Source organism: Leisingera sp. ANG-S5, from assembly GCF_000813925.1.
Taxonomy (GTDB): Bacteria; Pseudomonadota; Alphaproteobacteria; order Rhodobacterales; family Rhodobacteraceae; genus Leisingera.
This window is the reverse complement of sequence record NZ_JWLH01000012.1, coordinates 1-56,845: the sequence shown is the minus strand read 5'-3', so window position 1 is coordinate 56,845 and position 56,845 is coordinate 1. Positions and strand designations below refer to the sequence as shown.

General features: G+C 59.9%; 49 protein-coding genes, 1 tRNA gene and 2 pseudogenes (1 of these 52 cut by a window edge). 28 read left to right on the top strand and 24 right to left on the bottom strand.

The features are described from left to right. From RA25_RS17850 to RA25_RS17835, 4 genes are all read left to right on the top strand, one after another. Positions 1 to 1,240: the 3' portion of a Zn-dependent hydrolase gene (locus RA25_RS17850; RefSeq protein WP_039174199.1), read on the top strand. 11 nt of this gene lie to the left of the window's left edge; the window shows 1,240 of its 1,251 coding nt (coding positions 12-1,251); the start codon falls outside the window, past its left edge; it ends in the stop codon at positions 1,238 to 1,240. Positions 1,241 to 1,245: 5 nt separating this feature from the next. After that, positions 1,246 to 2,706, top strand: coding sequence for a dihydropyrimidinase (gene hydA, locus RA25_RS17845; protein WP_039174196.1), 1,461 nt, complete (start codon positions 1,246 to 1,248; stop codon positions 2,704 to 2,706). 91 nt (positions 2,707 to 2,797) lie between these two features. Continuing rightward, a complete protein-coding gene (locus tag RA25_RS17840) occupies positions 2,798 to 4,288 on the top strand; it encodes an NCS1 family nucleobase:cation symporter-1 (protein ID WP_039174195.1) in 1,491 nt (496 codons plus the stop codon). A gap of 67 nt (positions 4,289 to 4,355) precedes the next feature. Continuing rightward, positions 4,356 to 4,649 carry a DUF1330 domain-containing protein gene (locus tag RA25_RS17835; RefSeq protein ID WP_019296438.1) on the top strand — a complete coding sequence of 98 codons (294 nt, stop codon included), beginning with the start codon at positions 4,356 to 4,358 and terminating at the stop codon, positions 4,647 to 4,649. Between the two features lie 125 nt (positions 4,650 to 4,774). Here the strand turns inward: RA25_RS17835 and RA25_RS22795 are convergent, their stop codons facing one another. Further along, on the bottom strand, positions 4,775 to 4,966 hold the full coding sequence (locus tag RA25_RS22795) for a hypothetical protein (protein ID WP_152610591.1): 192 nt from the start codon (positions 4,964 to 4,966) through the stop codon (positions 4,775 to 4,777). Between the two features lie 131 nt (positions 4,967 to 5,097). Between RA25_RS22795 and RA25_RS17830 the strand changes: the two are divergent. Beyond that, positions 5,098 to 5,298, top strand: a pseudogene (locus tag RA25_RS17830) (integrase); the annotation flags it as partial. Between the two features lie 4 nt (positions 5,299 to 5,302). On the opposite strand, the gene RA25_RS17825 reads toward RA25_RS17830, so the two are convergent. The 4 genes from RA25_RS17825 to RA25_RS17810 are packed head-to-tail and all read right to left on the bottom strand — an operon-like array spanning position 5,303 to position 9,470. Next, positions 5,303 to 6,292 (bottom strand): glycosyltransferase, encoded by a 990-nt coding sequence (locus tag RA25_RS17825; protein ID WP_019296436.1) that lies wholly within the window; start codon positions 6,290 to 6,292, stop codon positions 5,303 to 5,305. Then, on the bottom strand, positions 6,289 to 7,287 hold the full coding sequence (locus RA25_RS17820) for a glycosyltransferase family 2 protein (protein ID WP_039174194.1): 999 nt from the start codon (positions 7,285 to 7,287) through the stop codon (positions 6,289 to 6,291). The genes RA25_RS17825 and RA25_RS17820 overlap by 4 nt, the downstream gene beginning before the upstream one ends. Before the next feature lie 20 nt (positions 7,288 to 7,307). Further along, a complete protein-coding gene (locus tag RA25_RS17815) occupies positions 7,308 to 8,231 on the bottom strand; it encodes a glycosyltransferase family 2 protein (protein ID WP_039174192.1) in 924 nt (307 codons plus the stop codon). 3 nt (positions 8,232 to 8,234) lie between these two features. Next, on the bottom strand, positions 8,235 to 9,470 hold the full coding sequence (locus tag RA25_RS17810; protein WP_039174190.1) for an oligosaccharide flippase family protein: 1,236 nt from the start codon (positions 9,468 to 9,470) through the stop codon (positions 8,235 to 8,237). Positions 9,471 to 9,671: 201 nt separating this feature from the next. Between RA25_RS17810 and RA25_RS17805 the strand changes: the two genes are divergently transcribed. Next, entirely contained in the window at positions 9,672 to 10,868 is a 1,197-nt protein-coding gene (locus tag RA25_RS17805; protein WP_036762037.1) for a polysaccharide biosynthesis/export family protein, read from the top strand. Here the strand turns inward: RA25_RS17805 and RA25_RS17800 are convergent. From RA25_RS17800 to RA25_RS17785, 4 genes are all read right to left on the bottom strand, one after another. Then, the gene (locus RA25_RS17800; RefSeq protein WP_039174189.1) at positions 10,865 to 13,387 is read right to left on the bottom strand and encodes a hybrid sensor histidine kinase/response regulator; all 2,523 of its coding nucleotides are present in this window, start codon (positions 13,385 to 13,387) and stop codon (positions 10,865 to 10,867) included. The genes RA25_RS17805 and RA25_RS17800 overlap by 4 nt on opposite strands. A 55-nt stretch (positions 13,388 to 13,442) precedes the next feature. Continuing rightward, on the bottom strand, positions 13,443 to 13,949 hold the full coding sequence (locus tag RA25_RS17795; RefSeq protein WP_019296430.1) for a molybdopterin-dependent oxidoreductase: 507 nt from the start codon (positions 13,947 to 13,949) through the stop codon (positions 13,443 to 13,445). A 102-nt stretch (positions 13,950 to 14,051) separates the two neighbouring features. Further along, positions 14,052 to 14,939: a UTP--glucose-1-phosphate uridylyltransferase gene (locus tag RA25_RS17790; RefSeq protein ID WP_039174188.1), complete on the bottom strand. Its 888-nt coding sequence runs from the start codon at positions 14,937 to 14,939 to the stop codon at positions 14,052 to 14,054. 23 nt (positions 14,940 to 14,962) lie between these two features. Then, complete coding sequence (locus tag RA25_RS17785) at positions 14,963 to 16,354, bottom strand: WecB/TagA/CpsF family glycosyltransferase (RefSeq protein ID WP_039174187.1); 1,392 nt, start codon at positions 16,352 to 16,354, stop codon at positions 14,963 to 14,965. 247 nt (positions 16,355 to 16,601) lie between these two features. On the opposite strand from RA25_RS17785, the gene RA25_RS17780 reads away from it, so the two are divergent. The 3 genes from RA25_RS17780 to RA25_RS17770 all read left to right on the top strand — a co-directional run bounded on the left by RA25_RS17780 (position 16,602) and on the right by RA25_RS17770 (position 20,047). After that, complete coding sequence (locus tag RA25_RS17780; protein ID WP_039151902.1) at positions 16,602 to 17,216, top strand: response regulator; 615 nt, start codon at positions 16,602 to 16,604, stop codon at positions 17,214 to 17,216. Positions 17,217 to 17,348: 132 nt separating this feature from the next. Further along, positions 17,349 to 18,794: a hypothetical protein gene (locus RA25_RS17775; RefSeq protein ID WP_039174184.1), complete on the top strand. Its 1,446-nt coding sequence runs from the start codon at positions 17,349 to 17,351 to the stop codon at positions 18,792 to 18,794. Continuing rightward, entirely contained in the window at positions 18,791 to 20,047 is a 1,257-nt protein-coding gene (locus RA25_RS17770; RefSeq protein WP_019296425.1) for a membrane protein, read from the top strand. The genes RA25_RS17775 and RA25_RS17770 overlap by 4 nt, the downstream gene beginning before the upstream one ends. A 211-nt stretch (positions 20,048 to 20,258) precedes the next feature. On the opposite strand, the pseudogene RA25_RS22490 reads toward RA25_RS17770, so the two are convergent. Both RA25_RS22490 and RA25_RS17755 read right to left on the bottom strand, forming a co-directional pair. Further along, positions 20,259 to 21,057: pseudogene (locus RA25_RS22490) on the bottom strand (IS5 family transposase). Between the two features lie 512 nt (positions 21,058 to 21,569). Then, the gene (locus RA25_RS17755; protein WP_019295395.1) at positions 21,570 to 22,034 is read right to left on the bottom strand and encodes an Lrp/AsnC family transcriptional regulator; all 465 of its coding nucleotides are present in this window, start codon (positions 22,032 to 22,034) and stop codon (positions 21,570 to 21,572) included. Between the two features lie 102 nt (positions 22,035 to 22,136). Between RA25_RS17755 and RA25_RS17750 the strand changes: the two genes are divergently transcribed. The 4 genes from RA25_RS17750 (at position 22,137) to RA25_RS17735 (ending at position 26,227) form a co-directional block, all read left to right on the top strand. After that, a complete protein-coding gene (locus RA25_RS17750) occupies positions 22,137 to 23,186 on the top strand; it encodes a diaminopropionate ammonia-lyase (protein ID WP_039151910.1) in 1,050 nt (349 codons plus the stop codon). Between the two features lie 24 nt (positions 23,187 to 23,210). Then, positions 23,211 to 24,260: a TRAP transporter substrate-binding protein gene (locus RA25_RS17745; RefSeq protein WP_019295392.1), complete on the top strand. Its 1,050-nt coding sequence runs from the start codon at positions 23,211 to 23,213 to the stop codon at positions 24,258 to 24,260. Between the two features lie 97 nt (positions 24,261 to 24,357). Continuing rightward, positions 24,358 to 24,894: a TRAP transporter small permease gene (locus RA25_RS17740; protein ID WP_039151912.1), complete on the top strand. Its 537-nt coding sequence runs from the start codon at positions 24,358 to 24,360 to the stop codon at positions 24,892 to 24,894. Between the two features lies 1 nt (position 24,895). Continuing rightward, positions 24,896 to 26,227, top strand: a complete 1,332-nt coding sequence (locus RA25_RS17735) for a TRAP transporter large permease (protein WP_019295390.1) — start codon at positions 24,896 to 24,898, stop codon at positions 26,225 to 26,227. A 123-nt stretch (positions 26,228 to 26,350) separates the two neighbouring features. Here RA25_RS17735 and RA25_RS17730 read toward each other — a convergent pair whose 3' ends face one another. The 4 genes from RA25_RS17730 to RA25_RS17715 all read right to left on the bottom strand — a co-directional run bounded on the left by RA25_RS17730 (position 26,351) and on the right by RA25_RS17715 (position 31,394). Then, a complete protein-coding gene (locus RA25_RS17730; RefSeq protein ID WP_241477441.1) occupies positions 26,351 to 27,322 on the bottom strand; it encodes a GlxA family transcriptional regulator in 972 nt (323 codons plus the stop codon). Positions 27,323 to 27,383: 61 nt separating this feature from the next. Continuing rightward, positions 27,384 to 29,348 carry an ABC transporter permease gene (locus RA25_RS17725; RefSeq protein WP_039151916.1) on the bottom strand — a complete coding sequence of 655 codons (1,965 nt, stop codon included), beginning with the start codon at positions 29,346 to 29,348 and terminating at the stop codon, positions 27,384 to 27,386. Next, positions 29,345 to 30,376 carry a quaternary amine ABC transporter ATP-binding protein gene (locus RA25_RS17720; RefSeq protein ID WP_039174181.1) on the bottom strand — a complete coding sequence of 344 codons (1,032 nt, stop codon included), beginning with the start codon at positions 30,374 to 30,376 and terminating at the stop codon, positions 29,345 to 29,347. The genes RA25_RS17725 and RA25_RS17720 overlap by 4 nt, the downstream gene beginning before the upstream one ends. A gap of 70 nt (positions 30,377 to 30,446) precedes the next feature. After that, on the bottom strand, positions 30,447 to 31,394 hold the full coding sequence (locus tag RA25_RS17715) for an ABC transporter substrate-binding protein (RefSeq protein ID WP_039174179.1): 948 nt from the start codon (positions 31,392 to 31,394) through the stop codon (positions 30,447 to 30,449). Positions 31,395 to 31,579: 185 nt separating this feature from the next. Here RA25_RS17715 and RA25_RS17710 point away from each other — a divergent pair, with 185 nt between their 5' ends. Further along, on the top strand, positions 31,580 to 32,272 hold the full coding sequence (locus tag RA25_RS17710) for a response regulator (protein WP_039174176.1): 693 nt from the start codon (positions 31,580 to 31,582) through the stop codon (positions 32,270 to 32,272). On the opposite strand, the gene torS is transcribed toward RA25_RS17710, so the two are convergent. Then, entirely contained in the window at positions 32,245 to 35,175 is a 2,931-nt protein-coding gene (gene torS, locus RA25_RS17705; protein ID WP_039174174.1) for a TMAO reductase system sensor histidine kinase/response regulator TorS, read from the bottom strand. The genes RA25_RS17710 and torS overlap by 28 nt on opposite strands. Here torS and torT point away from each other — a divergent pair. The 5 genes from torT to RA25_RS17680 all read left to right on the top strand — a co-directional run bounded on the left by torT (position 35,129) and on the right by RA25_RS17680 (position 41,355). Continuing rightward, positions 35,129 to 36,322, top strand: coding sequence for a TMAO reductase system periplasmic protein TorT (gene torT, locus RA25_RS17700; protein WP_241477440.1), 1,194 nt, complete (start codon positions 35,129 to 35,131; stop codon positions 36,320 to 36,322). The two genes, torS and torT, sit on opposite strands and share 47 nt — an antisense overlap. A 144-nt stretch (positions 36,323 to 36,466) precedes the next feature. After that, the gene (locus RA25_RS17695) at positions 36,467 to 37,672 is read left to right on the top strand and encodes a YcaO-like family protein (protein ID WP_039174169.1); all 1,206 of its coding nucleotides are present in this window, start codon (positions 36,467 to 36,469) and stop codon (positions 37,670 to 37,672) included. Beyond that, positions 37,669 to 39,033, top strand: coding sequence for a TfuA-like protein (locus tag RA25_RS17690; protein WP_039174167.1), 1,365 nt, complete (start codon positions 37,669 to 37,671; stop codon positions 39,031 to 39,033). Before RA25_RS17695 ends, RA25_RS17690 begins: the two co-directional genes overlap by 4 nt. A gap of 24 nt (positions 39,034 to 39,057) precedes the next feature. After that, positions 39,058 to 40,359 (top strand): hypothetical protein, encoded by a 1,302-nt coding sequence (locus tag RA25_RS17685; protein WP_052254284.1) that lies wholly within the window; start codon positions 39,058 to 39,060, stop codon positions 40,357 to 40,359. A 144-nt stretch (positions 40,360 to 40,503) separates the two neighbouring features. Then, complete coding sequence (locus tag RA25_RS17680; protein ID WP_019295379.1) at positions 40,504 to 41,355, top strand: hypothetical protein; 852 nt, start codon at positions 40,504 to 40,506, stop codon at positions 41,353 to 41,355. A 54-nt stretch (positions 41,356 to 41,409) separates the two neighbouring features. Here RA25_RS17680 and RA25_RS17675 read toward each other — a convergent pair whose 3' ends face one another. Further along, positions 41,410 to 43,179: an adenylate/guanylate cyclase domain-containing protein gene (locus RA25_RS17675; RefSeq protein ID WP_039151925.1), complete on the bottom strand. Its 1,770-nt coding sequence runs from the start codon at positions 43,177 to 43,179 to the stop codon at positions 41,410 to 41,412. 85 nt (positions 43,180 to 43,264) lie between these two features. Further along, the gene (locus RA25_RS17670; RefSeq protein ID WP_019295377.1) at positions 43,265 to 43,915 is read right to left on the bottom strand and encodes a GNAT family N-acetyltransferase; all 651 of its coding nucleotides are present in this window, start codon (positions 43,913 to 43,915) and stop codon (positions 43,265 to 43,267) included. A gap of 282 nt (positions 43,916 to 44,197) precedes the next feature. Between RA25_RS17670 and RA25_RS17665 the strand changes: the two genes are divergently transcribed. Beyond that, a tRNA-Arg gene (locus RA25_RS17665) sits at positions 44,198 to 44,274 on the top strand. Between the two features lie 999 nt (positions 44,275 to 45,273). Further along, positions 45,274 to 45,906 (top strand): tyrosine-type recombinase/integrase, encoded by a 633-nt coding sequence (locus tag RA25_RS17660; RefSeq protein ID WP_039174164.1) that lies wholly within the window; start codon positions 45,274 to 45,276, stop codon positions 45,904 to 45,906. A 202-nt stretch (positions 45,907 to 46,108) separates the two neighbouring features. Here RA25_RS17660 and RA25_RS17655 read toward each other — a convergent pair whose 3' ends face one another. Further along, positions 46,109 to 47,029, bottom strand: coding sequence for a LysR substrate-binding domain-containing protein (locus RA25_RS17655; RefSeq protein WP_039174162.1), 921 nt, complete (start codon positions 47,027 to 47,029; stop codon positions 46,109 to 46,111). A 198-nt stretch (positions 47,030 to 47,227) separates the two neighbouring features. Between RA25_RS17655 and RA25_RS17650 the strand changes: the two genes are divergently transcribed. The 6 genes from RA25_RS17650 (at position 47,228) to proC (ending at position 52,255) form a co-directional block, all read left to right on the top strand. Further along, positions 47,228 to 48,289: a threonine aldolase family protein gene (locus RA25_RS17650; protein WP_039174161.1), complete on the top strand. Its 1,062-nt coding sequence runs from the start codon at positions 47,228 to 47,230 to the stop codon at positions 48,287 to 48,289. Further along, positions 48,279 to 49,049, top strand: a complete 771-nt coding sequence (locus tag RA25_RS17645; RefSeq protein WP_241477439.1) for an amino acid ABC transporter ATP-binding protein — start codon at positions 48,279 to 48,281, stop codon at positions 49,047 to 49,049. The genes RA25_RS17650 and RA25_RS17645 overlap by 11 nt, the downstream gene beginning before the upstream one ends. Positions 49,050 to 49,078: 29 nt before the next feature. Continuing rightward, the gene (locus tag RA25_RS17640) at positions 49,079 to 49,879 is read left to right on the top strand and encodes an ABC transporter substrate-binding protein (protein WP_039174160.1); all 801 of its coding nucleotides are present in this window, start codon (positions 49,079 to 49,081) and stop codon (positions 49,877 to 49,879) included. A 69-nt stretch (positions 49,880 to 49,948) separates the two neighbouring features. After that, entirely contained in the window at positions 49,949 to 50,638 is a 690-nt protein-coding gene (locus RA25_RS17635) for an amino acid ABC transporter permease (protein WP_206539703.1), read from the top strand. A gap of 10 nt (positions 50,639 to 50,648) precedes the next feature. Further along, positions 50,649 to 51,338: an amino acid ABC transporter permease gene (locus tag RA25_RS17630; RefSeq protein ID WP_039174158.1), complete on the top strand. Its 690-nt coding sequence runs from the start codon at positions 50,649 to 50,651 to the stop codon at positions 51,336 to 51,338. Positions 51,339 to 51,445: 107 nt separating this feature from the next. Further along, positions 51,446 to 52,255 (top strand): pyrroline-5-carboxylate reductase, encoded by an 810-nt coding sequence (gene proC, locus RA25_RS17625; protein ID WP_039174156.1) that lies wholly within the window; start codon positions 51,446 to 51,448, stop codon positions 52,253 to 52,255. Between the two features lie 301 nt (positions 52,256 to 52,556). Here proC and RA25_RS17620 read toward each other — a convergent pair whose 3' ends face one another. The 3 genes from RA25_RS17620 to RA25_RS17610 form a co-directional block, all read right to left on the bottom strand. Beyond that, positions 52,557 to 53,228 (bottom strand): DsbA family oxidoreductase, encoded by a 672-nt coding sequence (locus RA25_RS17620; protein WP_039174152.1) that lies wholly within the window; start codon positions 53,226 to 53,228, stop codon positions 52,557 to 52,559. Between the two features lie 64 nt (positions 53,229 to 53,292). Then, the gene (locus RA25_RS17615; RefSeq protein WP_039148104.1) at positions 53,293 to 54,105 is read right to left on the bottom strand and encodes a hypothetical protein; all 813 of its coding nucleotides are present in this window, start codon (positions 54,103 to 54,105) and stop codon (positions 53,293 to 53,295) included. Between the two features lie 62 nt (positions 54,106 to 54,167). Next, positions 54,168 to 55,133 (bottom strand): glutathione S-transferase family protein, encoded by a 966-nt coding sequence (locus RA25_RS17610; protein WP_082023100.1) that lies wholly within the window; start codon positions 55,131 to 55,133, stop codon positions 54,168 to 54,170. A 110-nt stretch (positions 55,134 to 55,243) separates the two neighbouring features. Here RA25_RS17610 and RA25_RS17605 point away from each other — a divergent pair, with 110 nt between their 5' ends. Beyond that, positions 55,244 to 56,161 carry a LysR family transcriptional regulator gene (locus RA25_RS17605; RefSeq protein ID WP_039148101.1) on the top strand — a complete coding sequence of 306 codons (918 nt, stop codon included), beginning with the start codon at positions 55,244 to 55,246 and terminating at the stop codon, positions 56,159 to 56,161. Between the two features lie 134 nt (positions 56,162 to 56,295). On the opposite strand, the gene RA25_RS17600 is transcribed toward RA25_RS17605, so the two are convergent. Together RA25_RS17600 and RA25_RS22790 are read right to left on the bottom strand one after the other, a co-directional pair. Then, positions 56,296 to 56,604: an IS3 family transposase gene (locus RA25_RS17600; RefSeq protein WP_052254282.1), complete on the bottom strand. Its 309-nt coding sequence runs from the start codon at positions 56,602 to 56,604 to the stop codon at positions 56,296 to 56,298. 132 nt (positions 56,605 to 56,736) lie between these two features. Then, positions 56,737 to 56,845 (bottom strand): integrase core domain-containing protein (locus RA25_RS22790; protein WP_152612230.1); only part of this gene is annotated, 109 nt, incomplete at its 5' end.

Genomic DNA, 56,845 nt, shown 5'->3' with positions numbered 1-56,845 from the left:
GCAAAGCAACGCCCGCATCAATGGCAGCCGCCTGTGGGATTCGCTTATGGAAATGGCGCAGAAGGGCCCGGGGGTGCGCGGTGGCAACAACCGCCAGACGTTGACCGATGCCGACAAGGAAGGCCGCGACCTGTTCAAGCGCTGGTGTGAAGAGGCCGGCATGACGGTGGGCGTCGACAGCATGGGCAACATGTTTGCCCGCCTTGAGGGCGCCGAGCCGGATCTGGACCCGGTGATGATGGGCAGCCATCTGGACACCCAGCCGACGGGCGGCAAATACGATGGCGTGCTGGGCGTGCTGGCGGGGCTTGAGGTGGTGCGCTCGATCCGCGATCAGGACATCACCCCGCGCCGTCCCATCGTGGTGGTGAACTGGACCAATGAGGAAGGCACGCGGTTTGCTCCCGCGATGCTGTCCTCGGGTGTTTTTGCGGGCGTTCATACGCAGGACTGGGCCTATGCGCGCGAAGATGCGGAGGGCAAGAAGTTCGGCGAGGAGCTGGCTCGCATTGGCTACGTGGGCGACGAGCCGGTAGGCAGCCGCAAGATGCACGCGATGTTCGAGCTGCACATCGAGCAAGGCCCCATTCTGGAAGCCGAGGGCAAGGACATTGGTGTCGTCACTCACGGCCAGGGCCTGAACTGGCTTCAGGTGACGCTGACAGGGCAAGAGGCGCACACCGGTTCCACCCCGATGCCGATGCGCCGCAATGCGGGCCTTGGCGCGGCGCGGATCACCGATCTGGTGCATGAAATCGCGATGAGCCACCAGCCCGACGCTGTCGGTGCCGTTGGCCACTGCGACTATTACCCCAACAGCCGTAACATTGTTCCGGGCAAGGTGGTGTTCACCATCGACTTCCGTTCGCCCAGCTTTGACACCCAGACCGATATGGAGCAGCGCCTGCGCGAGGGTGCGGCGAAGATTGCCGAGGAGCTGGAACTGGGGCTGGAGATCGAACGGGCAGGGCATTTCGACCCGGTCACCTTTGACGAGGGCTGTGTGGATGCTGTGCGCCGTGCGGCGGAGAAGCTGGGCTATTCGCACCGCAATATCATCTCCGGCGCGGGGCATGATGCCTGCTGGATCAACAAGGTGGCGCCGACTGCGATGGTGATGTGCCCCTGTGTCGATGGCCTTAGCCACAATGAGGATGAGGAAATCAGCCGCGAATGGGCGGCGGCGGGGACCGACGTGCTGCTGCACGCCGTGCTGGAAACCGCAGAGATCGTGGAGTGAGCGGCATGAGTCAGAGAACCGTGATCAAGGGCGGCACCATCGTTGCCGCCGACCGCAGCTATGAGGCAGATGTCGCCATCGAGGGCGGCAAGATCGTGCAGATCGGCACGGGTCTTACGGGCGGCAAGGTGCTGGACGCAGAGGGCTGCTATGTCATACCTGGCGGCATTGATCCGCATGTGCATCTGGAAATGCCCTTTATGGGCACCCATTCGGCGGATGATTTTGAAAGCGGCACCCGCGCGAGCCTCGCGGGCGGCACCACAATGGTGGTGGACTTCTGCCTGCCCAGCCCAGGCCAGTCGATGCTGGCGGCGCTGGAGGACTGGCATGCCAAATCCAAACGATCCTGTGCCGATTACTCCTTCCACATGGCGGTGACCTGGTGGAGCGAGCAGGTGTTCAACGAGATGCAGCAGGTTGTGGATCTCGGCATCAACTCCTTCAAGCACTTCATGGCCTACAAGGGCGCGCTGATGGTGGACGATGACGAGCTGTTCGACTCGTTCCGCCGCTGCGCCGCGCTGGGGGCGCTGCCGATGGTGCATGCGGAAAACGGCGATGTGGTGGCCACGATGCAGCAGAAGCTGCTGGCCGACGGTATCACCGGGCCGGAGGGGCATGGGCTGTCGCGCCCGCCGGAGGTTGAGGGCGAGGCCACCAACCGCGCTATCATGATCGCCGACATGGCGGGTGTGCCGCTGTATGTCGTGCATACCTCTTGCGAACAGGCGCATGAGGCGATCCGCCGGGCACGCCAGAAGGGCATGCGGGTCTTTGGCGAGCCGCTGATCCAGCATCTGGTGCTGGACGAAAGCGAATACCGCCATCCCAACTGGGACCACGCCGCGCAGCGGGTGATGTCGCCGCCATTCCGGGACAAGGCGCATCAGGACAGCCTGTGGGCCGGTCTGCAGGCGGGCTCCCTGCAGGTTGTGGCGACCGACCACTGTGCATTTACCGTAAATCAGAAACGCTTTGGCATCGATGACTTCACAAAAATTCCGAACGGCACCGGCGGCCTTGAGGACCGGATGCCGGTCCTGTGGAACGAGGGAGTGAATACAGGCCGATTGACTCCGAACGAGTTTGTCGCCGTCACCTCCACCAATATCGCCAAGATCCTCAACATCTACCCGCGCAAGGGCGCGATCCTGGAAGGCTCTGATGCCGACCTAGTGGTGTGGGATCCGAAGAAATCCAAGGTGATCTCACCCGAAACCCAGCAGTCGGTTGTGGAATACAACGTCTTCTCGGGGCGCGAGGTGACCGGCCTGCCGCGCTACACGCTCAGCCGCGGCGAAGTGGCGGTGGACGACGGCACCGTCTGCGCCACCCCGGGACACGGGCGGTTTGTGGACCGGCCGGCGTTCCCGGAAGTGAACAAGGCGCTCTCCAAGTGGAAACAGGTGACTGCGCAGCGCCAGGTCGTGCGTTCGGCTGAAAACATGCCGGCCTGCGTCTGATCATACCCCCGGCACAGGCCGGGGGCTTTCGCATCTGCGGCCCTGTGGAGGACGGGGCGGCAGTAAGCCAATAACAGGGAGGAAACTGAAAATGGCTGATATCACCAGCGGGTTTTCCGCATCCGGTGCCGAGGCGCCGCCGCGGACCGGTCTGACCGGGATCGACCCGGAACTGTATAACGAGGACCAGCTGCCCACAACGGCGGCGGAACGCACCTGGGACTGGCTGGCGATTGCCGCGCTTTGGGTCGGCATGGTGGTCTGTATCCCGACCTATCTGCTGGCCTCCTACCTGATCGGATCGGGCATGAGCTGGGATCAGGCGGTGCTGACCATTCTGGCGGCCAATGCCATCGTGCTGATCCCAATGGTGCTGGTTGGCCATGCGGGCACCAAATACGGCATTCCCTTTCCGGTGCTTCTGCGCTCGTCCTTCGGACCCAGCGGCGCCAAGATTCCGGCGGTGGCCCGCGGTATCGTTGCCTGCGGCTGGTTCGGCATTCAAACTTGGGTTGGCGGTTCGGCGATCTTTGTGATCCTGAACACCCTCACGGGCGGCGCGCTGGCGGGCGAGGCGCTGCCGGTGCTGGGCATCAGCGCGGGCGAGTTCATTTGTTTCCTCGCCTTCTGGGCGCTGCATCTCTACTTCATTGCAAACGGCACCGAGTCGATCCGCTGGCTGGAGACCTATGCGGCACCGTTCTTGCTGGCGATGGGGCTGGCACTGCTGGCCTGGGCCTATGTCAACGCGGGCGGTTTCGGAGAGATGCTGTCGACCCCCAGCGCCTTTGATCCCGGCCAGCCGCAGGAAGGCCAGTTCTGGGTGGTGTTCTGGCCGAGCCTCACCGGCATGATCGGCTTCTGGGCGACCCTGGCGCTGAACATTCCCGACTTTACCCGCCACGCGCGCAGCCAGAAGGACCAGCTGCTGGGCCAATTGGTCGGCCTGCCGGTTCCGATGGCGCTGTTTGCCTTCATCGCCTCTGCCGTGACCTCGGCCACTGTAGTGATCTACGGCGAGGCGATCTGGGATCCGATCCAGCTGTCCGAGAAGATGGGCGGATTTTCGGTGATCATCGCGCTGTTTGCGCTGATCGTGGCGACGCTGACCACCAACCTGGCAGCCAATGTGGTGGCACCTGCGCACGGGTTCTCGAACCTGGCGCCCAGCAAGATCAACCTCAAGCGCGGCGGCTACATCACCGCGGGCATCGGCATTGCCATGTTCCCCTGGATCCTGGTGAACCACATCATCGGCTGGCTGATCGCCTATTCGGCGCTCTTGGGTCCGATTGCGGGCGTGATGCTGGCGGACTACTACCTGCTGCGCAAGACCAAGCTGGAAGTGGCCGATCTGTTCAAGATGAACGGCATCTACTCCGGCAGCAACGGCACCAACTGGGCCGGTGTCTGGGCGCTGGTGATCGGCATCCTGCCGAACCTGCCGGGCTTCCTGGCAGGTGTTGGCCTCACCGCCGGTACCACGGACTTCTTCGCCACGATCTATACCTATGCCTGGTTCGTGGGCCTGTTCGTGGCCGGTGCCGCCTATCTGGTGCTGTCGAAGATCCTGAACAGGTAAGACAAGGCTCCGGAGCGGAAAATCCGCTCCGGCGCGTGCTGCAGACATTAATCTGAAAGAATGCCCAATGCCCAAAGCCTACTGGATTGCACATGTCACGGTGACGGATCCCGAGCCCTATGCCCTTTATGCCGCCGGGGCGACGGAGGCTTTCCGAAAGTTCAACGCACGGGTGCTGGCGCGCGGTGGAACCTGCGAGCAGCTCGAAGGCGACGGCCATCTGCGTAATGTTGTAATCGAGTTCGACACGCTGGAGGCCGCGCTCGCCTGCTATAATTCGTCTGAATACCAAGCTGCAAAAAATCACCGCATTGATGCGGGCATCGCCAACATCGTGATTGTTGAAGGCGCTGAAGCCTGACTGAAAAGGCTCACCAAAGGCATCCTGATATCCAGGTGGAAGGCAATTGCTGTTTTCCACCCTCTCTAAAAAGGGCGACCCGGGGTACCGAGCTGTCTGTACCCCCAGCTAGCTTACTTACACCGTCAGCTGCCTTGGCCGAGGTTGCTGACGGGCGGAGTATGGTCTTTGAGTCTTGTGGCATGAATTTTTAGTTTCGGGTTTTCTTCCCCCGACATGAACGGCATGTTTCGCAGCCGCAATGCGGCGGTAAGTTTGTCGCTGTTGCCGCAACTTCCGCGCTGCAAGCGCACGCGGCGGGAAAATCCAAGGTACATGCTGGGCTCACTGCCGCCGAATGCATCGGCAGAAATGGTGTTCTCGGATGACTTCCGAGAACAGGCATCCACTCCGCTTGTACGATGACATCGTCAGCGCGGTAATGATGTCTGGGGTTGGCGGGAGCACTATGCCAAGAGTCCAACTTCCCGCTGTCATCCCGAAACGAAGAGCCTGGAACAAGGGCCGGATCATCGGCCAGAAACGGCCACTGTTGCCGAAACAGGTCTGGGCGATCCGCGCGTGGCTCGAACTGGCGGGCAACCTGCGCGATCTAGCACTGTTCAACGTGGCAATTGATAGCAAGCTTCGCGGATGCGATCTGGTGAAAACCCTCACTGTGAAGCAATGACAGGAGACAAAAACAGCGATTTCCAACAGTCGGAAAAATGACTTTCGTAGTTGTGAGCGTGCCTTGGCCCGCGGGGGCGCGGTGGTGCTGCAAAAAGCTCTTCTAATGCGCTCTGCCAGGGTTTAATTCCTGCGCCGTCAACCAGTGCGGCTCCATGGGGCAAGTGATCCGTAAGTCCATCGACGTTGCTGACAAGCAGCCTGCGTCCCGCTGCCAGGGTTTCAATCGCAACCAGCCCGTAGGCCTCCCATCGCGACGACATTACCACGGCGTCCAGGTCAGCCATCGCCGCAACCGGGTCGGAGGCAAATCCTTTGAAATGTATGCGGTGATCGCCGGCGGCAAGGTCGCGGAGCAACGTCTCCTCCGCCCCCTGACCATAGATATGAAGGGCAATGCCGGGATCGCTGAGTTCGCGGAAAGCCTTGATCAGGATATCAAATCCCTTCTGCGGTTCCAGCCGCCCAATGGCACCGATTGTCTTTACCGCGCCCTCTGGCGGTGCCAGTTCCCGGAAAGCAGACAGACCAACGCAGGAGGGAATGACATGCAGGGCGGCCGGCCGCACGAAACCCTCATCCCTCAGCCACTTCCCCTGCGCGGCACTGACGGCAACGACATCGTGGAACAGGGCATATGAAAGCTTGAGGAGAGCGCCGAACCGCCGTTTCCGCCTGACATTTAGAGCTGTGAAGCACTTGGTGTAGCTGTGCTCGACATGAACAAGCCGTGCTGTGGGGTTCATGACACGCAAGGCGGCCAGCAAGGGGAGAAGGCGCCAGCTGATCGCAAGATGCGAAACGATCACATCCGCTTCCACCCGCCCTATGCAAAGCCTGTTCCGTTTCACCTCCAGCAAGCTGTGATCAGCCTCGCGCGTAAGATCAGGCGTTGTCATCATGTGACTGATGACGCGCATCACTCCGCCTGCAGTGGTGTCATCAACCAAGTGGGTTACACGGATAACGGTCATGACATGGCCTCGTTCCGGTGTGCCCGTGCGGCCAGTTTCATTGTTTTTTGCAAAGCCTTCGGCCCGGTCACGGCAAGCAGCGCAGTCGCCGCCAGTGTTGCCCCAGACTTCAACGGCTCCTCCCAAAGCGGCCGCAGGGAGCAGGCAAGCCACGCCCTGGCAAGACGTACTGCGCGGCGGCTGTCCAGATCGCTGATGGCGCGCCGGTTGAGGTAGCGGAGCTGATATGCCCGCGCCACTCCTGTTTCTTGCGCAAAAAACTTGGGGTTGGTCTGTGACAGCTTACGAACCATCCGCTCCCAGGCGGCAAGCTGGCGGTCTGTCGCAGCAGAAAGGCCGCCTGAATTGATCCGGTAGCGTGTGAGCAGGCCCGGGATCCCTTCGAACGCCCAGTTGGTCGTCAAGGCAATCCGCAGCCAGCATTCGATGTCCTCGGATTGGCGGAAAGTCTCGTCGAAATACCAGTCGCGCTCGGTCTCGGACCGGGGCCGGAAGGCGATTTCGTCAAACACTGCTCGCCGGATCACGGCCGCAGATCCGTTTCCGACCGGGTTGCGCTTGAAAATGTGTTTGGCGTCGATGTTTTGCAGCCGCGGCCGCTGCGCCTGGCCCGTAAGGGCGCCATCTTCCGAAATAAAAGCAGATCCGGCATAGCTTATGCCTACATGGGGCTTGGCCTCCAGGTGGCTGATATGGCGGGCCAGCTTTCCCGGCTCCCACATGTCGTCTGCGTCGCAAAACGCCACTACATCGCCCTGTGCGCCAGCAATACCCGAGTTGCGCGCTCCAGCAAGGCCGCGGTTTTTCTGGTGAACCACGCGAAAGCGCGGGTCGCTGCAGAAGCCCGCGGCAATCGCGGCGGTTGTGTCTGTGGAGCCGTCATTGACCACAATGACCTCAAACTCCGTACTGGTTTGCCTCTGCAAGGAAAGAAGAGTGTCAGCGAGCGTTTGCTCGGCATTGAAGGCGGGGACGACAATCGATGTGAAGGCCATGGTTGTGAACCTCGAGAAAGTTAACGGGAAAACAGGTTCCGGCGCAGCGGCTGGGGCAGGAACGGCGCCAGCAATGAGCCGACCAATGTCAGGCCGCCCCTGCGGAACGGGGAGAAAAATCCGCGCGGGCTTTTGAAAATGCCGGACATAGCTTGTTTCAGCGCATAAGCCGGAGCCCCATTCAGACGAAGCGCCCGGCGGGCAAGGTAGCGGTGGTGAATGGCATGAGAGGCGGCGCTTGGAACCACGCCAAAACCGGCGGCGGTTGCAATTGCCTGTTCACGGCCTGCCCGCATTGCCTCAAGATCCGTCGACAATCCGCCAACGGAAGTGCGGTAGTAGGTATGCAGGCTGTCTATTCCGGTCACCCGCGCGCCGCCGCCGACCAGGCGGATCAGCCACTCCAGATCTTCGTTGTGGACCATTGCCTCGTCGAAGCCGCCGGTCGCAGCAAAGACGCTGCGCCGCACGGCAAAATTCGACATAGTGCAAACCGGGTTTTCTCCCAGCAGCATGGCGATGGTCAGATCCTGAACGGGAACTGTTGAAAACACGCGGGCATCTGCCGGGTTGGCGCGGAAGAAACCGATCCGTCCATAGGCACCATCGACGGCCCCCTGCAGGAAGCCCGCACGGAGCTGCGACAGCTTTTCCCGGTGCCAGATGTCATCTGCATCGCAGAACGCGATCACATCACCGCCGGCGTGCTCCATAGCGCCGTAGTTGCGGGCGGCACTGGGGCCTTTCCCGGTGTTTTGCACCAGCTGGATCCGGGCATCGGCAGCGGCAGCGGCCTGCACCAGGGCTCGGGTCTCATCCGTGGACCCGTCATCAACTACGATCGCCTCCCAATCGGCGCAGGTTTGCGCCTGGAGCCCGGCCAGGGTTTCCCGAATCGTGGCGGCAGCGTTGAAGCTGGGAATGACTGCGGAAAAATACGGCATGTCTCAAACCTCTGCGGTGCGGTGGCGGAAGGCCCTGGAAAGGGTTGGCAGCGATGCGCCCGTCATCATCAGCGCGGCGACAACGGCATAGCCTGTGGCGACCGCTGTCAGACCATGGGGCGCAAGCAGGCAGGTGTTCAGTATCAGCGCCCCGGTGGTGGCAAGCGTGACCCGGAATTCCTGGCCCGGCTTGCCGTTTGCCCGCAGCCAGCCCGCGGTTGCGGACCACAGCGTGGTCGGGATCGCAACCAAGCACAGGATCGACACAACACCTTCGATGCCTTTCCAGCCCGCCCCGAACAGAACCGGGACATAGAGCGGTGCCAGCAGCGACTGCGTGATGACAGCCGGTGCGATGATCCCGATCGCCAGCAGCACGCTTTGGCGCAATGCCTGCAGCTTGTCGGCGCTGGCGCAGAGATGCGGGAACAGAACAGTGGAGAAAGCCACGGTGAATGAGTTGGATAGGCTGAGACCGGCATTGAAGGCCATGAAATAGAGGCCAAGCGTCTCTGCCCCCATCAGCGCGCCCACGATCACCTTGTCGGCCTGCAGGCGCAGCGCCTTGACCAGTTCGACGCCCAGCACCGCCCATCCATAGGTTAGGAACGGGCTCAGCGGTGCATATCCTTGGGACGGATCGGGGCTCCAGGGATGCAGGCGGCGCATTGCGACCAGCCAGAACGGCGCTGTCAGCAGGCGCGGCAGCACCAGCACCAAGGCGGACGGCCAAAGCAGCGCCAGCACCACCGACATCAGGTTTGACGCCACGATCTGTGTGCCCGAAATGGCAGCAGTCTGGCGCAGCTTTCCTGCCCGCATGGCGAGGCCCGCCTGCACCAGCCCGGCGGGCATGAACAGGTATTCACCCGCCAGAAGAAGCACCAGTGCCAGCAGCATGACGCTGCCGCCGCTGGCATAAAGCACAAGTCCCGCCAGCGACTGAAGCAAAAACAATCCGGCGCACCAGACCCAGAAAATGCGGTGCGCGGTGGCACAGGTTTGCCGCAGCTGAGCCTGCGGGGCCGCGATGATCTTTTGAATGACGCCATTTTCCGTCAGCGACTTGACAATATCGGCCGCCGCCAGGGCTGCCGCGGCAATGCCGATCTGGTCCAGGTCGAGCGTGCGCGCCACCGCGACAACCACCAGAAGCCGCGAAACCTTGGCCGCCGCCTCAGACGCGCCGTAAGCAAAGAGGTTCTTTGCGAAGGAGGGAATTTGCAAGGTGCTGGGCATCGGGACCTGTCCATAGAGCTGTTGGATCAAGTCATAGCGGGCTGGAGAACCTGCTGTCCCTTGCCCCCAGGGACAGGGCAATGGTGCAACAGAACTGTTCCATATCCGAAAGGATAGCGCTGCGATATCAACGGGCTCTCGACCGCTGTGGCCGAATTCCGTATCACCAGTACAACCCGCAGTGATCCCGCGAGCAGTTCAATGAAGAAACCCCTCAGAAATGGAACGGCAATTCTGGCGATCTTGTCTTTGAGCGGCTGCGCGCAGATCGACCCGCCAGACAACCTGGAGCCGGTTGCCTCTGGTGACGGGTATCAGGCGCAATACCGTGAACCGGAGGTGTCCCGCAGCGAATCCGGTTTTCTGCAGTCTCAGACAATGAACGAGTCCAGGTGCCGCCCCGCCGTCGGCGGAACCGGCGGCAAGGGCGCTGGAACAGCGCAGGCTGCGTTGGCAGGCGAGCGGTTCACCCGCAATGACCTGGTGAACGTGCGTGTCGGCGATGATGAGACCTTCAATGGCGACTACGTTATCTCGCGGGATGGCACGCTGAAGCTTCCCTTCCTTTCACCGATCCGTGCGCAGGGCCGAACGGCCATCCAGATCGAGGAGGACATTGCCGCGAAACTGATCGCCGAAGACTTCTACTCTGACCGGCCGCGGCTGTCGGTCCGGGCAGCTGATTTTGCCTCAGTCACGGTGGGTGTTTCAGGAGCCGTCTTTGAGCCTAAAGCCGTGGAAATTGGCGGTGTGCCAGGTGACGAAGTGGATTCCCGCAGGCAGGGCGCACTGGGGGCCTCGACCGAAGCGCGCAACCTGTCTGCTGCATTGCGTGCGGCAGGCGGGGTGCGCCCGGATGCGGATATCTCAGCGGTCGAGGTGCGGCGCGGCAGCAGCCTTTACCGGCTGGACATGCGCGGAGTGTTCGAAGGCCAGAATGCCGTCGACATCATGCTGCTGACAGGCGATCAGGTGCATGTGCCCAGCCGCGGATGCTTCCAGGAAGACCTGATGCGGCCCAGCCCCATCAGCCCGCCGGGGGTGACGCTTTTCTTGTCGAACCTCACCCAGCCGGCCGCCGGCAACGCGCTCTCCGCCATTGGCCGCGAGGTGCGCGAGTTTCCCTATGGCACACGGTACCTGCAGGCGGTGGTGGACACCAACTGCGTGGGCGGCGCCCGCGCCACCAGCGCGCACCGGTCCTCTGTTCTGTTCTCCCGCAATCCGGTCACACAGGTGTCTGTCGTCATCGAGCGGAGGATCGAAGACCTGCTGCGCCGCGCTGACCGGGACGATTATGACCCCTTCCTTTTGCCCGGGGATGCCATTGCCTGCTATGACAGCACAATCACCAACCTGGGAGAGGTCGGCCGCCTCATCGGCGCCTTCAACTACTAAGTCAGGTTGAGCACCGGTTTGGTGGCAGCCCAGGCCTTCCTCAACGGGCTCAGCGCGCCTTCGGCCGCTTGGCGGTCCTGGCTGAGCGCCGCTTTCTCAAGACGGATCAGCGCACTGCGAAGCTCCGGAAGCCCGAAGGTTGCGGCGCTGCCAGCAATCCGGTGGGCTTCGACTGCGGTTTCGTTCGCAGCCAAATCCTGCCCGTTCTCAAAATCTTTGAGGAACGCTTCCATTTCAGCTGCAAAGCGGTTCAGGAGGGGTTTCAACGCCTCGGCACCAACCGTTTCTTCCAGTTCGATCAACTGCTGCGACCGCAGCGCAGCAACTTTCGGTGCTGGCGGAGCTGGGGAAGGGTGGTCTGCAATCAATTGCAACAGGCCTTCACGCGTCAAAGGTTTGGTCAGCACATCATTCATGCCGTCTTTCAAAAAGGCTTCCTGCTCCTCGGCCATCGCGTTTGCGGTCACGGCAATAATCGGCGCGCGCGCTGACGCGCCGCTGCCAGTCCGGATCGCCCGCGCGGCGCTGCGCCCGTCCATGACCGGCATGCTGATATCCATTAAGATCAGGTCAAAGCCCGTTTCTTCTGCCATCTCGACCGCTTCCCGGCCGTTGTGCGCCTCGGTCACAAAATGCCCCTGTGCCGTCAGCATCTCCCGGGCGACATGGCGATTGATCTCGTTGTCTTCCACCAGCAGGACATTTGCCCGCTTCCTGGCGGGCGCATCAAACCGGGCCTCTCCCTTCGGCTCGGGTTCCGCAATGGCCTGAACGGGGAAGCTGACATCAAAGACACTGCCTTCTCCCGGAGTGCTTTCGACAGTGATGCGGCCACCCAGCGCTTTCACAAACCGCTGGGCAATCCCCAGACCCAGCCCGGTTCCCCCGACTTCCCGGTCATAGGAGCTGTCTCCGGTCGCGAAATCATCGAAGATATGCGGCAGCAGGCCCGGGTCGATACCTATACCTGAATCCCGTACCGAAATGCACAGGATGGTCTTTCCCTCCTCAGCGGCACTGGCCTGAGCGGTGATGGAGATCCGCCCGTTTTTCGTGAACTTGACTGCATTGCCGACGATGTTCATCAGAATGTGCTGAATGCGGTCCCGATCCGCGTGAACCCAGTTGAGCGGTGCCCCTGTCCAGCCCCACTCCAAAGTGCTGCCGTTGCCCGCCGCTGCACCGCTTAGACTGTCCACGATGTCCTTCAGCAGAGTGCTGATATTCATGTCCACCATGTGCAGCCGCAGTTTGCCCGCGTCGAATTTGGTAATGTCCAAAACATCCGAAATATGGCTCATCAGCAGTTTGCCGGACGTCTGCATGTTTCTTATGTAGCGGGACTGCTTGGCACTGAGCCGGGTTTCCTCGAGAAGGGTCAGATTACCCAGCAGCCCATTCAACGGAGTTCGGATCTCATGGCTCATGGTGGCCAGGAAATCGGTTTTGGCTTTCTCGCCGGCCATGGCACGGTCGCGGGCCAGAACAAGCTCGGCCTCTGCTTGCACCTGACTGGAAATATCACGCAGGAACGCGATGAAGATTTCCCCGTCCTTGGTGTCCGCCGCCTGTATGGCAAGCTCCACGGGGAAAACTTCGCCGTTCGCCCGCTTCGCTTCAAGCTTGAAGCGCCCACTTCCAACAACACGCTTTTCGCCTGTTTCACGCAGGCGGGCCATACCGGCCTGATGCGCAGCCCTGTGATGTTCGGGCACAATCAGCTCGCCCAGATCGCATCCTACTGCATCTTTCGCGGAATAGCCGAAAATCTGTTCGGCAGCGGCGTTGAAATCCGTGATGCGCCCTGACGTATCCGCCACGACCACCGCGTCAAGAGACGTGCTTGTCACGATGTTCATGCGCTCACTGGCTTCGATGACTTGTGTCCTGCGCCGCACGTTCTGAGCGTTCAGCACAGCCAGGTAACAGGCAAGCACGGCGAGCGCTGCCACCAGCGCGGCAATGGCAATCGCCAAATGCATCAGGGTGCCCGAAAAGGCCTCGCGCCGGAAATCGGACTCCTCAGCGAAATAGTTGAGGCCGGATACGGACAGCCGCCGCACATCCGGGCGGACAGCCCCGGTTTTCTGTTCCAGCGCAGGCAATAGGGCGGGCAAGGCACCTTCATCGCTGTCAATCACAGGGACGGCGCGGTCGAGGAAGGCTGCAACTGTCGCCAGATTGGCCGCGAACGTTGGAACTGCGCGCAATTCGCTGTAGATGGATGCCTGCTGCAGCGTGCGTATTCGGCTGAAAAAGACGTCGAACTTGCGCCGGAGGCTGCGAATGTCCGGGCTGTCGCCCTGCAGCGCCCGCGCCAGTTCAAGTTCGAACTGGAGAAACTCCACCTCGGTCTGAGACAGGTTCCATTGAATGTTGTCGGAACTGGCAGAGTTCAGCCGCGTGATGTCGCGGGACACATTCAACGCCAGAAATGCAATGGCTGCGAGGCCCAAAAGGGCGGGCAGCAAAAAAGCAGCCAACCGTAGCCACATCTTTCTGCGTTTTGTGCCGGCCATTGCCATCATCCTCAAATGCAGGCAGCCAAGCCAAAAGCGCCGGGTTCAGCGCTCGCTACTCAATCACTTCGATGCGGTCGAGCTGCCAAATGCTGCGGGAATAAACCACCTCTGATTGATATTCGGTTTTGCTGTCATAAGGGTAAACAATCCAGAGCGGCCCCTTGTCACGCACGGACATTTCCTCGCCGTTGTGCTTGTAGGCAATGATCGGGCCCCCTTCGACAGCATCCGCCAGCGGGATGTCCACCGAATAGTCGTTGATGGCGGTGGCCCGCAGCGTGGTTCCGGTGATGCCCAGATGGTCAACCAGCTGATTCAGCGGCACGCCTTCAAAATGCTGCACGCCCTGCGTCCAGATTGTCGACGTTTCAAACTCCACGGCACCCAGTCCTTCCAGCATGGCCAGATCGAATTGCGCTGCTTCCCCTGCGTTTTCCGCTTTCGGCGTGCCAGATACCTTCAGCACCACCTCTCCGGCTGGCTGGTCCAGATTTCCCGCTGCCAGCGGCTGCGCGGCGAACACGGAAATTGCAACTATCTTGAGCGCTTTAAAAAGCATTGCGCGGCCTCCTTTGATGATTGACCCAGATATGGCACGACGTGGCGCGGGCGCCAAAAGGTTAGACGGATACCCGCCTATCCTTTCGAATAGGTCCGGCAATCATGCCGCCTGCAGAACCGGGGCGACACGCCCGGCAAGAAAGCCGGACAATTCATGAGCCAGTTCCGGCCGGTCCAGAGCAAAGGCCGCCGTCGCCTGCACAAATCCTTGCACACTGCCGCAGTCGAACCGTTCGCCGTCAAACCGGAACCCGGTTACACCTGCTGAGGGAAGGTCCGCGTTGATGGCGTCCGTCAGCTGCAGTTCTCCGCCTGCGCCTGGTTCAATCGCAGCCAATGCTTCGAATATCGAAGGCTCGAGAATGTAACGGCCGACGACGGCATGTGTTGATGGCGCCTGCGCAGGATCCGGTTTTTCCACCATTCCGCGGGCGTGAGTGAGTTTTCCGGCCTCGCGCGCAACATCCAGAATGCCATAGGAGGAGGTCTGCTCGCGCCCAACTTTCATGGTTGCTACCATGTGGCCGCGGCTTACGGCATGCGCCTCCACCATCTGGCGCAGCGCCCCGCGCGGCGCGCGGATGACATCATCGGGCAACAGCACGGCAAAGGGTTCGTCTCCTACCAGGCGTGCGGCCAATCCCACAGCGTGGCCAAGGCCCAACGGCTTGCTTTGGCGAACAAAGGACAAAGCCCCCTCCGGCATCCGCGTCAGAGCAATGGCATCCAGAGCAGCAGTCTTACCGCGCGCTTCCAATGTGTTTTCCAGCGCGGCGGCTGTGTCGAAGTAATCCTCCAACGCGCCCTTGCCTGCGGCAGTGACAAAGACGAACTCCACAATCCCTGCCTCCCGCGCTTCGTCCACCGCGTATTGGATCAGTGGTCGGTCCACCAGCGGCAGCATCTCCTTGGGGATGGATTTGGTGGCAGGCAGAAAACGGGTTCCCATGCCGGCAACGGGGAAAACGGCTTTGCGGATATGTGTCATGGCTTGTCTCCTAAATTAATGGGTCAGTAGGCGCCGCGGCCAGAAACAACCGCGCCAAAGGTTCTGAGGATGAGCTGGAGGTTCAGTTTGAGCGAGCGGGCCTTAATGTAGCTGAGGTCCATCTCGATCATTTCCTTGAAGCCGACAGAGGCCCTGCCTGACACCTGCCAGACACCGGTGATGCCCGGTTTGACCTGCAGACGGCCAAGCGCACGGGGCGGGTAATCTGCAACCTCGCACGGCAGTGCCGGGCGGGGGCCGACGATAGACATATCCCCGCGCAGCACGTTGAACAGTTGCGGCAGCTCATCGATGGAGCTCCTGCGCAGCCAGCGGCCGACACGGGTGACCCGCGGATCCTGGCGCGACTTGAAGCAGAGGCCGTCCCGGTCCGAGCCGTGCAGGATCTCCGCGCGCCGGGTTTCCGCATTTGCCGTCATCGAGCGGAACTTGAACATGGTGAAGGTCTTGCCGTTCAGCCCGACCCGGGTCTGTTTGAAGAGTGCGGGTCCTCCGCTGTCCGCCCTGACCGCCAGAGCCGCCGCAAGCAGCAGCGGCGACAGCATCAGCAGGGCCAGAACCGCAACTGTGATGTCCAGACCGCGCTGCTGGACGTCGGCGAGGCGCTTCTGCCGCAGTGCAGCCAGTCCGGCATGAGCCAGGAAGCTGACGTTACCGGTCAGGTAGCGGCGTGCCATCCGGCGTGGCTCCATCGCCAGCCGCCAGCCCCACTCCATCCTTGCAGCCCTGACCGGTTCCGGCGCCCGTGCAACCGAGCCCGACAGAAAGTCGAACAGCGCGCCGACCCCTAAAGTGAGATTGGCTGTCAGGTCATTCGCATTGCGGTGCAGCCACAGCTCCTGCATCGGCACGCCAAGCGCAACCAGAACGATGTCGGCGCCGCTTTCGTTGATGTCCGCAACAACCGCCCTAGTGTCCTGCGCTCCGGAAAACCCATCGCGGGTGCCAGCAATACGCAGGCCGGGAATGTCGTAGACCAGCCGCGCCGCGGCTGCATCCGCAACGCCCGGCCGCCCGCCGAACAGGTAGACCGATTTGCCCATGCTGGCCGCACGCTGCAACAGCTGCGGCACAAAGTCGGTGCCGTTCAAATTGGTCGTCAGAGAATGACCGGTGAACTTTGCCGCCAGTTCAACTCCGATGCCATCAGGCAGAAGGATATCCGCCCCGGCGACAGCCTCGGCATAGTGCGGGTCGCGGCGGCGGATATTGCAGCAATGCGCGTTCATGAAGAAAGCGCGCCGGCGGCCAGGCGACAGCAGCTTGGCAGCAGCCTGATCAGCGCTGCTGTCAACCAGATGGAGGTCCAGAGCAGGCAGGTAAGCCGTGTTCAGAAGGTCGGTTTTGACTGTTGGGGCAGCACCGAAACTGGAAGAGGAATATGCAAGTGTCATCTGCTAAGTCCTTGAGCTGTCATTGGTTGCTCTCAGACTGTTGCAGGCGGCCGCTCCTCTCAACGGAGCGGGAGGACAGGTCGCGGGCCCGTTGGCATCCCCGGCTTGCCTTGCGGCGTGCGAACCTATCCGCCCGGATCAAAATCTATCCAAATGCTTTCCAAGCTGCGGCGAATACACACGACTTTTGCCGTGCAAGCGCCGCATTCACGCGTTACGTGTAGAGGCAGGGATCAAGGAGCATGTTATGAGAGTACTGATTGCCGATGACCACGACCTGCTGCGTGACACGCTTGTTCTGTTCCTGGAAGGCCAAGGTTCCTTCAAGACCAGTACCGCGGCGGATCTGGATCAGGCATGCAAGCTGATCGAGACCGAAGATCCCTTTGATCTGATCCTGCTGGATCTGAATATGCCCGGCATGAACGGGCTGGCCGGCCTCAAGCGGGCGATGGCCATGAGAAACGGGCAGCGGGTTGCCCTGATGTCCGGTGCGGCCACCCGTCAGATCGCTGAACAGGCGCTGGAGGCCGGCGCCGCCGGGTTTGTGCCAAAGACCCTGCCGGCAAAATCAATGATCAATGCAGTCAAGTTCATGGCGATGGGGGAGCAATATGCACCCATTGATTTCATGACTGCCGCAGATCCGGAAACAGACCACCCGCTGGCGGAGAAGCTCTCGCCGCGGGAGCTTCAGGTTCTGAAAGGCCTGACCGAGGGCAAGTCCAACAAGGAAATCGCCCGCGATCTGGACATTACCGAACCGACCGTGAAGCTGCACATGAAAACGCTGTACCGCAAGCTGGAAGTGGCAAACCGCACCCAGGCAGCACTGGCCGCGCGTGAGGCGGGGCTTTTCTGACTGCCTGCGGGAGGCGCAGCCCTAAAACCTACTCCAACGGATAGCCGCGAATACGGATGCGCACCGGGATAGCCTTGCGCGCAAGCGCGGCGGGTAAGGTGCTGGGATAGTCTCTGGTTGAAGGAGACTGACATGCTGCAGAAACTTGCCGGAAAATTTGATGCTCCGCGGCGGCTTTGGCACCGGATATCTCTCCGCCGCATCATCGTCGGCGGGCGTTTGGGCGACACCAGCCGCATCCGCCGCTACCTGGCATTCTTGCTGCTTGGGCTGGCACTCGTCTGGGCGCCGATCAACGGTTATCTGCAAACCGCACCGCTTGCCTTCAAATCGCATGCGTCGCTCATCCTGCCAGGGTCCGGGGCGTCAGCCTCAATGAACCTCAATGGTATTGGGCAGGCGTCTTCCTATGCCAATTCCGCATTTGCCAACAACTCCGTCAGCCCGACCGAAACATACAAGCGCCTGATTGGTGCTGACCGTATCCTCGCCGCGGCTGCCAGCGCGATGGGGCTGACACGCCGTGAATTCGGCAAGCCGCGGATCCGGCTGGTGGATCAAACCAGCCTGATCCACGTTGAAATGACAGGCCCCAGCGCAGAAAACGCCCAGCAGCGCGGCAATGCCCTGCTGCAGGCTTTCTTCGAAGAACTGGACGCGCTGCGAAAGGATGAGCAAGCCACCCGCGAGGACAGCGGTCTGGCCGCCATTGGTGATTACCAGAGTTCAGTTGCTGCCACACGCTCTGACATCGGCAAACTTCAGAAATCCTCCGGGCTGCTGTCTGGCGAGGAGTTCGATGCAATGGTCGAAGACACCCGCGAACTGGAAGGCCGGGTTGAGGACATTGCCGGTATTCTTGAGGAAAAGACACAAAGCGTTGCCGCGCTTGAGCAAACCTTGGGCATCCAGGCCTCCGCCGCGGCCGCAACCCTGAAACTCTTTGCCGATGCAGACTTCCTCGCTCTGGAAGACGAAAGCGCCATCCATGCTGCAAAACTGGCCGAAGCCCGTGCGTCCTACGGTGAAGGGCACCCGAAGGTGCAAGCCGCACGTGCAGCCCAGGCTGCGGCGGAACACAGTGCAAGCCAACAGGCAGCGGCAGTGACAGGTATCCAAATTGATGAGCTGAAAAGGCTTGATTTGGCCCCGGACGGGGCGCGGGCAGAGTTGTTGGCTCAGCTTGTGCGGATGGATGCAGAGCGCATGGGCACAGCCCGGCAGTATGAAGCTTTGGCTCAGCGTCTGGTGTTCGAGCAGACCCGGCTGCAACAACTGGCGGCTAGCGCAGCACGGCTGAAGGATTTGCAGCGAGATTTCTCTGTGGCTGAAGCAGTGTTTGCTTCTGCCATCGCCCGAACCCAGTCGACGAAATCGGATGTTTATGCCTCATACCCGCTGGTTCAGATACTCGAAAACCCGTCCCTTCCCGAGCGCCCCTCGTCGCCTGACCGTAAGCTCGCCTTTGCCGCCGGGGCAGCGGCCACCTTCATGCTTGTGATCGCGCTGCTGCTGGGCTGGATCAGATCCGCTGTCATCGGCCGTCTTCTGGCCGCGCCCAAGGCAGCCGAAGCATGACCCTGCAAAACCCGGCAGAGCGGATGATCTACCGCTCCATGGTCCTGACTTGGCCCTTCTACGCCGTTGGTGCGCTATACGTCGTGGGCCCGGTTCTGGCCTGGGTTCTCGGCGCTCTGGCGGTGCTGGCACTCTACCTTGGCCCAGCGTTCCGGCCCGACTTGCGTGCTACCGGTCCGGTTCCGGTGCTGATCTGGGCCTGGATCATCGGCATGGCCATTTTGCTGATTGCGCTGTGGATCGGGCACCTCGACTGGGGGCTCGGCCTCAAGAAGACAATCAAGTCCTCGATCGGCTGGGCCAAAGGCTGGGCTCTGCTGGCGCTGTTCCCGCTGGTTGGTGCGGCGCTGCCGATCCGCCGCGAGGTCCTGATCCGCGGTCAGTGCGTGATCGGGGCCTGGACGCTGGCGCTGGCACCGGTTCTGCTGGCAGCGCCCTACCTTGGCCTGCCGGAACAGATCTTCACGTCGCCGTTGAAGGCAGTTGGCGGGCCGGGTCCGGAGTATTTCAGTGTCTACCTGTTCACCTATGATCCGGCCAGCTGGACACCGCGCTGGCAATTCTACGCCCCCTGGTCTCCCTTCGCGGCCCTCTTGGGCGTCATCATGGTGCTGTTTGCGCTGGAAGAAAAAAACCGAAAGTGGATGCTGGCCGGTGTGGTTGCCGGGGTCCTGATGATTTTGGCGTCAAAATCTCGAATGGGGCTGGTGGGGCTGGTGGCCTGCACCGTTGCGCCGCGCATGATGCCCCTGATCCTGCGCGGCTGGGCCTGGCATGTAACGGCAGGGCTGACCGCCTCATTGGCCATCACCGGCGGAACCTTGGCGGCGCTGGTCGCGGATGCGGTGGCCGCGTTCAAGGGGGCCCGGGCAGACAGCACCCGGGTCCGCGAAACACTGCAGCGGATCGCCAGCGAGCGCTGGCAGACCGAAGCCTTCTGGTTTGGCCACGGCACAGTTCAACCCGGGTCCCATGCCGTGGAATACATGCCCATCGGCAGCCATCACACCTGGTACGGGCTGCTGTTCGTTAAGGGGGCTGCCGGTTTTGCCGCACTGCTCATTCCGCTGGTTTGGCACATCGGCTTTGTCATGGCGGATGCAGCAAAACACGCGCGCGGCCGCCTGCCGCTGGGAATACTGATGACAATGGTGCTGCTCTCTTTCGGGGAGAATATTGAAATCGAAGCCTATATGCTTTGGCCGGGCCTGATCTTGCTTGGCGTTCATCTTCGCGAAGCCGGGGCGGCTTAGGCCAGTAGCGGTTTCCTGCTGGAAGAATTCGCCCGGGTCGCTGATACCGCTGCAGCTTGCTTGAACGGCTGATCTCCGAGACAGCGGCCGTTCGCCTGGTCGGGCTTGGACTAGCAGTGAGCGGGACGAAGCCGCCGTCGACAGTTCTGAAATTAATGCCTGCTTGTCTGCATTTTGCAGTTGAACAGATGCTTCGCATTAGGGTCAGGGTTCATAGCCAATAGCTGACCATTGCTGCGAGGGCGATTGCTGATGGGAATACCTTCGGGCACGTATCGTATCGGGTCGCCACGCGCTGCCAATCCTTCAACCTGCCAAACATGATCTCTATCCGATTGCGGCGGTTGTAACGGCGCTTGTCGTGTTTCACCGGTTTCTTCCGCTGTTTCCGGTCGGGGATGCAGGCGCGTATCCCTTTGTCTTTCAACGCTTCTCGGAACCAATCAGCATCATGGCCTCGATCTCCCAGCAGCCTTTCCACCCTTGGCAAGCCGCCCACCAAAGCGCGGGCGCCGATGTAGTCGCTGACTTGCCCAGCTGTAACGAACAGGTCCAGCGGGCGTCCCTGGCTGTCGCAGATGGCGTGCAGCTTGGTATTCATGCCGCCTTTGGTTCGACCAATCAGGCGGCCACGCCCCCGTTCAGCAGGGAATTGATCCCCCGGATCAATTCCTGGCCCGCTTCACTTGACGCCCAAACTGGCCGCTGTGCGGTGTGCCTTCAGATAGGTCGCGTCGATCATCACAGTCTTCTCTTCGCCGTGTTCCGCGGCCAGACCGGCCATCATCCGGGCGAAGATACCCTTGTCGCTCCACCGTTTCCACCGGTTGTACAACGTCTTGAGCGGGCCATAGGCCGCCGGAGCATTACGCCACCGCAAGCCATTGCGAATAATAAATAATGCCGCTCAATACCCGCCGGTCATCAACACGCGGCTTGCCGTGGGACTTGGGAAAGAAGGGTTCAAGACGCGCCATCTGCGTGTCGCTCGACCAGAAAAGATCAGACATGTCACCGCTCGTCTTTGGAACCGTGAAACACGCAGACAACCGGAAATCAATGGGTCCTGACCCTACCGGGCGAATTGAGTGGCTTCGGTTCCTATACTGGCGCTGGCGATTTTGAATGACCTCTACTGGATCGAAGCCAGTGAACTCTATCACGAAGACCCTTACTTCTATGTACGCCCCAACTTAGTGGTCAGCCGACTGCTGGGGCAAGAACAAGCTCTACTTCACTCGGGCACTGTGTGCCCGGACCTGAGAACCGTTGGGCCAGACCCTGATGTATCTGAACAAGTACCCCGCTTGCGCTGATCCGGATTTAATGCTGATCATCAAGGACCACTGGCGGGCTCTGTAGATATCAGGGCTTAACCTCGGTGTGCCGCTGGCGATCACCAATTTACCGAGCACGGATTAGGAACCGAAGGTGTTCCCGCCGCTTCGTAGGAAACGAAGCATGCGGCGCAGCTAGTGCGGTAACCGAACCGATGCTCTCAGTCTGCTTGGTACCGCTGCACTCAGATCGGCAATGCCATCCCGACTTTGGTACGCTCCATCGCCACAGAGGTCCGGAACCGGCGCACATTGGAATTCTCAAAGAACAGCCGGTGTGTCAGCGCCTCGAAATCCTGCATGTCCTGGGCGGTACAGATCAGGATGAAATCGGCGTCGCCCGTCACATAATAGCATTGCTGCACTTGGGGATCAGCCTTGGCGCGCTTTCGAAAGTGATCCAGCTGATCCAGCGATTCCCGGTCCAGTTCAACCAGTACCACAAAAGTCATCTTGTAGCTGAAGCGCGCAGGGTTGAGGATAGCGACTTCCTGCTGGATCAGGTCCGACTCCCGCAGCTTCTTCAGCCGCCGCTGCACGGAGGGGACGGATAGAGAACACTCCTGCGCCAGTTGCTCCAGGCCGATTCGGCAGTCTTTCTGCAACAGGCGCAGAATGGTCAGGTCGGCTTCATCCAGATTGGTTGTCATGAGTCAAACCCGCCACTGCAGCCATTCAGGCAGAGAAATTTTATCGACCATACCGCCGATGATGAAAAATTCAAGCAATCGGCCTGTGGTAATTTCCTGACCATGGAACATTCAGACACTCTCAGCTTCAGCCCGGCTTTCGAACGCGCCCTAGACTTCTTCCAGGCGCAAGAAAATTACGAGGCCTCACCGCTGCGCACTCTGCGCGGCCCGAATGATGTAACCGTTCTGGCCAAAGACGAAACCGGCCGGATGGGGCTTGGCGCCTTCAAGGCGCTGGGAGCGCCTTACGCGGTCGCACGGATCCTGGCCCAGGCCTGGCAGCAGCAGACCGGCGAGACGTTGCCGCTGGAGCGCCTGAAGGACGGCGATGTCCGCGCCTTTGCCGCAGACTATACCTTTGTTTGCGCCAGTGCCGGCAATCACGGGATGGGTGTTGCGGCCGGTGCCCGTGCGACGGGCGCCAAGGCGCGTATCCATCTGGCAAAAACTGTACCGGAAAGCTTTGCCGGGCGCCTGCGGGAGCTGGGTGCAGAAGTGGTACGCTCCGGTGATGTTTATGACGAAAGCGTTGCTGCGGCGATTGCTGACGCCGGGGAGAGCGGTGCGGTGCTGCTGGCTGACGGAACCTGGGAAGGCTACACCGAGATCCCGAAATGGGTGATGGAAGGCTATTGCGTCATCGCCGAGGAAATGCGGGCAGAGTTTGAAGCCTCCGGTAATTGGCCCACCCATGTTTATCTGCAGGCGGGTGTCGGCGGCCTGGCTGCGGCGATGGCCTATATGATCCGCCACAACTGGGCCCAGCAGCCCGAGCTGATCGTGGTTGAGCCGGACGCGGCGGCTTGTCTGCAAACCAGCCACAAAGCCGGCGCGCCCATCCGCGCTGATGGCCCTGACTCCAGCATGGGCCGGCTCGACTGCAAGGAACCCTCGATCGTGGCCTGGCACGCGCTGGAAAAAGCCGGCGTGTCCTACGTGACACTGTCGGAAGAAGAAGGCGAGGCCGCCGCCAGCGCGGTCGCTGCCCTCGGCATCGAAACCACCCCTTCGGGCGCAGCCGGATACGGCGCGCTTTGCAAAGGGGCACCAGTTCCTGATCAAGGCAAGGCATTCCGCCCCCTAGTGATCATTTCGGAAGGCGCCGCTTAGGCGGCGAAGGAGAGGACTATCCACATGACTAACTTCACCCGCAAGCTGCTGTCATCGGCAGTGCTGGTTGCCGGCCTGGCAACATCAGCTGTCGCGGACACCTGGAAATTCGCGTCTGAGGAAGACAAAGGCGACGTCCAGGACATCTTTGCCCAAGCCTTTGCCGACAGCATCAAAGAGCAGTCGGACGGCGACATCAAGGTGCGTATCTACTACTACGGCCAACTGGGCACCGAGAATGACATTGTCGAGCTGACCTCCAAGGGCACCGTGCAATTCGTGTCCGTGGGTACCGGCCACCTTGGTTCCTATGTTCCCGAGGCGCAGGTTCTGGATCTGCCCTATGTGCTGGGCGGCGACACCGATGTGATCCGCAAGGTGCTGACCACCAGCCCGACCATCTATGAGGGGCTGAGCGAGAAGTTCGAGAAAGTGAACCTCAAGCTGCTGACCATGATTTCCGAAGGCGAGATGGCCTGGGGCGCCAACAAGCCGATCCGCTCGCCGGAAGATTTCGACGGCCAGAAAATCCGCACTTTCACCTCGACCATTCCGGTGGAAACCTACAAGGCATTCGGCGCCAACCCGACGCCGCTGTCCTGGGGCGAGGTCTATGGCGCGCTGCAGCTGAAGACCGTCGATGGCATGGTGAACCCGGTCTACTTCATCTACAACGCCAAGTGGCATGAAGTGCAGGACTACCTGATCTTCCCGGGCCAGCAGCCTTATGTTGGTACAGTGTCGACCAACAGCGAATGGTTCAGCGGTCTGCCGGCCGAGCAGCAGGAGATGGTCCGCACCGCGATCGCAGCAGCGGAACAGGCGGCGCATGACTACCAGATCTCAATCAACGCCGAGAACATGGAAAAGATCAAGGCAGAGCGCCCGGAGCTGGAAGTTGTGGTGCTGACCGAGGAAGAACGCGCCGTGTTCGAAGAGCTGAGCACCACGCTGCATGAAACCTTCTATACCGTTGTCGAAAATGCTTACGGCGACGCAGAGAAAGCCGACGCCCGCGATGGCGCCAAGGCGATCCTGGAAGGTGTTCTCGCAGATGTCGCGGCCGCCAACTAATCCGGCTTACTGAATCTGGAGGGCGCGGCTTCCCGATGAGGGAGGACCGCGCCTTTCCTTGGAGCGCGCGCCGCGCAGGCGCGCGGGGGAGAAAGAGATGAAGACCCTGCTGCTTGCTCTGAGCAAAGGCACCGAGCTCATCGAGAAGACCGTCATCATCCTGGCGATCCTTCTGATGATGCTGAATTCCACCGCCAACGCAATCGGCCGCTACGGCTTTGGCAAGAGCCTGTTCTTCTCGGAAGAGCTGAACCAGTTTCTGATCGTTGCGGTGACTTTCGTCGGATTTGCCTATGCGGTCCGAAAGGGGCGCAACATTCGGATGACGGCTGCTTATGACACTCTGCCGCCGCGTGGGCGCAAGGTGCTGATGATGTTGATCACCTTCACTACCAGCGCGCTCTTGATGTTTCTGGCCTATCAGGCGGTGTTCTATGTGCTGGAGATTAAGGCTGTGAACCGGCTGAGCCCGGCGCTGCAGTTTCCGGTCTATATCATCTATGCCGTGATCCCCGTCGGCCTGGCGATGGCCGGGCTGCAGTACTTGATCGCCTTTCTGATGAACCTCACTCACGAAGGAACCTGGCTGTCCTATGAGGTTGAGGAAAGCGAAGCCGAAGAGATCGGGGTCTGAGATGGATTTTCTTAACGATATCCTTGCCGGTGAGCTGGATACCTATGTCATCACCGCGGCACTGGTGGTGCCGATGGTTCTGCTGCTGTTTCTCAGCTACCCGATGGTGGTGCCGCTGGTGGTGGCGACGCTGATCGGCCTGGTCCATTTCTCGCAAAGCGACACCGGCGTGGTGATCCAGCAGATGGTGACCGGGATTTCCCCCAATGCGCTGATTGCGGTGCCGATGTTCATCCTGGCCGCTGACATCATGGCCCGCGGCCACACTGCCAACAACCTGCTGGGGCTGATCCAGGCCTATGTTGGCCATCGCCGCGCCGGTCTGCCGATCACCGCCTGTATCGCCTGCACGCTGTTCGGCTCGGTCTCCGGCTCGACCCAGGCGACGGTGGTGTCGATTGGTCAGATCATGCGGCCGCGGCTGCTCAAGGCCGGTTACAAGGACAGCTTTGTCATGGCGCTGATTATCAACGCCAGCGACATTGCCTTTCTGATCCCGCCCAGCATCGGCATGATCCTTTATGGCACGCTGGCCAATACCAGCGTCGGCGAGCTGTTCATCGCGGGCATCGGCCCGGGCATCGTGCTGGCGCTGCTGTTCTCGGTCTACTGCTACTTCTACAGCGTCTGGCAGGGCGATCTGATCTCGCTGGTGCCCAAAGCCACGGGCGCGGAGCGGCGGGCGGCGATCAGGAAGGCGATCCTGCCGCTTGGCTTCCCGGTGCTGATCGTCGGCGGCATCTATTCCGGTGCGGTGACACCAACCGAGGCGGCGTCCTTCTCGGTGCTTTATGCGCTGATCGTGGAATGCGTGATCTACCGCGAGCTGAAGCTGGACGACGTGCTGGATTCCGCGCTCAGCACCGGGCTGATCACCGCGGTTGTCTTCATCCTGGTCGGGGCAGGGCAGGCGTTCTCCTGGTACATCTCCTTTGAGCAGGTGCCGCAGGGGCTGCTGGAGCCGCTCAACCTCGAAGGCGCCTCGCACGAGTACATCCTGTTCATCATCGCGCTGTGCTTCTTTGTCGGCTGCATGTTTGTCGACTCGCTGGTGGTGCTGGTGATCCTGACGCCGATCTTCGTGCCAATCATCGACGCCTCCGGCCTGGACCCGGTGCTGGTGGGGGTCATGATCACGCTGCAGATGGCGATCGGATCGGCGACACCGCCGTTCGGCTGCGACATCTTCACGGCCATTGCGATCTTCAACAAACCCTATCTGCAGGTGATCCGCGGCACGCTGCCGTTCTTCCTGATCCTGGCGCTGATGACGGCACTGCTGATCTTTGTCCCTGGGATTGCCCTGTTCCTGAGAGACCTTGCAGCGCTGTAAAGCGGTATGCACCACAATGAGGCGGAGCGTTTGCTTCGCCTCATTGTGGCGGCCGCAACCGGAGGAAATAGCATCCTTCAAGTACCCAGCCGGCGCTCAAAAAAGCTCCTGCCTCAGCTGCTACTACGGAACTGCGGTTATGCCGACCGGCTCACGGGTGTCAGGACGGAACGTCTGTTTGCGGTCCTGAACTGGTGTGATTCCGTAGAACTTTCGGTAATGCAGAGTCAGCGTTGATGAACTGGCATAGCCGACGGCATGGGCGATGTCTGAGATGCTGTCCCAGGAATGACGCACCATTTGCCGGGCGGCCTTCAGGCGTTGGCGGCGGTAGTATTCGCCAGGACTGAGGCCGGTGGCAGTGCGGAAGCTGCGCTCCAGCTGCCGGGGGGAGATGCCGGCCATGCGGGCGACATCGCGGATGCCGACAGGGGACTCAACGTTTTCCGAAAAGATAGACATCGCCTGTTTGACCGCTGGCGGCATTTCGTCAACCGTCCGGCCGCTTTGCAGCACCGGAACTTTCTGCCGACTGTTTGCGCTGCGGATGATGGGGTGCTGCAAAATGCAGGCAACCTCGTTCATTGCAGCCTCACCCAAAGCGTGGCAGACTAACTCCAGGCATACCTCGAACATGGCCGACGCTCCGGAAACTGTGAGCACCGAACCGTCACGCACAGCCAGCCTGTCTACAACCGTGCAATCCGGAAAGGCGGTTTCAAAGGCGGTCCGGTAGCTCCAATGCACGGCACAGCGCCGCCCGGACAGAACACCGCTTCGGGCAAGCGGGAAGACACCGCCTGCGACCGCACCAAGGGCGACGCCGTGACGGGCCAGGAAACGCAATCGGCCTGAGCTTGAGACCGGATCCTCTAAAACCGCTTCCGGCCCGGACAGCAGGAACAGGCAGTCAAGTCCCTCAATCTCTGCCAGGCTGAAATCCGCAGAAAACTCCATACCGGCAGAAGCTGTCGCAGGAGCGCAGGTCTCGGTTATCAGGCTCCAGGTGAAGACCTGACGTCCTGCAATCTCATTAGCGCTCCGCAATGGTTCAACGGCTGAACTCAGGCAGGCCAAGGGAAAGCCCGGCAACAACAGGAAGCCGATGCGGCGGTGCGGTGCAGGTCCGAAGTCGCTGGAATGCAAGGTCATGACATTACTCCAATCCCAGGGCTTCTTTCTTGGACCGCGCCCAAGTGGTGACCAAATGGTCCACCATCAGTCCCATGAAAGCGACGGCCAGGCCCAGCACCAGCCCCTTGCCCACATCTGTGGAAGACAGTGCCCGCTGCATTTCTTGGCCGAGATCCTGGGTGCCGATAAAGGCGGCGATGATCACCATGAACAACGAGAACATCACCGACTGGTTGACCCCGACCATGATCGTCGGCAGCGCCATCGGCAGCCGCACCTTCCACAGGGTCTGCATGCGGGTAGCTCCGGACATGTCGGCCGCCTCGATCAGGGTTTCCGGCACCTGGCGCAGCCCTTCGATTGTGTAGCGCACCAGCGGTACCGCTGCGAACAGGACGACTGCGCCAACCACAGCCACGTCATTGACGCCGAACAGCATAACCACCGGGATCAGGTAGATGAAGCTGGGGAATGTTTGCAGGGTGTCACAGATTAGCAGGGCGACGCTGGCGCGCTTTTCATTGAAAGAGCCCCATATCCCCAGCGGGAAGCCCATTGCTGCGGCAATACAGACAGCGACGACGACTGTATAGACGGTGATCATGGCACGGTCCCACCAGCCGGAGATGGCGATAAGGCCGAAGAACGCCAGACACACCAGTGCAGAGCGCAAGCCACCGATGGCCCAGCCTACCGCTGCCAGCAGAGCCAGTACCGCGGCATACGGCATCCACAGGAAAGCATCGCGGATTGGAATAAGAACCCAGGTAATCAGGAACCAGCGCAACCATTGGGTGACCGGGTCGATCAGAACGATGAACCAGTCCGCCACAGCGTCAATCGGCTTGGAAATCGTGAAGGCGTCTCGGCGGCCGACCTGATCCATCAGCGGCAAAAATTGTGCGAGCACCAGACAGGCCAGGGACAGGCCGATGCCAAGCAGCAAGAACTTATGGCGGACAACAAAGGATGTGCCTTTTTCAAAGTGCTCAGGCTGTTTGATGGCCCAGGCCTTGGTGCAGCGGTCCAACATGACGGCCAGCAGAACGATAGTGATGCCGATTTCAACTGAACGGCCGATCTTCAGCGCCTGCAGCAGCTGCAGCAGCTTCTGACCCAGGCCCGGCATGCCGATAAAGCTGGCCAGCACCACCATCGCCAAGCATTGCATGATCACTTGGTTCACGCCGACCAGAATCTCGGTCCGCGCTGTTGGAATACGTACATAGCGCAATAGCTGCCAGCGGGTTGAGCCGCACATATGGCCGCTTTCGATCACCTCGTGCGGAACCTTTCGCAGCCCCAGCAGCGACATGCGGATCATAGGCGGAACTGAGAAGATGATGGTGACAATGGCGCCTGCCTTGGGTCCGACACCGATGAAGACCACCACCGGGATCATGTAGGCGAAATGCGGCAGGCTTTGCGCAACGTTAAGAACGGGATTCAGGATCCGTTCAAACGTCTTGGAACGCCAGGCGAGAATGCCCATCACAAGGCCGAACAGGATAGAGAAAGGGGCTGCAACGACGATCACGGAAAGGGTCTCCATCGCCCATTTCCACTGGCCCATGACGGCGATCCAAACAAAAGTGCCTCCGGTCAGAAGTGACAGCCGCCAGCCCTGCAGGGCATAGCCTATGACAAAGCCGATGCTAGCGATCACGGTCCATGGAATGGGGCCGACGCGGGGCCAGCGGTTTTTGCCGTACAGCAGGTTGGCAGTCACATCGAGCAGCCATTCGACCCCATCGGCAAAGGCTCGGGTCAGATAGAGCAGACCCAGATCGTCGCGCAGAAAAACAAAGATCGCGTTGATCCAGTCAGCGAAGGGCAGGATCAGCCACTCCGGCGGCCGCACCAAGCCGGCAGGCAGGACATAATTTCCGGCGGCCAGAACACAGGCCAGCGCGAACAGTGCCCAGCCGGTTCTGGCCCGTGTCCAGGTCTGTGGTTTTCCAGTCAGTATTATGGCTTGATCCGTCATGATGCCTCTCCCAGAAGCACATCCAGTGCTTCCTGGCGGTTCATTGCGCCGATCAAACTGCCTGCATTGTTGGCTACCGGCAGGAAGTCGCGGCTGTCATTGACCAGCAGCCGTGCGAGTTCCGAGATTGTCTGTTTTTCTCCGACTGGTGCGCCTGTCAGGCTGTGACCGTTCACATCGCGCGCCAGAACACCAGCGTGGACAACGCGTGATTTCTCGATCTCTTCGGTGAACTTGGCGACATATTCGGTGGCCGGATTCAGCACGATCTGATCGGGGGTGTCGCATTGCTCGACCACGCCGTCCTTCATGATGGCGATGCGGTCAGCCAGGCGCAGCGCCTCGTCGAAATCATGGGTGATAAAGACAATGGTCTTGCCCAGCATTTCCTGCAGGCGCAGGAACTCGTCTTGCATTTCGCGGCGGATCAGAGGGTCCAGCGCAGAAAACGGCTCGTCCAGGAACCAGATGTCGGGTTCGATCGCCAGGCTTCGTGCGATGCCGACGCGCTGCTGCTGGCCACCTGAGAGTTCCCTTGGAAAATAGTCTTCGCGGCCTGAGAGGCCCACGAGTTCGATCACTTCCAGTGCGCGGGCGCGCCGCGCATGGCGGTCCTGGCCGCGCATTTCCAACGGAAAAGCGACATTGTCCAGCACGGTGCGGTGCGGCAGCAGTCCGAAGCTTTGAAATACCATGCCCATCTTATTGCGGCGCAGGTCAATCAGCTCTTTCTCGGACATTTCGCCAATGTTCCGCCCTTCGACCTGAACTTCGCCGCCGGTGATGTCGATCAGCCGCGAAAGGCAGCGCACAAAGGTTGATTTGCCGGAGCCGGACAACCCCATGATCACCAGCATCTCTCCCTGGGCAATGTCCAGCGACACATCCCGCACCGCAGCGATGTAGCCAGCCTGACGGATTTCATCAAAGCCGGGGTTGCCGGTCAGCGATTTCAGGTACTGTTCCGGATTGGCGCCAAACAGCTTCCAGACGTTCTTGCAGGAAATGACGGGGGAGGCGGCGGTCATGGGTCTACTTTCGTTAGTAAGAAATCCGGGGCAGTGAACCGCCCCGGTGAGTTGGAGAGAAAAGCGGACGTCAGGAACCGGTCCAGGGTTTCCAGAGATCCTCATTGGCCTCCAGCCACTCGGCGGCGGCGTCTTCAGGTTCCATCTCGTCAATGTCGACCAGCTTGGCCATCTCGGCGATCTGCGGATTGGTGAAACTTATCTGGGTCAGCGTTTCGTAGGCCGCTGGCCATTTGTCCTTCATGCCGTCCCAGGCGGCCTTCTTGAGATAGCCGTTTGCCGGGTTGCCGCAATCGTAAGTGGCATCCGGGTTCGGCCCGACCGCTGGGTCCTTGTCGCAGCCGTTTTCCCAGGCTGGGAACTCGACAAACTCGCCCGGCCAGACAGCTTCGGCGAAGTTCGGGGTCCAGTTGAAGATAACAACCGGTTTCTTGGTTTTCTCAGCGGCTGCCACTTCGGCCCACAGGGCGGATGCAGAGCCTGCGTTTACCACGGTGAAGTTCATGTCCAGCGCTTCCACGCGCTCGGCATCATGTTTGAGCCAGTCAACAGGTCCGCCCAAGAAGCGGCCCTTGTCACCGGTTTCCGGAGTAGCGAAGACCGCTGCGCAGTCGTTCAGAGCCTCCCAGCTCGGCAATCCCGGGCAGGCTTCCTTGGTCCAGGCCGGATACCACCAGTCCTCGCGGGTGGCCGCGTTGTGGTCACCTGCGTCGTGCAGGCCGCCCTTGGCCAGTGCTTCGTTGAATGATTTGCCGAATGCACCTTCCCAAACTTCCAATTCCAGTGTCACGTCACCCAGGCGCACAGATTCATAGACTGCCTGGCTATCGGTCGAGACGTATTCGACATTGTTGCCCATCGACTCGAAGATCTGGCCGACAACGTGACTCATCACAATCTGGCTGGACCAGTTGTGAATTGGAATGATGATGGGATCGGAGGAGTCTTCGGCCATCGCCATCGGAGCTGCCATCGCCAAGGCCGCAGCACTGGCCATAAGGTGGTTCCGGAATTTCATGTGTGTCTCCCTGTTGTCGCAGCCCCGGTCCTGATGGCCTGAGCGTTGTTGCTGAGTGAAAGCCCTGCTTTCGGAGACGGAGGCTAGGCCGCAGATGTGAACAGGTCAGCCTGAAGGGATGAACGGGCTGGCTATTTATGTTAAAATTTGTTAACTGGCGGGAATATTGATGGGGTGAGACCTGTATGGCGCATATTTTGATCATTGAGGACGAACCGGTTACCCGGAGCACCCTCGCCAATTACCTGGATGCGCAAGGCTATACGGTTTCCCAAGCCGAAACCGCCGAGGAGGCCGAACGGATATTGCAGGCAAGGGACGTTGACTTGCTACTGGTCGACATCAACTTGCCCGGCAAAGACGGGTTGCAGATCACTCGGGAGCAGCGGGCGAAATCTGAGATTGGAATTATCCTGGTGACGGGCCGGGATGACGAGGTCGACAGAATTGTTGGACTGGAACTTGGTGCGGATGACTATGTCTGCAAGCCATTCAACCGGCGTGAGCTTTTGGCCCGATTGAAGAACCTGCTGCGCCGTACGAAAGAGGCACGGCGCCTGGCACGGCGGGTTTACAATTTTGGAAATTTCCGGTTCGACGTAGCAGCCCGGCATCTGCAAACCGTTGAAGGCGATAGCATTCCGCTGACCCGGGCGGAGTTTGAAGTGCTGGATATGCTGATCAGCCGGGCGGGCGAGGTCGCGTCTCGCGATGCGTTGATGAGCAGGGTTACCCACCGGCAGTATGGTGCAAACCCTCGCACCGTCGATGTGCTGATCCGGCGTCTGCGCGGCAAGCTGGAGAAAGAGCCTGCCAATCCCCGGGTCATCACCACCGTGCATGGTGAAGGCTATGTTTTCACTGCACCCTTGGGCTGAATTCTGTAGTCGCGTAATACGCTGTCTAGCGACTCCAGAATTTTGGGAGTTAGAGCGCTCAGTTCCCTCATGTGCGTTGCAGCCACTGACTGGTGCCCGTTGGCAGCCGCTTCTTCCAGTTCAGCAAACAGGCCAGCCAAGTCTTGTTGGCCAAAGCTGGCTGCGGCGCCCCTGGCACGGTGGGCTTCTTTTGCAAGCTGGGCAAGATCCTGCGCGGTATGGGCCGCGTCCATTCTCTCAAGGCCCCGGGGCAGTTCCTCCTGGAAGAGTGCGGCGATTTCCAAGGCCTTCTCGGCTCCAAGATCCTGTGTGTTTTCCTGCATCTGCCTATGTAAACTGGTATGCCTGTCCCTCTCAGGTGAATGCTGGCGGGCTGACAGGTAGACCGCGCCTTTGCGGCCTTGGATGACGCTCTCCAGTGCTTTTGCAAGTCGTTCCGGAGAGACTGGCTTGGCCACAAACCCATTCATTCCAGCCTGCAAGTGGGTTTCGATCTGCTCCTCCTGCACATGTGCTGAAATGCCGATGACAGGAAGATTGGACAGCCGAGGGTCCGGCATCGCACGCAGGCGGCGGGTAGCTTCAGTTCCGCTGATGCCTGGAAGGTTCACGTCCATTAGAACAAGGTCAAAACGGGATGCAGGCAGCAAGGCCAGCGCGTCTTCTGCGGCAGTCACACATTGGCAGTTGTGGCCCATACGCTCAAGGTAGCCCTGCGCGACCATCTGGTTGATTTCATTGTCCTCCACCACCAGTATCGAAAGCGCAATCCCGGCATGGTTGATTTGAACCGGCGGCTCCTCGGGTTCCAAGGCCGCAGGATGGCCTGGCGCCAGCTCTACTGCCAAGGTGAAAACTGAGCCGACATTTTTTGTGCTTTCCATAGACAAACGTGCGCCGATGGCTTGGGCGAAATGCTTGCTGATCGCCAGCCCCAGCCCTGTGCCGCCGAACTTGCGGGCGGTGTCTGTGTCCTCTTGCTCAAATGCTTCGAAGATGCGCGCCTTGGCCTCTTTTGAGATACCTTTGCCGGTATCGCTGACCTCGAATGTGACCCGGTGCATCCCGGCTGTCCTGCCAGTGGTGCGGGCCCGCAGAATGACTTCTCCCTCATCAGTGAACTTGAGTGCGTTGGAGAGCAGATTGAACAGGATTTGCCGCAGCTTGGCAGCATCACCTTTCACCACATCAGGCAGTTCCTCCGGTGCATCGAGCCAGAGGTGCACTCCCTTGTCGTCCGCCCCCGGGCGCAGAAGGACGACGATGTCATCCACTAGGCTGCGAAGGGAAAATGTGACATCATCCCGTTTCAGCGCGCCGCTTTCGATCTTGGAGTAGTCCAGGATGTCGTTCAGAATTTTAAGCAGGTTCTGGCCGGAGACAAGCGCTGCCCGCAGGCGTTCCATTTGCCGGGGCGGCAGACCGTCGTCAGAGAGGCTGCGCAGCATACCCAGCACACCGTTCATTGGAGTGCGGATTTCGTGGCTCATCATTGCCAGGAATTCAGATTTGGCCTGATCGGCAGCTTCTGCCTTCTGCCGGGCCTTATCATGGGCTTCGACTTCTTCCCGCAGACGCTCGGTTTGATCATCCACCAGCGACTGGAGATTGTTGCGATGCTCCCGCAACTCTTGCTCGTTACGGTCGCGGACCTTTTCCAGTTCCATCTTGTCGAGCGCTTGCTGGCGGAACACCTCCACTGCCGCCTCCATGCGGGCAATTTCATCCTGCCCGCGGGGGCGGACCGGGTGGTCCAGTTGGCCGCGCATAAGCGCGGCCATGGTGCCCGCCAGATTGTTGAGGCGGTGGGTGATGCTGCCTCGAACATAGAACCACAAGACAGCCAGCGACAGAAGGAAGCCGGTGATGGCGGCAAAACCATTGCGCAGCTGTGCCCGCTGAATGTCGGCGGCGGCGGCATTGCCCGAACTGATCGCCCGCGCTTGCGCCTGATCAGCGACGGCCGATGCCTCATCACCCAGCTGCAGCGCGGTGTTCTGCAGTTCCTGCTTCAGAGCGGTGATGCGGGTTTCGGTCGTCAGTATCCGGGCACGCAGGACGAACAGGCCTGCGTTGCTTTCTGGCAAGGTCTGCAACTGCGCTGCATACTTTTCTGCCTGCTGCCGTCGGCCGGGATCGCGAATTGCCTGGATCCGTCTGGATACGATCTCCAGGCGGCTGGTCAACGCGTTTTCAATTTTCTCCAATTCCTCCACAGTTCCGGCTTCCTCGATCCGGTTTATCAACAGTCCGATTTCTGCAGTTTGGGATCTGAGTTCGAACATCAGGCCAAGCTGAAACAGGTCCACCTCAATCAGCTTGTCCAGCAAATCGGTGCGGGCCTGCTCCTCCACTGGAGAGCTGCCCGGCCCGTAGAGGCTCGAAATGACGGCTGTTGTGCCCATTTCGGCATTTGCAACCAGCGTGTCGGCCATGCTCAGCAGGTTATTCGCGGCGGTCAGGTTGCGGGTGGTCAACTGCTTGAGCCCGCTGTGCAGCGCGATGCGGGTTTCTACCAGTTCATCAAGCAGCGCCAGTACCCTTGCAGCATCTGTAACGGTTTCCCGCAGAGGGCTGGATCCGGCTATACCGCCACGCTCCAGCGCGTCCAGCCGCCGGGTGAGCGCCCCGATCTGAGCGGACAGAAACTGCGCCCGGTTTGCCCGCTCCGCCTGAGTTGCGACACCTGCCAGTTCCGGGGCAATGGCTATGATCCGGGTGCTTTCCTCAGCCATGCCGCGGACCTCGGCGATGGCGGGAATGGTCTGGCTGATCACTTCTGCCTGTCGCCGTGCAAGCACACGCAATTCGATCAGCCCAAGAATCCCGGCAAGGGTTGGCAGTCCCGCAATCACGATGAATGCGAGGCTCAGTTTTCCGCCAAGGCCGAGCTTTCCTAACATTCAGGAACTTTCGCCTGCATTTGCCGATTTCGCAAATTTGAATTTCCCTTTTCGGTTCCGCTGCCTATCCTCCAACCTTGGAGAAGGGGACCTCATGCGCGCAGTGTGGCTATTGCTTTTCACGTGTTTCAGCACAATGGCGACTGCGGACAGCTGGCGGCTGCAGGTGCCGCGGACCGCTTTTGACTACGGCAGCGGGCTGGAGGCCGTGGACTATACGCCGCTCGAACGGGCGGAGCAGGAATGGCGCCTGTGTATTGCCTATCCGCACTTGAAAGATGCCTATTGGCTTAGTGTTAACTACGGCATGGTGGCGGAAGCCGCCCGGCTGGGGGTGTCTTTCAAGCTGGTCGAAGCAGGAGGTTATCCCAATCTCAGGCGGCAAATACAGCAGACTGAGGCCTGTGTCGCAGATGGTGCTGATGCGCTGATCCTTGGTACTGTATCTTTCGCAGGCCTTACCAGCACGGTTGAGCGGATTTCGGCTTCTGTTCCGGTGATTGCTGCTGTCAATGACATTGCCGATGCCGGGATCACGGCCAAGGTAGGGGTGTCGTGGACGGAAATGGGGGCCGAAGCAGGCAGGCTCATTGCCGCGCGCCATCCAAAGGGGGCACCAGAAGTCAAGGTTGCCTGGTTTCCAGGGCCGGTGAAGGCGGGTTGGGTGACCTTTGTCGAGGAGGGTTTCCGCGCCGCACTTGCTGGCAGTTCAGCCAAGATCGCGGTTACAAAATATGGTGATACCGGGCGCGAAATTCAGGTGCGGCTAGTTGAGGAAGCATTAGATGCGGTTCCGGACCTAGACTACATTGCAGGCTCCGCGCCTGCTGCAGAAGCCGCAGTGTCAGTGTTGCGTGCCCGTGGTATGCAGGGGCAGGTTCAAGTTGTGTCGGACTACATGACTCACGCGGTCTACCGCGGGGTCCTTCGCGACCGCATCATTGCTGCGCCGACGGATTTTCCCGTGCTTCAAGGGCGGCTGGCAGTCGAAATGGCAGTGCGCGCAATCGAAGGCCGATTGAATATCAAACACGCCGGGCCTGCCATCAGGATCTTCGACCGCAGCGCAGAGTCAGGAGACTTGCTGGACCAGACCCTGGCTCCCGCTAGTTTCGTGCCTGTTTTCGATTTTAAGCCGCATCAGTAGGGCAAGGGTGTCAGGGCTACGCACATCCGGCTGTCCTGTTGTTGACCGCTAGCCTGCGGCCGGCCATCCTTCGGCTGTGGCCGCCAGCTGCCGTTTCGGACAGCACAGATTTATTGCGGCTGTCATGACAGCGAGACCTGCCAGATGCTCGAGGCGCAGCAGAAAGGCTATTTGCACGACACCCACCGGCTGTGTGATCCTGCGCAGACGCTCGCAAGAGTGCGTCCGCATCTGACTGATATGGGGATTACCCGGATTGCCAATCTGACCGGGCTGGACAGAGTGGGCCTGCCCACGGTTATGGTTACGCGGCCGAACTCCCGGTCAGTTGCAGTGTCGCTGGGCAAGGGGCTGACGCTGGAGGCGGCGAAGGCCTCCGGTGTGATGGAGGCTATTGAGGCCTGGCACGCGGAGCGGATTAACCTGCCGCTGCGTTCAGCCAGCTTTCATGAATTGCAAAAAGAGGCCATGGTTGCGGATGTGGCGCGGCTGCCGCGCGTGACCGGTGCCAGCTTTGACCCGCAACGGCGGATGTTGTGGATTGAAGGCACCGACCTGGCAACTGGCACCCGGTTTTGGCTTCCCTATGAAATGGTGGATACTGACTATACCGGTCCTCCAAGCGGCGGGCAGGGGGCGTTCCCGCGCACCACAAACGGGCTGGCGTCGGGCAATAGCCTTGCGGAAGCTTCCTGCCATGCGATTTGCGAGCTGATTGAACGCGATGCGATAACTCTGTGGCACCATGCGGCACCAGGCCCGCGTATTGATCCGGACACGATAAATGACGCACGCTGTCAAGAAGCGATCGGCCGGTTTGCCGCGGCGGGACTGGACGCCGGTATTTGGAACATCACTTCTGACATTGGAGTTCCGGCTTTTCATTGCATGATCAGCGAGGCTGGCAGTCGGGCCGGCCATATCGGCATCGGTAGCGGCTGTCACCCAGACAGGGCTATTGCTGCGTTAAGGGCGCTTACAGAGGCGGCGCAGACCCGGCTGACTTATATTTCCGGCGCACGTGATGACCTGAACCCTGAGGAGTTTACGCCAGCGGCTTCCGCTGAGCGAGCATCATATGTTCGCCTTTTGTTCTCCCAGTCCAAGGCCGTGGTCCGGTTTCAAGACTGCCCGGCGTTTTCCTCCTCTTCCTTCGAAAAGGATCAGTCATGGTTGCTCGTCAGGCTGGCAGCAGCTGGAATGAAGCAAGTGCTGACAGTGGATCTGTCGCGTCCGGGGTTGGGAGTATCCGTGGTGCGTGCAGTGATCCCTGGGCTGGAAGCGCCGCACGACGATCCTGACTTCATCGCTGGTACGCGGGCGCTACAAGCAGCGGAGGCAAGCCAGTGACTGCAGTGGTGTTCGCCGGACCGACTATCGGTGCGGAGGAGGCGCAAGCTCTGCTGCCAGGCTCCATCGTGCTTCCCCCTGCCGGTCAGGGGGATATCTACAGAGCAGCGCGCCAGGGTGCCGAAGCAATTGGGCTGATTGACGGTTATTTCGAAGGGGTTCCCTCGGTCTGGCACAAGGAGATCCTGTGGGCGATGGAGCAGGGCATAACCGTGTTCGGAAGCGCCAGCATGGGTGCCTTGCGGGCGGCAGAGCTTTCGGTCTTTGGGATGATTGGAGTTGGCAGAATCTATGAGGCCTATGCCTCAGGCGCGATCACCGACGATGACGAGGTTGCGGTCCTGCACAGCCCTGCCGAGCTGGGTTTTGCACCGCTGAGTGAGCCAATGGTCTCGATCCGCGCGACGGTGGACCTCGCGGTCAGCGGCATGGTTTTGGATGCGGCACAGGCGGCAACGGTCCTTGAGACAGCTAAGGCGCGTTTCTACCAGCAGCGGACTTGGAAACAGATTTTGGCAGATCTTCCGGTGTCGCCCTGGCGGGACCGGTTTTCTTCTTGGCTGGAGACTGGCGCGATTGATGCCAAGCGCGATGACGCGCAGGAGATGCTGACGCAGATGGCGGTGTTTTCTGGCGCTGGAGCGCCGGGAAATCGCCAATTGAGTGAACAAATGGAGGAGACTCTCGCTTGGCAAGGGCTGGTGCGCCGTGCGGAGGCGCAGGAAAAAACATTGCAGGATGCAGAGAGGTGGGTACTGGACGAACTGCGGCTGAAACCCGAGCGGTTTGCCGAGTTCAGGAACCGGGCTGCGCTACGCTGCTTGGCACTGCAAAAGGTGCGCAAGGCAGGAGTGCCGCCTGGGCGGAAAGCCTTATTGGCGCAGCTGAACAGTCACCGGCAGGAGCACAGCCTATTGCGCAGCAAGGATCTGCAGGCGTGGCTGGAAGCCAATGGGCTAACGGCTGTGCAATATGAGAAAAAACTTGGGGAAGCGGCTCAAATCGCCAAGGCTGTCAGTGCTTTGCAGAAAGAGCTGGAGCCCTGCTTGCTTGCGGAACTGCAGTTGGCAGGCGCTTTCGCCGGATTAAAAGCGCGGGCCGAGGCCAAGGAAAAGCAGATAGCGGAGCAGGCGCAGCCAGACAGTCAGAAGCAGCAGAGCGAGCGGTTGCAGATGACGGCCTGGTATTTCGAAAACGTCCTCCAGTGGGACATCCCGGAGGATCTTGAGGCGCACGCGTTGTCGGTCGGGCTTGGCACCGAGGAATTCTTTGAGCTGATCCGGCGTGAATTCATGTATCATCAGGGTGTCAACACAAGGCCTGCGCCGGACAGCAGGGACGAGGCAGGACAAGCCGGGTGATACCTCCGCAGGATTGGAGGATGTATGGACGATCCTTTTGAGACGGCAGAAGAAGCGCCGGGAACGCGGTTTCTGCTGTTTCCGCAATCACCGTTCCGTACGGACGAGCCGGTGCTGGAGCTGGTCGAGATTTCAGCCCCGCCGGGCACCATTGGTCCGGGGCCTTCGGGGCCGCGGATGTATACAGTTAACGCGCAGGGCAAGACGATCCCCTATGGAGCGATCGTGCAGGGGCCTGAAGGGCCAGGCATGTATCTGCCGCCCTGGCACGGTGAGCTGCATGCACCGCCTGAACCGGATGAGGACGGGCACTTCTTTCATATTGAGCCTTCCGACCCGAGGTTCGAAGCAGCACATCTTTTTGCCGCGGCGCATTTCACCTTGGATGTGTGGGAGGCCTATTTCGGCCATAAAATCCCCTGGCACTTCGCCCGCGATTACGACCGGCTGGAATTGTCGCTGCTGCCAAGCCTGGATAACGCGCACATCGGTTGGGGTTTTCTGGAAACAGGGGGTACCAGCGAACACGGCGATGAGTACCGCGCCTACAGCCTGAATTTTGACGTGGTTGCCCATGAGATCGGACATGCCATCATTTACAGCGTCGCCGGGATGCCGGTTTCCGAGGATGTTCCGGGTGAATACTATGGATTTCACGAATCCGCGGCAGACATGGTTGCATTGATTGCATCGCTGCATTTCGGATCGGTGGTTGAGGAGTTGCTGGAAAGCACCCGGGGCAACCTATACACTTTCAACCAGCTAAACCGTTTCGCAGAGCTTGCCGGAAACGCGCAAATCCGGATGGCCGCAAACACACGGTTGCTGGATGATTTTGTTTGCGGCTGGAACAGCGAGCACGCGCTGTCCGAACCCTTGACCGGGGCAATGTTCGATATCCTAGTGGATATCTTCCATGAGCGGTTGCTGGTTCATGAACTCATTACACCGGAAATGGAGGATTTGTCCGACCAACTGGAAGACAGTCCCTATTACGGCGAGGTTATGCAGGCCCTATTTGATGACCGTTATGCTGCTGATCCGGAAGGGTTCCGTCTGGCGCTGCTGGAAGCTCGGGATATTCTAGGCTCCTATCTGGCGGCGGCGTGGAGCATGCTGGATGCGGAGACTCTGACCTATGCCGCGGTAGAGCAGGCATTGCTGCTGGTCGACGGAAATTCGACGGGCGGTGCTTTTCATTCGATCATCGAGGGCAACTTCCGCATGCGCGGAATCGGCCTGGTCGAGGCCGGTCCGCGCCTGGGCGAAGCGGGCGACGACAGCCACGCACATTCCGTGCGGACACGGGTTCCGGATGGATTGTAGCCGTTACTTCTGTAATTTTTTTCCTGTTTGTGATACTTTCATCCTGAGGGAGAGTTTTGCGGAAGCGGGGCAGGCGAGGTTTGCAGCCGGCACCTTGCGGAAGGATCTTCTGGTGTTGTTGTCATAGCCACGGGAGTATGTACGGTGGCCGAGTCTTTGCTGAGTTTCTCTGAAGTGCTGTTATTTGGACGCCTCCTGAAAGATCTGCAGATCGTCAGATCGGACGTCAAAAAGACGGTGCGCGTGGCGACTGTCGAGAAGGTGAACCTGAACAACATCGACACAGAACTGGACGGCGTGGAAATTGCCGAGAACGATTTGGTTCTGGTACGGCGAAACAACGCAAACGAGAATGGTGTCTACAAAGTTACCTCAGGTGCTGGCAACACTCTGAAGCTGGTCTCGGAGATGAAGGTCTCTGCCGAGGAGCGGGTTGCAGTTCTGGAGGGAACTGAGTTCGGCGATACCGTCTGGATCCAAACCAAAGACATTCCAAAGCAAATTTACAAGCAGGCCGGGCTTCGCGGCCGTGGCCGGAACAATCTGCTGGATGCCCAGCTCAGCCTGCACGCAAAGTTTGCACGGATATATGGGTTTGCTTACGAAGGCACCTATTTTGAACTGCCTGAGCCGACGCTGTTTCTGGTGCATGGAGAGGGCAGAAGCGCGACAGATAACTTGCCAGCCAATCAAGGCGCCCGTGCGCCTTTGGATCCGTCAGTGACAGGTGTTGCGTCAGCCGAGTACCAGTTCGCAAACGACATCATGGTCTGGGAGTATGACAAGGCAGATTACTCGATCCGCATGGATGTGATGACCGGTATGCTGGAGCAGGTGCTTCTGGATGTCTACTTTGGAGGCGGCCCAGACATTAGTGGAGCGAAGGTGAGCGGTGCCAAAGTCAGTGGCGCAAAAGTAAGCGGTGCTAAAGTAAGTGGTGCCAAAGTCAGCGGTGCCAAGGTCAGTGGTGCAAAAGCGCGTGGCTCAGGTGATTGAACCGGCACGCGCGGGCCACGCGAACTGCGGAACCTGCTGGTTCGAGGACCCGAGTTAAAAACCTGCCTTCTTCAGGCCCTCCACGAAATGCAGGGTGTCTTCCTCCAGGCGGTCAGGTTGAACCTTCGTCCAGCGGTCCAGCGAAAAATTCGGATGGGCCTCGCGGTGACGGGCAGCCATGTCACGCGCCATTTCCATCTTGCCGAGTTGGGCATAGCTGGCAGCCAGCATCCGCTGGCCCTCTGTCGGGTTATTCATCTTAGTCAGCGTGTCAATCACTGCATCGTATTCCTTGAGATTGTAGTAAGCCCCGCCCAAGTGCCACAGGTACTGATCCGGGAAGTAAGGATTGAGCCGCATGGCCTGTTTCAGGTTGCTGATCGCGGTTTCATTGTCACCGGAATGTGCCAGCGCGTCAGCGTAATCCGACAGCAGATCGGCATCATTCGGGTTGAGTGAGAGGGCGCGCCTGTAAGCGCCAAGAGCGGCATCATGCTCCTTACGGTAAAGGTGAACAAAGCCCAATTCGCCAAAGCCGCGGGCGTCGGTCGGGTCCAGTTCCACAGCTCTTTGCGCAAAGGCCAGGGCTGTGTCCAGCGCGTGGTCCGCATCCTTGGCCCAGGAATACCGCCAATCGATATTCATCGTGCGGGAAATGGCTGCCGATGCCCTGGCATAGTCCTGGTCCCGGGCCAGAGCCCTTTCATACAGCGTTTGCGCTTCGTGATTGTCTTGCCGTGTGTAACGGAAGATATACTGCTGGCCACGTAGCACATAGCCGTAGGCGGCAAGGTCAGCAGGGGCGGCTTGCGACATGCGCTTGCGCTCGTGCGCTTCGATCAAAACCGCGGTGGCTGCAACGATGGCGTCTGTGACCTCATCCTGAATTGCAAAGATATCATCAATATCCCGGTCATAGCGTTCACCCCAGATGGTCCTGCCGGAATCTGCATCAATCAGTTCTATTGCTATGCGGATCCGGGACGCTGCCCGCCGGACACTGCCCCGTGCCACATAGCGCACCCCCAGTTCTCGCGCCGCGTCCTGAGGCGGCATTGAGCGCGCCTTGAAGAAGAATGCGGAATTGCGGGCAATGACAAAGAGGTTTTTGAACTTGGACAGGTTCAGGATGATGTCCTCTGTCAGCCCATCGGCAAACCAGCTGTCGGTTTCCTCGCCGCCCAAGCTAGTAAAGGGCAGCACCGCAACTGATGGAATGCCCGGCAGTTGCGGATGCGCAGGCGGGCGGTCCGGGCGTAAAGTCGCGGCCATCGCGGCGCCCTCGATTTCGCTGCGAACACAATAGGAAGGAACTGGATCTGCAATGTTCTTGAGCTGTTGGGGGCCCAGGAATTCAAAGCCAAAGCGCAACCGGTTTCGGATCTGCTCGTACACAGCTGCACTGACATACACCCGGCCCGGTTCGGCGATTTCTTGCAGGCGGGCAGCAATATTGACGTTGTCGCCGTGAATACCGCGGTCGTCGACAAGGATTTCACCCATATGCACCCCCGCCCGGAATCGCAGCTGCTGATCTTCCGGACGCGAGTTGTTGTTCTGCTCGGCAATACGGTGCAGCTCGACCCCGAACTTCACCGCATCCGTGGCCGTTTCAAACAAGGCAAGTACACCGTCGCCCCGAACAGCAACAACCTGCCCGTCATGTGCCTGACAGGCGGCTTCAAGTTGCTCCAAGAGGGATTTGAGGGCACTGTAAGTATCGATTTCGTCGTTGCCCATAAGCCGGGCATAACCAACCACATCGGCAAACAGTACCGCCCCAAGTTGACGCCGGACTGTAGAAGTCTTGTCTTTGCCGCTCACAAGCTGACCTCCTCCTGCGAGAATGGCTGAGACCGGCCGCAAGCCGGATCCGCTGCCGTGCGGTACCAGGGCGGGCTAATGCTGTTCATCCGTCTGGCGGATCTTGCGGGCCTGGCGGCCAAGCCCAGCCAGAATCAGCTCCGCCGCGGAAGCCGACGCTGCAGGAGGCGTCTAGTTCCCGTGCCAGTACCTGGCGGCGGTCGTTCCAATCGCCGAGCAAAAGTCCGACACTGACCATGTCGAAATGCCGGCCTTCGGCGAACCAAGCTTCGCGCATCCTGCCTTCTGTTGCAAAGCCGGCGCGTGATGTCATTTGCTGGCTGTGCTTATTGTCGGCCCGGTAGTAGGATGTAACGCGATTTAGCCCGATCTGGCGGAAGGCAAAGTCCAAAACCAGTGCCATTGACCGGATGCCAATTCCTTGCCGGCGCCATTGCTCTTCTACGAACAGCGCTATGACGGCATCACGGTTCACGGCTGAAATGCTTTCTAAGCCTGAAATCCCGCAAAGTTCCCCGGATTCTGCAGTAATAGCAAACCAGCATTTTGCGGGGTTTCTTTCTGTTTCTTCAGCCGGACCCCAGGAAGTCTCCATTGCAGCAGTATTGCAGGGTGCCCTGGCAGAGCGGTCAAAGCGGGCCAGATCAGACACATTTTCGAACCAGACAGCCATTGTGGCGAAATCATCCGGTTCCAGCGGCCGGAGCCGGAAAACTGCAGACTCGCTCTCTGGCATCGGCGGCCTCCTTTGCCTTGCCGTATCTGTATCCCGGTGACAGGGCAGCCGGAAAATGAGTGGGTGCCTGACACTAGCACAATCTTTAGCAGATTTATGCACCCTTGGTCAGGCCTCTGTTAAGGAGCACGCATGCGGGGGCTGCAGCCGGACGGGGCGAATGCAAGCACCGGAGGAACTGCTGCTGGAAGCGCCAGAGCATATCTTGATGGTCAGAATCTTTGAACGCAGTATTTTTTGGGGTTGCGGCCTTGGGTTGGTGTGGTTAAACCCCGCCGCAGTGGACCGATAGCTCAGCTGGATAGAGTACTTGACTACGAATCAAGGGGTCGGGGGTTCGAATCCTCCTCGGTCCGCCACTTCCCAAATTGTCGGGCGACACATAGTTTTGCCATTTGCGACAGAACCTTTCCTTTTTCGTGTCTCCAACATCCCCGCTCGCGCCTCCTGTTCCGCCAGTGGCGAAGCCTTCCCTGATTTTCACTTCGGAAGACCTCGTGTCTTCCGGAGGGCAAAGCAGGGTGGGCGCAGCCCGGACTGCGGCCGGACGGTGATCTGACACACGGGGCCGGAGCGGTGAAATTGGGAGGGGCCCGCGCCTGGCGCGGGAGGAACCGGATTTCTCCGTGGAGGCTGACGCGCAGCGGCATCAGAACCCGTGTTCAGATTGCCGGCCGGATGGCAGGCGGACCAATCAAACGGAAAATGCCGGGGCAGGGGGGAGCGGGCGCAGCCCGTCGAAGCCCTGCCACGACTCCTGGGATATGCAATCCGCGCGCCCCGCGCGGATTTCTACTGTCTCTTACAGGAGGCGCAGTTGCCCCGGCCAGACAGTCAAGTCCTGCTCCCGCATAAGGGATCGTTACCTTCTGAGGCGGAAACTGGGTAGTTCAAACGACTTGTGGCCGCGGTGGAAAGTGGCTCGGAACGAGACGCGTTCCACCGCTCCAGGGCCGCAGGGAGTTTGAGCTGTCCAGGTTCCGTCCGGATGCCGATGCAGTCGGTATCCGGATAGAGCCCGATCACGAGCTGAAAGCTCGGGATTTGCCCACCCAAAAACGGGCGTTCAAGACAGCACGGAAAGGCCCGGATCAGCCCGAAGCGGCCATGCGAATGGGGCACGCGGTGCTGGATGCTGCAGGTGCGAGGCTTGCCATCCAATCCATCAATTGCGGACGTTCATTCAGGCACGGGCACGGGCAATTCATTAGAAGCTTCGCTCTCGGTTCGAGAATTCCCCATTTCATCGCCCGGTTGACCTAACCGCAACTAGCCGTGTTGCTAAAACAGCATGTTAGAATGATGCACCAACGTCGGGTTGGTGTCGTGGCAGGGCGTGGTGGATAGGAGGAACTTTCATGCCCATTGCCAATTTACCCGCCATTCGCGCATGCCGCCCGGCCTGGAATATGGGGCGCGTTGTCGGTCAGAAGCGGCCGCTTTTGCCAAAACACGTCTGGGCCATTCGCGTCCGCCTGGAAATCGCCGGGAACCACAGGGATCTCGCCCTGTTCAATCTGGCTATCGACAGCAAGCTGCGTGGCTGTGACCTGGTAAAACTGAAGGTCGCGGATGTCTATGCTTCAGGCCAGGTCAGGGAACGCGCCTCAATTGTCCAGAGTAAGACACAGCGGCCAGTGCGCTTCGAGATAACGGAGGGTACGCGCAAGTCGCTCTCGCGATGGATGGAGGAACCGATGATGGCCGGCTCAGAATACCTCTGGCCCGGCCGGTTTCACGATCGTCTGCACATCTCAACACGGCAGTACGCCCGTCTCGTGCGGGACTGGGTGAGGTCCATCGGGCTGGATTCCACATCCTATGGGACGCACTCCATGTGCCGGACAAAGGTAGCGCATATCTACAGAAAGACTGGCAATCTACGGGCCGTTCAGTTGCTGCTCGGACATACCAAGATGGACAGTACCGTCCGCTATCTCGGCGTTGAGCTGGAGGATGCTCTCGCGATCTCCGAAAGCGTGGAAATTTGAAGAAATTGGGCCGCTTGCAAAGGCGGCCCTTTGCAGACATTCGTCACAACCCTCCATCGCACTGCCGCGGTCGCCAAAGCGGCCATTGGCGACCGGGTGCAGCAATTCATCCCAAGCAATGCTTCCGCCGCGGATGTTGCTTGCGTTCGTGGCACAAGCAGCCTGGATAACGCAGGGGCTCCATACCGGCACAGCACACATCTTACGTTTTGGTAAGCTGCTCTATCTCACGAAGGTAGTTGTTTCGAGTTTCAAAGAGGCTCGCTTCGAAGGCCTCAACAAGCGCGCTCGCGGGCTGGAACTTTGACCGCAGCAAAGTGCTCTTGAAGGGCAAGCTTGTTGTGAACTTCCGGAACACCACAGGCCGGTGTTTGAAGCTAAGGGCTGAAAACGGATTGATGATTGCAAGGCCTACCCCCTGCGCCACCGCTTCAGCTGCCATAATTGAATTATGCACTTCAATCGTTGTCGCAGGGACAACACCCAAGGCTTCAAGCACTCCGTTCAGACGCTGGGTATAAGCGTCGTTCTGCCCTAATGCGACAAATCTCTCCTGTTCCAGATCCTGCGGGGCAATCTCCGCTTTCCTGCAAAGCGGATGACCTTCAGGCAGCATGCAGATTTCCGGCGCATCCGTGAACGGCTGATGCACCGTTCCCTCTGGTTCAATCGCATAGGCGGCAAGCCCGATGTCGCACTGCCGGGACGCGACCAGTTCAGCAATAGTCGGGGTTTGCCGGGTTGTTACCACCGTTTGCACATCCGGCCTGCTTTCATTGAACGCCTTTACTGCCGAAACTAAAAAACCCTGAGAGTAGGCCGGAGCACAGGCAATGTGGATCCTGCCTTGCTGCAGATTGCGGATTTCCTCGGCAGCCCGGCTGATGCGCCGGATGCTGCGAAAGGACTTGTCGACCTCCTCATAGAGAAGAAGCGCTTCCTGCGTGGGCACGACACGGTTCCCCGACCGGTTGAACAGCGTCATCTTCACGGCGTCTTCCAGCTGCCGGAGTGATCTGCTGACGGCTGGCTGCGAGGTGTTCAGGACTTCGGCTGCACCTGTAACTGTACCCACTGACATCGTCGCGTGAAAGCACTCCAGAAGTCTTGAGTTCAGCTGCATCCGTTTTTCCGCCTTTAGGGCCGCGCTCGCGCATGGCCCCTGGTTAGCATATCAAAAATGAATGCTGAAGTGGCAACCTTGTATTGTTCTTTGGGCTGAAGACAGGGGCACACTGTTCTCGAACCAACAAACGGGACGAGCTTCAGGGATGCAGCACATCGATGCTGGCTGCGCTCCATCAAGGTCAGGGAAGAGCACATGACGATTTATGATTTTTATGCGGACACCAAGACCAGGCCTACGGCAGAGATGCGCAAGGCCGTGCTGAACTGCCAGGTCGGGGATGAACAGAAAGATGAGGATCCAACAACTTCGGAGCTGTGCGCACGTGTGGCTGAGCTTTTGGGTAAGGAAGCAGCAGTTTTTCTGCCGTCCGGCACCATGTGCAACGAGATTGCAATCAAGGTGCATACGAACCCTGGTGACGAGGTGATCTGCGAGCAGTCCTGCCACATTATCAATTTCGAAACTGGCGGTCCCGCAGCCATCAGCGGAGTGATGATCCGCGCCATTGAGGGGCGCAACGGTATTTTCACCGCAGACCAGGTCCATGCAAGCATCCGCCCCAATTCACGCTATATGCCTGAAAGCACACTGCTTTGCGTGGAGCAAACCGCCAATATGGGCGGGGGGGCGATCTGGCCGCTTGAACAGCTGGACAGCGTGGCAATGGCCGCAAAAGACGCAGGCCTCGCCACGCATATGGACGGTGCGCGTCTGATGAACGCGGTTGCCAAGACTGGCATCCCCGCCGCGCGCTATGCACAGCACTACGACACAGTCTGGATTGACTTCACCAAGGGACTCGGCGCTCCCGTGGGTGCTGTTCTGGCGGGCTCACAGGAATTTATCATCCAGGCCTGGAGGCTGAAACAGCGGCTTGGCGGCGCGATGCGGCAGTCAGGCATCGTCGCATCAATGTGTCTGCATGCCCTGGACCATCATGTGGAACGCCTTTCGGATGACAACGCGCTGGCAGCACATCTGGGCCAGGAAATCGCCAAGCTCCCAATGGTCGATCAGGTACTGCCTGTCGAAACAAATATCGTGATTTTCGATCTGGCCGACAACGCGCCAAGTGCCGCCGAAGTAGTCGAACAATTGAAAGCAGAGGGCATTCTGACAGGCGCGTTTGGCGAACGGCGTATCCGCGTGGTCACCCACATCGATGTCAATCCGGCCGCAGGCAGAGTGCTGCTTCAAGGACTCTCCAGGCTGCTCGGAACCCCCAAGACAGAGGAAGCTTTCAATGATGCGTGAAACTCTGACACAGACTGATGCATTGGTTCGCGTAGAAGATCTTTCCAAGGTGTTTCATACGGCCGACGGACGGACGATCAATGCGCTGAAATCCGTTTCCACCCATGTCAGCAAGGGAGAAGTGGTTGCAATTATCGGACCCAGCGGATCCGGCAAAAGCACCTTCCTGCGGGCTTTGAACGGGTTGGATCCGCTGACGTCCGGCCACATCTTCATCGATGGTACCGATCTGGCGGACCGCACTACGGACATGAACGCGCTGCGCGCTGACGTCGGCATGGTGTTCCAGCATTTCAACCTGTTCCAGCACAAGACATCGCTGGAAAACATCACTCTGCCCCAGACCCTGGTACGCAAACGCTCCAAGCAGGAAGCCGAAGATACGGCCATGGACCTTCTGCGCCAGCTTGGGCTGGACCATCTGGCCAGCAACTACCCTTCGCAGCTGTCCGGCGGGCAGCAGCAGCGCATCGCAATTGCCCGCGCCCTGGCGATGCAACCCAAACTGATGCTTTTTGACGAGGCCACCTCAGCACTGGACCCCGAAATGGTGGGGGAAGTGCTCGACCTCATGAAGCGTCTGGCAGCTGACGGCATGACGATGTGCCTGGTGACCCATGAAATGAACTTCGCCCGCGAAGTCTGCGACCGGGTCCTGTTCATGGACGGCGGCGAACTGGTGGAGACCGGAAAACCAGCCGAGTTCTTCGAACACCCCGAAACAGAACGGGCACGCCAGTTTCTCGACAAAGTTCTCTAACCATCACGCAATCTTAGGGAGGAAATGTGATGAACTTCTTCAAAACCCTGCTTGCAGGGGCCGCTACCTTTGTGGCTGCTCACACTGCATCTTACACAGAAGCCGAGGCGGACACTGTCTCTGACATTGTGAACCGCGGCGCGCTGAACATCGCTGTTCAGACACAGGGCCCGCCGTTCAGCTTTGTCGACAAACACGGTGAACGCACCGGATTTGCCGTCGAAGTGGTGAAGCTGATTGCCCAGGATATGGGCGTTGAAATCGAGTTTCACGACTATGAATGGAAAGGGCTGATCCCATCGCTTCTGGCAGAGAAGGTCGACTTTATCGCTGCCGATATGACGCCCACGCCGCAGCGGGCGCTGCAGCTCAACTTCACTGAACCGTTCTACTACAGCGAGGTTGTTGCTTACACCAATGGCAACAGCAGCGCTGCAACTTGGCAGGACCTGAATCAGGAAGGTGTCAAGATTGGCGTTCCGCAGGCCAGTTCCCACGTCAAGTTCGTGCGCGACAACCTGCCCAATGCGACGGTTGTGGAACTCTCCGGCGGCAGCCCGGCCGTCGCCCAGGCCCTCTCCGTCGGCCGTGTCGATGCCGGCGTGACGGCCCGTGAGATCGCAATCCAGTTCACCCGTGAATTCGAAGGTGTGCGCGTCGTTGACGGGGTGATCGTGAAGTTGCCGCTGAGCTTTCCGGTCCGGCCTCAGGACACGCACCTGCAGTCCTGGCTGAACAACTGGTTCCGGATCAAGCATGCCGACCGCACCATTGAACGGATGCTGGAATACTGGGTCCTGACCGATGCCTGGGAAGCAGATCACAAGTGATCCGTTCCCACCTTGATCGAAGGGGCGGGAGCCGCCCCTTCGAAACGGCATGATCCAAAGGAGGCTATGATGAGCCTTATTGAAATCTACAACTACCGGGTCGTGTCCCAATACCTTCCCGAGTTCGCCTGGGGGCTTTGGGCAACGCTCTGGATCTCCTGCCTGTGCCTGGTGCTGGCCTTGATCCTTGGAACCCTGATCACGGCTGCCCGGCGCTCCCGCAAGCAGTGGCTGTCAGTCCCGGTCACAGCTTACGTCGAGGCCATCCGCAGCACACCGCTGCTGGTTCAGCTCTACCTCGTCTACTACGGGCTGTCTCAAATCCCCGTTCTGAACGTCCCTGTCCCTGCGCTGGCTTGCGGTATCTTCGCCCTGACCGTTCATACGGCAGCCTACATGAGCGAAATCATCCGCGGCGGTATTGAATCCGTGGACCGGGGCCAGTTCGAAGGTGCAAAAGCCGTCGGCATGAGCGAGCGCCAGGCCATGCTGCACATCATCTACCCGCAGGCCTTTGCGAATATCGTGCCGGCGCTGCTGGGGCAGACGGCGGTCCTGATCAAGGACAGCTCCATCCTCAGCTTCATCGCTGTTTTCGAGCTGCTAGGCGCCGGGCTGATGGTTCTATCCGACCGGGTCATGCCCGTCGAAGCGTTTCTGACCGCGGCCTTCGGCTACCTGCTGATCTACATTCTCATGCTGCAGCTGTCATCGATCGCCAAGCGCAAGCTGGCAGGCAACACCTGGCGCCAACGGTAAGGAGGCCACCATGTGGGAACTCACTCTGCAAACCATGCCATTCCTTCTGGAAGGCTTTCTGAACACGATCCTCATTTCTCTGGTTGCTATCTCCTGCGGCAGCCTTGCAGGCCTGCTGTTGGGGCTGATCCGAACGGTTGGTCCCGGATACATGGGAAACTTGGTCGGTCTTTATGTGCATCTCGTGCGGGAGACCCCGTTCCTGGTGCAGATCTACATCGTCTACTACGTGCTGCCGACCTCAGGCTGGGACATCTTCGATTTCTCGAATTTCGCGGCCGCAGTGATCGCGCTCACCATCTACACCTCTTCGTATACAGCGGAAATTGTGCGGGGCTCTCTCGAAGCGGTGCCAAAAGGACAATGGGAAGGTGCCGCAGCTGTGGGCATGACAATGCGGCAAAGGCTGCTGAACGTCTTCCTGCCGCAGGCCTGGAAACTCACCCTACCACCGCTTGCTGGGGTCTACGTCCTGGTCATCAAGGGCACTTCCATCCTGTCGGTGATCGGCGTGGTCGAATTGATGCGGCAGGGCGAGGATGCGATCCACCGCCATCCGGCACATATCATGTGGATCCTGTTCCTCTGCGCCGCCCTTTACTTCCTCTACTGCTTCCCGATCCTTCGCGGCATCAAGCATATGGAAGCCCGGATCGCCCTCCGCGGCCGCCGGAACCCGGCCAATGAGGAAGGCTGGTAAATCCAAGCCGCCCTAGCTTTCCGGCACAAGGGCGGCCACCCGAGACTCCCCGTGAGGCAGGCTGGCATTAACCCGTCGAGCAGCCCCCAAGCTAACGAGGCAAAGCCATGGCAAGACAATCAAAAACAACTCTGTTCATTGGAGCCGGGAACATGGCTCAGGCAATTCTGACCGGATACAAAGCCAGTGGTGGCGACATGGCCCAAGTTTCGGTTCTGGACCCATTTGCCGATGTGGAATTGGCAGTTGGCCTGAACCTGAGAGGCCTATACCGGCGGATTGACGAAATCGAACCGGGCACACTGTTTGATGTTGTTGTTCTGGCCGTCAAACCGCAGATTTTCGAGACTTTCGGCACTGATTGGGCTTCTGCATTGGCCGAAAGCGGCACAGTCATTTCGATCATGGCCGGTATCAGCAGCGCACGTATCGCAGCTGGCGCAGGAAAGCCATGTTCAGTTGTGCGCTGCATGCCGAATATGGCCGCTGCCGTCGGGAGATCAGTCAACGTTGCTTACACCGCGGACAGCAACCGGAAGAAGACCTTTGAATTGCTCTTTTCAGGCTCTGGGGCCATTCAGTGGATCGGAGATGAAGATCACATTCATCTTACCACAGCAATCTCCGGCAGCGGCCCTGCTTACTTCTTTGCATTCGTCGAAGCCCTTGCCCAAGCAGGGGCAAAGGCCGGTCTGCCCGAACCACTTTCTTTCGACCTTTCGATTGACACGATGATCGGTGCAGCCGAGCTGCTGAAGACAAAAAGAGCACCAGCGGACTTGCGTCAAAGCGTTACATCTAAAGGAGGAACCACAGCCGCTGCTTTGGATGCATTTGGGCTGCACGACAACTTAAAAGCCATCGTTGAAGACGCTGTAGCAGCAGCTGTAGCCCGCTCCCGTGATCTCTCACATTGAGTTAACACAAACTCATTAAGGCCCCGGAATCGGCCCAATCCGGACACTCGTCGTGACAAGCGATGCCGCATTGCAGCTTCCTGAAAGCGGCCATTCGCAATCAATTGCAGACTTTCAAACCAAACAGTGACACAGGGCGGAACAATTTCCGCCACACCAGCCAGCCGGTGACAACAACTTCAAGCAACCCTTTGCTGCCCTTCTTCAGAGCGCCGCGCAGATACAGCCCTCGAACGCAGAAGGCGCGAAGCTAACAATATCTGTGTCATTTATGAATAGCCGTATATGCTTAGCAGCGAAGTCACTTCAGACCTGAACCAGCTGGGGTTCTGGCGTGTTCACCAGAGACAACCAAAGCCAGCTCTGCGCGCATTTGGCTGAGCGAGCCATGGCGCAGCTGCCATTTGCCGCCGGAAACCGCCAGTGTCGGCACCGCGCTGATCCGCCAGGACGCGGCCAGCTGCCGGTCCCGGGAAACCAGTTGCGCAACTTCGGCACTATGCATGTCCTTGCGCAGCCGGCCGATATCCAGCCCGCAGGAGCGGGCCGCATCCAGCAGCACGGTTTCATCTGCAATATTCCGGTTTTCTGTCAAATGCGCCGCCTGCACCGCATCAAAATAGTCCCAGTGCCCGGCATCCCCGGCCTGCAGCTCTGCGGCCTTGCAGGCTTTGGCGCTCAACTTCCCGGCGGGATAGGGAAAGCGCTGGCGGCGCATCCCCTCCACATTGATGCGGCCACCTTCGTCATGTTCGGCGCATCGCTCCCAATGGCCCAGAATGGCGGATTTGGCTTTCTCCGCAGAGCCGAAGGCAGCGGCCAGTTTGGCGGGCGAGTCCTGCAGCACAAAGGTGCGGTGGCGCACCCGGATTGGAAATTCAGCGGCCAGTTTACGCAGCTTTGGAGACATCACAAAGCACCAGCCGCAGACCGCGTCGTGGAAGAAGTCGATGGTAAGAACGGGGGATTTCATCAGGTCACCGGGATGAGAGGGGAAGGGACCGCCGGCGGCTCGGCCGCCGGCAGCCGCGTAAGTGTCAGTTGCCGGTCAGCGGCGCATCCAGAAGCAAAGGCTTGTCCCCGGACATGTCGATCCAAGCGTTGGTGCCGTTCAGGCGGGAACCGGCGATATTGTCCGCGTCAAAGTGGATCTCGAACTGCTCCGGCCCGTGCGCATAGGCAACAACCAGGCCATACTCCGGGTCCAGGAAGCCGCCGTGCGGGCGGATGCCTGGGTAGCTGATGCGCCAGGCTTCACCCTCCGGGCCGACATGGCCAAGGGTCAGCTTGCCGATGACATCCCCGGGCAGTTCGAAGAACCAGACCCAGGGGCCGCCGGAGACGATGGTCATCACCTCATCAATGCCAGTGCCGTCTTCGGCGTGGTTGATGTGCAGCGGGCCGAATTTCTTGTGGACCCAGATCCGGGTCTCGGCGTCCATCTTGTTCATGTCGTAGACCTTGGGATAGGGCGCAACGCCCGGTTCCGAAGTGGTCAGGGAGCCGCCGTTTTCGACCGTTGGCTCACGTCCTGCGGCGGCAATTTCCGCCAGCAGGTCTTCGCGGCTGAGTGCGAAATCGGAGATCAGCTGCGCCTCTTCCCCCGCGGTAATTGCACGGCTTCGGGAGGCTTCAAGAACCGGCTGCGCTTGTTCCGGCAGTGCAACGGTGCTGACGCGGACCCCGACGCTGCGGAGCACCGTGTTCACGTCTTCCACGCCAACCGAGGCCGGGCGGCCATCTGTGTATTCCAGTTTCAGGATGCCGGCAGTGTCCTCTGCGCCGGCAAATCCCTGGGCGGGCAGCCAAAAAGCGGCAGCGGCAACGGCAAGTTTCGAAAGCAGTTTCATGATGGAACTCTCCAGTTTTGTTTCCGGGGAAGCGGCCCCGGTTCGGTTTTGGGGTGACGGGTTCAGGCGGATTGGGTTGTGCTGCCCCGGCCGTGAGGCTGGCTCAGGTCTTGGTCCGGACCGGCAGAGATGATCCCATGCCGGTTGATGTGCCGGTGGCTCAGGAAATAGTGCTGGCGGATCGCCTCCATATCGATCGTGCCGGCTACGCCGGGCACCTGATAGAGATCGCGCAGATAGGGGCCGAGATTGCGGTAATCGGCGATCCGCTTGCGGTCGGTCTTGAAATGGGTCGCATAGACCGGATCAAAGCGGACAAGGGTGGTGAACAAGCGCCAGTCCGCCTCGGTGATCCGCTCTCCGGTCAGGTAGCGGCGGGTGCCAAGCAGAGCATCCAGCTCGTCCAGCTTGCCGAACATGGCGGCAATCGCCGCGTCATAGGCTGCCTGTGTGGTTGCAAAGCCTGCTCGGTAGACGCCATTGTTGACCGGTGCGTAGATTTCAGCGCTGATCCGGTCGATGTCCTGCTGCTGCTCCTGCGGAAAGAAGTCCGGAGTTGCGCCTGTCAGCCCGTCGAAGGCCGAATTCAGCATCCGCATGATGTCACCGGACTCATTGCTGACAATGCGGCCGGTCTGTTTGTCCAGAAGCACCGGCACCGTAACCGGCCCGGTGTGGCCGGGATCTGCCCGCTGATAGACCTGATACAGGTAAGCGTCCTGCGGCACCCCGGCTGCCGGATCATGCACTGCGGTGTCGATCTGCCAGCCATCAGGGCCTGCCAGCGGCAGCATCTGGGTGATGGTGATGATCTCCTCCAGCCCTTTCAGCGCGCGCAGGAGCGTGGTGCGGTGACTCCACGGACAGGCCATGGAAACATAGAGGTGATAGCGGCCTTTTTCAGCCGGGAACTCCGCATCCGCGCGCGGCTCGATCCATCCGCGGAAGCCGCTGCTCATGCGGCGGAATACCCCGTCGCCCGGTTTCGGCTTTTCGGTGAGCACACCGTCGATCAGCATCTTTGCCATGGCTCGTCTCCTTGATGACCCGGCAAAGGTAGGCGGTTTCAATACGGACGATAATCCGGCTAAAGTGAAACCCCATGTTGAAAAAAACTCACCCTTATCGGAGATTGCCAATGGAAGGAATGGGAGACATCCCGGTGGTCGTGGCGGTTGCCGAAACGCAGGGGTTTGCCGCGGCCGCGCGGCGGCTGGGGGTGACCAAGTCCGCAGTCAGCAAGCGGATCACCCAGATCGAGAAGCGGCTGGGGGCGCAGCTGTTTCACCGCTCCACCCGCAATGTCAGCCTGACCGAGGCAGGAGAGCATTTCTATGCCCATGCGGTCCGGGCGCAGGAGGCGGCACAGGAGGCCGAGGACAGCGTTCTGGCGCTGCAAGAGGCACCCAAGGGGCGTCTAAGGGTGAATGTGCCGATGGCTTTCGGGCGCTTGCACGTGGCACCGCTGATCTCTGGCTTTCTGGAGCGCTATCCCGGCGTGTCTGTGGACATGGTGATGGATGACCGGGTGGCCGACCTGTTCGCCGACGGGTTCGATCTGGCGCTGCGCGGCGGCACGCTGGCGGATTCCGCGCTGGTGGCACGCAAGATTGCGCCATTGCACAATGTCCTGGTTGCCGCCCCGGCGTATCTGGAGCGCCACGGTGTGCCGGAAACGGTCAGCGATCTGCGCCTGCACAACTGCCTCCAGTATTCCTACAGCCGGGATTTTCAGGAATGGGTCTTTAACTGCGGCGGCGAATTGGAGACCTTCCGGCCCGGCGGAAGCTACAGCGTCAACAACGGCGAAGCGCTGCGGGAGGCGATCCTGGGCGGCACTGGCATCGGCCGGCTGCCGACCTTCACTGCCGGTCCGGATCTGGCGGCGGGTCGGCTGGTGCGAGTGCTGCCGCACTGCCTGCTGCCATCGCAGACCCTTTATGCCATCTACCCGGAGCGCCGCTATCTGCCTGCCAAGGTTCGGGTTTTCATTGATTTCATCCTGGAACACCTCGGCGGTGAGGAGCCACCCTGGGACCGGGACGGCAGTGTGTGAATTCAGCCACCGCGCTGTCCGCTGTACTGAGGATGTTGTGCCCAATCAAAATTACGCGACGGTCAATGTCCGCCTCCGTGCAAGTAAATCAAAGTGGAGTTCGTCCCGATTTCCGGACAGTTTGATTATTGACCCTATGCAGCGTTTTTCCAATCCATGTTTTCATACGCTTGCGCGGGTGTTTGGTAGCCGATGGCTGAATGCCGCCTCTGACGGTTGTAGAAGACCTCAATGTATTCGAAGATCGCAGCCTTTGCCTGGGCGCGCGTTTTGAAGCGCTCCCGATGAACCAGTTCCTTTTTCAGTGATGCGAAGAAACTTTCCTTTGGTGCGTTATCCAGGCATTCGCCGGTTCGGCTCATTGATTGGATGATCTTCGCGGACCCGAGCAGCGCGCGGTATTCGCTGCCTGCATATTGGGCGGATTCAACCGGTCGTCGCAACACCCCGTTGTTGGAGGTGTAGATGATGACCGGTTGAATCCGCCTTGCACGCCGCGATCCGAATGATGAATGAGCCCAGGAACGGGGCCACGGCGTCCCAGGGTGACGTGCTCCCCGCAGAGTCCGCGGTTATTAGTTCGCCCTGTTCTGGGTTTGGTCCTCTACTGACCGTTGGTGATACTCCCACGGGGTGAGCCCGTCGAGGCTCGTATGCGGGCGACGGTGATTGTAATCGTCACGC

Excerpts from the sequence above, each read along its gene's own strand:
- RA25_RS17790 (WP_039174188.1), bottom strand. The coding sequence starts at position 14,939 with ATGACACATATCCGCAAAGCCGTTTTCCCCGTTGCCGGCATGGGAACC.
- RA25_RS17670 (WP_019295377.1), bottom strand. The coding sequence starts at position 43,915 with ATGCCAGAGAGCGAGTCTGCAGTTTTCCGGCTCCGGCCGCTGGAACCG.
- RA25_RS17635 (WP_206539703.1), top strand. The coding sequence starts at position 49,949 with ATGAGCCTTATTGAAATCTACAACTACCGGGTCGTGTCCCAATACCTT.
- RA25_RS17770 (WP_019296425.1), top strand. The coding sequence starts at position 18,791 with ATGACCCTGCAAAACCCGGCAGAGCGGATGATCTACCGCTCCATGGTC.
- RA25_RS17715 (WP_039174179.1), bottom strand. The coding sequence starts at position 31,394 with ATGAAATTCCGGAACCACCTTATGGCCAGTGCTGCGGCCTTGGCGATG.
- RA25_RS17660 (WP_039174164.1), top strand. The coding sequence starts at position 45,274 with ATGCCCATTGCCAATTTACCCGCCATTCGCGCATGCCGCCCGGCCTGG.
- RA25_RS17735 (WP_019295390.1), top strand. The coding sequence starts at position 24,896 with ATGGATTTTCTTAACGATATCCTTGCCGGTGAGCTGGATACCTATGTC.
- RA25_RS17650 (WP_039174161.1), top strand. The coding sequence starts at position 47,228 with ATGACGATTTATGATTTTTATGCGGACACCAAGACCAGGCCTACGGCA.
- RA25_RS17720 (WP_039174181.1), bottom strand. The coding sequence starts at position 30,376 with ATGACCGCCGCCTCCCCCGTCATTTCCTGCAAGAACGTCTGGAAGCTG.
- RA25_RS17695 (WP_039174169.1), top strand. The coding sequence starts at position 36,467 with ATGCTCGAGGCGCAGCAGAAAGGCTATTTGCACGACACCCACCGGCTG.
- RA25_RS17645 (WP_241477439.1), top strand. The coding sequence starts at position 48,279 with ATGATGCGTGAAACTCTGACACAGACTGATGCATTGGTTCGCGTAGAA.
- torS (WP_039174174.1), bottom strand. The coding sequence starts at position 35,175 with ATGTTAGGAAAGCTCGGCCTTGGCGGAAAACTGAGCCTCGCATTCATC.
- RA25_RS22795 (WP_152610591.1), bottom strand. The coding sequence starts at position 4,966 with ATGTACCTTGGATTTTCCCGCCGCGTGCGCTTGCAGCGCGGAAGTTGC.
- RA25_RS17840 (WP_039174195.1), top strand. The coding sequence starts at position 2,798 with ATGGCTGATATCACCAGCGGGTTTTCCGCATCCGGTGCCGAGGCGCCG.
- RA25_RS17610 (WP_082023100.1), bottom strand. The coding sequence starts at position 55,133 with ATGGCAAAGATGCTGATCGACGGTGTGCTCACCGAAAAGCCGAAACCG.
- RA25_RS17805 (WP_036762037.1), top strand. The coding sequence starts at position 9,672 with ATGAAGAAACCCCTCAGAAATGGAACGGCAATTCTGGCGATCTTGTCT.
- RA25_RS17810 (WP_039174190.1), bottom strand. The coding sequence starts at position 9,470 with ATGCCCAGCACCTTGCAAATTCCCTCCTTCGCAAAGAACCTCTTTGCT.
- RA25_RS17820 (WP_039174194.1), bottom strand. The coding sequence starts at position 7,287 with ATGGCCTTCACATCGATTGTCGTCCCCGCCTTCAATGCCGAGCAAACG.
- RA25_RS17725 (WP_039151916.1), bottom strand. The coding sequence starts at position 29,348 with ATGACGGATCAAGCCATAATACTGACTGGAAAACCACAGACCTGGACA.
- torT (WP_241477440.1), top strand. The coding sequence starts at position 35,129 with ATGAATGCGAGGCTCAGTTTTCCGCCAAGGCCGAGCTTTCCTAACATT.
- RA25_RS17655 (WP_039174162.1), bottom strand. The coding sequence starts at position 47,029 with ATGCAGCTGAACTCAAGACTTCTGGAGTGCTTTCACGCGACGATGTCA.
- RA25_RS17775 (WP_039174184.1), top strand. The coding sequence starts at position 17,349 with ATGCTGCAGAAACTTGCCGGAAAATTTGATGCTCCGCGGCGGCTTTGG.
- RA25_RS17745 (WP_019295392.1), top strand. The coding sequence starts at position 23,211 with ATGACTAACTTCACCCGCAAGCTGCTGTCATCGGCAGTGCTGGTTGCC.
- RA25_RS17640 (WP_039174160.1), top strand. The coding sequence starts at position 49,079 with ATGAACTTCTTCAAAACCCTGCTTGCAGGGGCCGCTACCTTTGTGGCT.
- RA25_RS17800 (WP_039174189.1), bottom strand. The coding sequence starts at position 13,387 with ATGGCCGGCACAAAACGCAGAAAGATGTGGCTACGGTTGGCTGCTTTT.
- RA25_RS17780 (WP_039151902.1), top strand. The coding sequence starts at position 16,602 with ATGAGAGTACTGATTGCCGATGACCACGACCTGCTGCGTGACACGCTT.
- RA25_RS17685 (WP_052254284.1), top strand. The coding sequence starts at position 39,058 with ATGGACGATCCTTTTGAGACGGCAGAAGAAGCGCCGGGAACGCGGTTT.
- RA25_RS17615 (WP_039148104.1), bottom strand. The coding sequence starts at position 54,105 with ATGAAACTGCTTTCGAAACTTGCCGTTGCCGCTGCCGCTTTTTGGCTG.
- RA25_RS17605 (WP_039148101.1), top strand. The coding sequence starts at position 55,244 with ATGGAAGGAATGGGAGACATCCCGGTGGTCGTGGCGGTTGCCGAAACG.
- RA25_RS17755 (WP_019295395.1), bottom strand. The coding sequence starts at position 22,034 with ATGACAACCAATCTGGATGAAGCCGACCTGACCATTCTGCGCCTGTTG.
- RA25_RS17710 (WP_039174176.1), top strand. The coding sequence starts at position 31,580 with ATGGCGCATATTTTGATCATTGAGGACGAACCGGTTACCCGGAGCACC.
- RA25_RS17620 (WP_039174152.1), bottom strand. The coding sequence starts at position 53,228 with ATGAAATCCCCCGTTCTTACCATCGACTTCTTCCACGACGCGGTCTGC.
- RA25_RS17835 (WP_019296438.1), top strand. The coding sequence starts at position 4,356 with ATGCCCAAAGCCTACTGGATTGCACATGTCACGGTGACGGATCCCGAG.
- RA25_RS17815 (WP_039174192.1), bottom strand. The coding sequence starts at position 8,231 with ATGCCGTATTTTTCCGCAGTCATTCCCAGCTTCAACGCTGCCGCCACG.
- proC (WP_039174156.1), top strand. The coding sequence starts at position 51,446 with ATGGCAAGACAATCAAAAACAACTCTGTTCATTGGAGCCGGGAACATG.
- RA25_RS17825 (WP_019296436.1), bottom strand. The coding sequence starts at position 6,292 with ATGACCGTTATCCGTGTAACCCACTTGGTTGATGACACCACTGCAGGC.
- hydA (WP_039174196.1), top strand. The coding sequence starts at position 1,246 with ATGAGTCAGAGAACCGTGATCAAGGGCGGCACCATCGTTGCCGCCGAC.
- RA25_RS17630 (WP_039174158.1), top strand. The coding sequence starts at position 50,649 with ATGTGGGAACTCACTCTGCAAACCATGCCATTCCTTCTGGAAGGCTTT.
- RA25_RS17785 (WP_039174187.1), bottom strand. The coding sequence starts at position 16,354 with ATGACACTTGCATATTCCTCTTCCAGTTTCGGTGCTGCCCCAACAGTC.
- RA25_RS17740 (WP_039151912.1), top strand. The coding sequence starts at position 24,358 with ATGAAGACCCTGCTGCTTGCTCTGAGCAAAGGCACCGAGCTCATCGAG.
- RA25_RS17750 (WP_039151910.1), top strand. The coding sequence starts at position 22,137 with ATGGAACATTCAGACACTCTCAGCTTCAGCCCGGCTTTCGAACGCGCC.
- RA25_RS17795 (WP_019296430.1), bottom strand. The coding sequence starts at position 13,949 with ATGCTTTTTAAAGCGCTCAAGATAGTTGCAATTTCCGTGTTCGCCGCG.